66 protein-coding genes and 1 riboswitch (2 of these 67 cut by a window edge) are annotated in these 57,671 nt (G+C 29.3%); of the genes, 3 read left to right on the top strand and 63 right to left on the bottom strand.

Going from position 1 to position 57,671, the window contains the following annotated elements:
- From cobA to cobT, 20 genes are all read right to left on the bottom strand, one after another.
- On the bottom strand, nt 1-1,086 hold the 5' portion of the coding sequence (cobA, locus tag IC214_RS01475; RefSeq protein ID WP_227483574.1) for a uroporphyrinogen-III C-methyltransferase. The gene continues 414 nt to the left of window position 1, outside the view; 1,086 of the gene's 1,500 nt are visible here — the first part of the coding sequence; its start codon is at nt 1,084-1,086; the stop codon falls past the left edge of the window.
- The gene (gene hemC, locus IC214_RS01470; protein WP_227835025.1) at nt 1,076-1,981 is read right to left on the bottom strand and encodes a hydroxymethylbilane synthase; all 906 of its coding nucleotides are present in this window, start codon (nt 1,979-1,981) and stop codon (nt 1,076-1,078) included. The genes cobA and hemC overlap by 11 nt, the downstream gene beginning before the upstream one ends.
- A 29-nt stretch (nt 1,982-2,010) precedes the next feature.
- A complete protein-coding gene (locus tag IC214_RS01465) occupies nt 2,011-3,489 on the bottom strand; it encodes a cobalt-factor II C(20)-methyltransferase (protein ID WP_227836410.1) in 1,479 nt (492 codons plus the stop codon).
- 18 nt (nt 3,490-3,507) lie between these two features.
- Nucleotides 3,508-4,260, bottom strand: coding sequence for a precorrin-6A reductase (cobK, locus tag IC214_RS01460; RefSeq protein ID WP_227836409.1), 753 nt, complete (start codon nt 4,258-4,260; stop codon nt 3,508-3,510).
- Nucleotides 4,257-4,982 (bottom strand): precorrin-3B C(17)-methyltransferase, encoded by a 726-nt coding sequence (gene cobJ, locus IC214_RS01455; protein WP_227436145.1) that lies wholly within the window; start codon nt 4,980-4,982, stop codon nt 4,257-4,259. Before cobJ ends, cobK begins: the two co-directional genes overlap by 4 nt.
- Nucleotides 4,979-6,103, bottom strand: a complete 1,125-nt coding sequence (gene cbiG, locus IC214_RS01450; protein ID WP_227436147.1) for a cobalt-precorrin 5A hydrolase — start codon at nt 6,101-6,103, stop codon at nt 4,979-4,981. The genes cobJ and cbiG overlap by 4 nt, the downstream gene beginning before the upstream one ends.
- Nucleotides 6,087-6,839, bottom strand: coding sequence for a cobalt-precorrin-4 methyltransferase (locus tag IC214_RS01445; RefSeq protein ID WP_227436149.1), 753 nt, complete (start codon nt 6,837-6,839; stop codon nt 6,087-6,089). The genes cbiG and IC214_RS01445 overlap by 17 nt, the downstream gene beginning before the upstream one ends.
- Nucleotides 6,832-7,407: a decarboxylating cobalt-precorrin-6B (C(15))-methyltransferase gene (locus IC214_RS01440; protein ID WP_227436152.1), complete on the bottom strand. Its 576-nt coding sequence runs from the start codon at nt 7,405-7,407 to the stop codon at nt 6,832-6,834. The genes IC214_RS01445 and IC214_RS01440 overlap by 8 nt, the downstream gene beginning before the upstream one ends.
- Nucleotides 7,397-8,005 carry a cobalt-precorrin-7 (C(5))-methyltransferase gene (locus IC214_RS01435; RefSeq protein WP_227483580.1) on the bottom strand — a complete coding sequence of 203 codons (609 nt, stop codon included), beginning with the start codon at nt 8,003-8,005 and terminating at the stop codon, nt 7,397-7,399. Before IC214_RS01435 ends, IC214_RS01440 begins: the two co-directional genes overlap by 11 nt.
- Nucleotides 8,002-9,228: a cobalt-precorrin-5B (C(1))-methyltransferase CbiD gene (cbiD, locus tag IC214_RS01430; RefSeq protein ID WP_227866149.1), complete on the bottom strand. Its 1,227-nt coding sequence runs from the start codon at nt 9,226-9,228 to the stop codon at nt 8,002-8,004. Before cbiD ends, IC214_RS01435 begins: the two co-directional genes overlap by 4 nt.
- A gap of 8 nt (nt 9,229-9,236) precedes the next feature.
- On the bottom strand, nt 9,237-9,869 hold the full coding sequence (locus tag IC214_RS01425) for a cobalt-precorrin-8 methylmutase (RefSeq protein WP_227483582.1): 633 nt from the start codon (nt 9,867-9,869) through the stop codon (nt 9,237-9,239).
- Complete coding sequence (locus IC214_RS01420; protein ID WP_227866148.1) at nt 9,857-10,744, bottom strand: cobalamin biosynthesis protein; 888 nt, start codon at nt 10,742-10,744, stop codon at nt 9,857-9,859. Before IC214_RS01420 ends, IC214_RS01425 begins: the two co-directional genes overlap by 13 nt.
- Nucleotide 10,745: 1 nt before the next feature.
- Nucleotides 10,746-11,816 carry an aminotransferase class I/II-fold pyridoxal phosphate-dependent enzyme gene (locus IC214_RS01415; protein WP_227866147.1) on the bottom strand — a complete coding sequence of 357 codons (1,071 nt, stop codon included), beginning with the start codon at nt 11,814-11,816 and terminating at the stop codon, nt 10,746-10,748.
- A 32-nt stretch (nt 11,817-11,848) separates the two neighbouring features.
- A complete protein-coding gene (gene cbiB, locus IC214_RS01410; protein ID WP_227825291.1) occupies nt 11,849-12,811 on the bottom strand; it encodes an adenosylcobinamide-phosphate synthase CbiB in 963 nt (320 codons plus the stop codon).
- Nucleotides 12,812-14,188: a cobyrinate a,c-diamide synthase gene (locus tag IC214_RS01405; protein ID WP_227436165.1), complete on the bottom strand. Its 1,377-nt coding sequence runs from the start codon at nt 14,186-14,188 to the stop codon at nt 12,812-12,814. It lies immediately after the preceding gene.
- 39 nt (nt 14,189-14,227) lie between these two features.
- Complete coding sequence (locus IC214_RS01400) at nt 14,228-15,742, bottom strand: cobyric acid synthase (protein WP_227866146.1); 1,515 nt, start codon at nt 15,740-15,742, stop codon at nt 14,228-14,230.
- 117 nt (nt 15,743-15,859) lie between these two features.
- Nucleotides 15,860-16,039: riboswitch (cobalamin riboswitch) on the bottom strand.
- A 47-nt stretch (nt 16,040-16,086) separates the two neighbouring features.
- Nucleotides 16,087-16,701 carry a histidine phosphatase family protein gene (locus IC214_RS01395; protein ID WP_227866145.1) on the bottom strand — a complete coding sequence of 205 codons (615 nt, stop codon included), beginning with the start codon at nt 16,699-16,701 and terminating at the stop codon, nt 16,087-16,089.
- Between the two features lie 20 nt (nt 16,702-16,721).
- Nucleotides 16,722-17,495, bottom strand: a complete 774-nt coding sequence (cobS, locus tag IC214_RS01390) for an adenosylcobinamide-GDP ribazoletransferase (protein WP_227866144.1) — start codon at nt 17,493-17,495, stop codon at nt 16,722-16,724.
- A 9-nt stretch (nt 17,496-17,504) separates the two neighbouring features.
- Entirely contained in the window at nt 17,505-18,065 is a 561-nt protein-coding gene (gene cobU / locus IC214_RS01385; RefSeq protein WP_227436174.1) for a bifunctional adenosylcobinamide kinase/adenosylcobinamide-phosphate guanylyltransferase, read from the bottom strand.
- Nucleotides 18,066-18,093: 28 nt separating this feature from the next.
- Nucleotides 18,094-19,140: a nicotinate-nucleotide--dimethylbenzimidazole phosphoribosyltransferase gene (cobT, locus tag IC214_RS01380; protein ID WP_227436176.1), complete on the bottom strand. Its 1,047-nt coding sequence runs from the start codon at nt 19,138-19,140 to the stop codon at nt 18,094-18,096.
- 213 nt (nt 19,141-19,353) lie between these two features.
- On the opposite strand from cobT, the gene IC214_RS01375 reads away from it, so the two are divergent.
- Together IC214_RS01375 and IC214_RS01370 are read left to right on the top strand one after the other, a co-directional pair.
- A complete protein-coding gene (locus IC214_RS01375; RefSeq protein WP_227436177.1) occupies nt 19,354-19,545 on the top strand; it encodes a hypothetical protein in 192 nt (63 codons plus the stop codon).
- Nucleotides 19,546-19,938: 393 nt separating this feature from the next.
- A complete protein-coding gene (locus IC214_RS01370) occupies nt 19,939-20,811 on the top strand; it encodes an aldose 1-epimerase family protein (RefSeq protein WP_227483589.1) in 873 nt (290 codons plus the stop codon).
- Nucleotides 20,812-21,048: 237 nt separating this feature from the next.
- Here the strand turns inward: IC214_RS01370 and IC214_RS01365 are convergent, their stop codons facing one another.
- Complete coding sequence (locus IC214_RS01365) at nt 21,049-22,206, bottom strand: S41 family peptidase (protein WP_227436200.1); 1,158 nt, start codon at nt 22,204-22,206, stop codon at nt 21,049-21,051.
- Between the two features lie 154 nt (nt 22,207-22,360).
- On the opposite strand from IC214_RS01365, the gene IC214_RS01360 reads away from it, so the two are divergent.
- A complete protein-coding gene (locus IC214_RS01360; protein ID WP_227836406.1) occupies nt 22,361-22,930 on the top strand; it encodes a 5-formyltetrahydrofolate cyclo-ligase in 570 nt (189 codons plus the stop codon).
- A 179-nt stretch (nt 22,931-23,109) separates the two neighbouring features.
- Here the strand turns inward: IC214_RS01360 and IC214_RS01355 are convergent, their stop codons facing one another.
- The 42 genes from IC214_RS01355 to mazG form a co-directional block, all read right to left on the bottom strand.
- Nucleotides 23,110-23,526, bottom strand: a complete 417-nt coding sequence (locus IC214_RS01355; protein ID WP_255613098.1) for a hypothetical protein — start codon at nt 23,524-23,526, stop codon at nt 23,110-23,112.
- Between the two features lie 214 nt (nt 23,527-23,740).
- Complete coding sequence (locus tag IC214_RS01350; RefSeq protein WP_227436206.1) at nt 23,741-24,835, bottom strand: hypothetical protein; 1,095 nt, start codon at nt 24,833-24,835, stop codon at nt 23,741-23,743.
- A 433-nt stretch (nt 24,836-25,268) separates the two neighbouring features.
- A complete protein-coding gene (locus IC214_RS01345) occupies nt 25,269-26,210 on the bottom strand; it encodes a transketolase family protein (protein ID WP_227436210.1) in 942 nt (313 codons plus the stop codon).
- A complete protein-coding gene (locus IC214_RS01340) occupies nt 26,203-27,030 on the bottom strand; it encodes a transketolase (RefSeq protein ID WP_227436212.1) in 828 nt (275 codons plus the stop codon). Before IC214_RS01340 ends, IC214_RS01345 begins: the two co-directional genes overlap by 8 nt.
- A gap of 171 nt (nt 27,031-27,201) precedes the next feature.
- Nucleotides 27,202-27,585, bottom strand: a complete 384-nt coding sequence (locus tag IC214_RS01335) for a type II toxin-antitoxin system PemK/MazF family toxin (RefSeq protein ID WP_003421356.1) — start codon at nt 27,583-27,585, stop codon at nt 27,202-27,204.
- Nucleotides 27,554-27,841: an antitoxin gene (locus IC214_RS01330; RefSeq protein ID WP_227436214.1), complete on the bottom strand. Its 288-nt coding sequence runs from the start codon at nt 27,839-27,841 to the stop codon at nt 27,554-27,556. The genes IC214_RS01335 and IC214_RS01330 overlap by 32 nt, the downstream gene beginning before the upstream one ends.
- Nucleotides 27,842-27,873: 32 nt before the next feature.
- Nucleotides 27,874-29,031 carry an alanine racemase gene (gene alr, locus IC214_RS01325; protein WP_227436215.1) on the bottom strand — a complete coding sequence of 386 codons (1,158 nt, stop codon included), beginning with the start codon at nt 29,029-29,031 and terminating at the stop codon, nt 27,874-27,876.
- A 14-nt stretch (nt 29,032-29,045) separates the two neighbouring features.
- On the bottom strand, nt 29,046-29,636 hold the full coding sequence (gerS, locus tag IC214_RS01320; RefSeq protein WP_227436217.1) for a germination lipoprotein GerS: 591 nt from the start codon (nt 29,634-29,636) through the stop codon (nt 29,046-29,048).
- Nucleotides 29,637-29,656: 20 nt separating this feature from the next.
- Nucleotides 29,657-30,118, bottom strand: coding sequence for a CBS domain-containing protein (locus IC214_RS01315; RefSeq protein ID WP_227436219.1), 462 nt, complete (start codon nt 30,116-30,118; stop codon nt 29,657-29,659).
- 14 nt (nt 30,119-30,132) lie between these two features.
- The gene (acpS, locus tag IC214_RS01310) at nt 30,133-30,513 is read right to left on the bottom strand and encodes a holo-ACP synthase (protein WP_227436228.1); all 381 of its coding nucleotides are present in this window, start codon (nt 30,511-30,513) and stop codon (nt 30,133-30,135) included.
- Nucleotides 30,514-30,985: 472 nt separating this feature from the next.
- A complete protein-coding gene (gene atpC, locus IC214_RS01305) occupies nt 30,986-31,246 on the bottom strand; it encodes an ATP synthase F1 subunit epsilon (protein WP_227436229.1) in 261 nt (86 codons plus the stop codon).
- A gap of 2 nt (nt 31,247-31,248) precedes the next feature.
- Complete coding sequence (gene atpD / locus IC214_RS01300) at nt 31,249-32,643, bottom strand: F0F1 ATP synthase subunit beta (RefSeq protein ID WP_227436232.1); 1,395 nt, start codon at nt 32,641-32,643, stop codon at nt 31,249-31,251.
- A 12-nt stretch (nt 32,644-32,655) separates the two neighbouring features.
- Nucleotides 32,656-33,534 (bottom strand): ATP synthase F1 subunit gamma, encoded by an 879-nt coding sequence (atpG, locus tag IC214_RS01295; protein ID WP_227436233.1) that lies wholly within the window; start codon nt 33,532-33,534, stop codon nt 32,656-32,658.
- Nucleotides 33,535-33,561: 27 nt separating this feature from the next.
- Nucleotides 33,562-35,064, bottom strand: coding sequence for a F0F1 ATP synthase subunit alpha (gene atpA / locus IC214_RS01290; protein WP_227436234.1), 1,503 nt, complete (start codon nt 35,062-35,064; stop codon nt 33,562-33,564).
- A gap of 16 nt (nt 35,065-35,080) precedes the next feature.
- Nucleotides 35,081-35,626 carry a F0F1 ATP synthase subunit delta gene (locus IC214_RS01285; protein WP_227436235.1) on the bottom strand — a complete coding sequence of 182 codons (546 nt, stop codon included), beginning with the start codon at nt 35,624-35,626 and terminating at the stop codon, nt 35,081-35,083.
- Entirely contained in the window at nt 35,623-36,120 is a 498-nt protein-coding gene (gene atpF / locus IC214_RS01280; RefSeq protein ID WP_227436237.1) for a F0F1 ATP synthase subunit B, read from the bottom strand. Before atpF ends, IC214_RS01285 begins: the two co-directional genes overlap by 4 nt.
- A gap of 123 nt (nt 36,121-36,243) precedes the next feature.
- Nucleotides 36,244-36,504, bottom strand: coding sequence for an ATP synthase F0 subunit C (gene atpE / locus IC214_RS01275; RefSeq protein ID WP_021386434.1), 261 nt, complete (start codon nt 36,502-36,504; stop codon nt 36,244-36,246).
- Between the two features lie 70 nt (nt 36,505-36,574).
- Nucleotides 36,575-37,279 (bottom strand): F0F1 ATP synthase subunit A, encoded by a 705-nt coding sequence (locus tag IC214_RS01270; RefSeq protein ID WP_227436239.1) that lies wholly within the window; start codon nt 37,277-37,279, stop codon nt 36,575-36,577.
- Nucleotides 37,280-37,281: 2 nt separating this feature from the next.
- Complete coding sequence (locus IC214_RS01265; RefSeq protein ID WP_227436241.1) at nt 37,282-37,668, bottom strand: ATP synthase subunit I; 387 nt, start codon at nt 37,666-37,668, stop codon at nt 37,282-37,284.
- Between the two features lie 4 nt (nt 37,669-37,672).
- The gene (locus IC214_RS01260) at nt 37,673-37,900 is read right to left on the bottom strand and encodes an AtpZ/AtpI family protein (protein WP_227436243.1); all 228 of its coding nucleotides are present in this window, start codon (nt 37,898-37,900) and stop codon (nt 37,673-37,675) included.
- Nucleotides 37,901-38,099: 199 nt separating this feature from the next.
- Entirely contained in the window at nt 38,100-38,537 is a 438-nt protein-coding gene (locus IC214_RS01255) for a deoxycytidylate deaminase (protein ID WP_227436245.1), read from the bottom strand.
- A 227-nt stretch (nt 38,538-38,764) separates the two neighbouring features.
- The gene (yqeB, locus tag IC214_RS01250; protein ID WP_227483593.1) at nt 38,765-39,580 is read right to left on the bottom strand and encodes a selenium-dependent molybdenum cofactor biosynthesis protein YqeB; all 816 of its coding nucleotides are present in this window, start codon (nt 39,578-39,580) and stop codon (nt 38,765-38,767) included.
- A gap of 291 nt (nt 39,581-39,871) precedes the next feature.
- Nucleotides 39,872-40,501 (bottom strand): uracil phosphoribosyltransferase, encoded by a 630-nt coding sequence (gene upp, locus IC214_RS01245; RefSeq protein ID WP_227436248.1) that lies wholly within the window; start codon nt 40,499-40,501, stop codon nt 39,872-39,874.
- Nucleotides 40,502-40,536: 35 nt separating this feature from the next.
- A complete protein-coding gene (rpiB, locus tag IC214_RS01240; protein WP_227436250.1) occupies nt 40,537-40,989 on the bottom strand; it encodes a ribose 5-phosphate isomerase B in 453 nt (150 codons plus the stop codon).
- A 16-nt stretch (nt 40,990-41,005) separates the two neighbouring features.
- Complete coding sequence (locus IC214_RS01235) at nt 41,006-41,455, bottom strand: low molecular weight protein arginine phosphatase (RefSeq protein WP_227436252.1); 450 nt, start codon at nt 41,453-41,455, stop codon at nt 41,006-41,008.
- A gap of 16 nt (nt 41,456-41,471) precedes the next feature.
- Nucleotides 41,472-42,512, bottom strand: coding sequence for an L-threonylcarbamoyladenylate synthase (locus IC214_RS01230; protein ID WP_227436254.1), 1,041 nt, complete (start codon nt 42,510-42,512; stop codon nt 41,472-41,474).
- 28 nt (nt 42,513-42,540) lie between these two features.
- Nucleotides 42,541-43,221 carry a ZIP family metal transporter gene (locus IC214_RS01225; protein WP_227436256.1) on the bottom strand — a complete coding sequence of 227 codons (681 nt, stop codon included), beginning with the start codon at nt 43,219-43,221 and terminating at the stop codon, nt 42,541-42,543.
- Between the two features lie 128 nt (nt 43,222-43,349).
- On the bottom strand, nt 43,350-44,414 hold the full coding sequence (gene prfA / locus IC214_RS01220) for a peptide chain release factor 1 (RefSeq protein WP_227436258.1): 1,065 nt from the start codon (nt 44,412-44,414) through the stop codon (nt 43,350-43,352).
- A 43-nt stretch (nt 44,415-44,457) separates the two neighbouring features.
- Nucleotides 44,458-45,309, bottom strand: coding sequence for a peptide chain release factor N(5)-glutamine methyltransferase (gene prmC / locus IC214_RS01215; protein ID WP_227436268.1), 852 nt, complete (start codon nt 45,307-45,309; stop codon nt 44,458-44,460).
- Between the two features lie 17 nt (nt 45,310-45,326).
- Nucleotides 45,327-46,220, bottom strand: coding sequence for a DUF1385 domain-containing protein (locus IC214_RS01210; RefSeq protein WP_227436270.1), 894 nt, complete (start codon nt 46,218-46,220; stop codon nt 45,327-45,329).
- Between the two features lie 144 nt (nt 46,221-46,364).
- Nucleotides 46,365-46,565: a 50S ribosomal protein L31 gene (gene rpmE, locus IC214_RS01205; RefSeq protein ID WP_003421397.1), complete on the bottom strand. Its 201-nt coding sequence runs from the start codon at nt 46,563-46,565 to the stop codon at nt 46,365-46,367.
- Between the two features lie 151 nt (nt 46,566-46,716).
- Entirely contained in the window at nt 46,717-48,336 is a 1,620-nt protein-coding gene (gene rho / locus IC214_RS01200; RefSeq protein ID WP_227436272.1) for a transcription termination factor Rho, read from the bottom strand.
- A 509-nt stretch (nt 48,337-48,845) separates the two neighbouring features.
- On the bottom strand, nt 48,846-49,811 hold the full coding sequence (galU, locus tag IC214_RS01195; protein WP_227436274.1) for a UTP--glucose-1-phosphate uridylyltransferase GalU: 966 nt from the start codon (nt 49,809-49,811) through the stop codon (nt 48,846-48,848).
- Nucleotides 49,812-49,928: 117 nt separating this feature from the next.
- Nucleotides 49,929-51,818 (bottom strand): oligoendopeptidase F, encoded by a 1,890-nt coding sequence (pepF, locus tag IC214_RS01190; RefSeq protein WP_227436275.1) that lies wholly within the window; start codon nt 51,816-51,818, stop codon nt 49,929-49,931.
- Between the two features lie 350 nt (nt 51,819-52,168).
- The gene (gene spoIIE / locus IC214_RS01185) at nt 52,169-54,541 is read right to left on the bottom strand and encodes a stage II sporulation protein E (RefSeq protein ID WP_227436277.1); all 2,373 of its coding nucleotides are present in this window, start codon (nt 54,539-54,541) and stop codon (nt 52,169-52,171) included.
- Nucleotides 54,542-54,630: 89 nt separating this feature from the next.
- Nucleotides 54,631-55,551 carry a Ppx/GppA phosphatase family protein gene (locus IC214_RS01180; protein WP_227436279.1) on the bottom strand — a complete coding sequence of 307 codons (921 nt, stop codon included), beginning with the start codon at nt 55,549-55,551 and terminating at the stop codon, nt 54,631-54,633.
- A gap of 112 nt (nt 55,552-55,663) precedes the next feature.
- Complete coding sequence (locus IC214_RS01175) at nt 55,664-55,948, bottom strand: FtsB family cell division protein (protein WP_227436281.1); 285 nt, start codon at nt 55,946-55,948, stop codon at nt 55,664-55,666.
- A 5-nt stretch (nt 55,949-55,953) separates the two neighbouring features.
- Nucleotides 55,954-56,484 (bottom strand): spore cortex biosynthesis protein YabQ, encoded by a 531-nt coding sequence (gene yabQ / locus IC214_RS01170; RefSeq protein ID WP_227436283.1) that lies wholly within the window; start codon nt 56,482-56,484, stop codon nt 55,954-55,956.
- Entirely contained in the window at nt 56,485-56,739 is a 255-nt protein-coding gene (locus IC214_RS01165; RefSeq protein WP_227866143.1) for a YabP/YqfC family sporulation protein, read from the bottom strand.
- A gap of 61 nt (nt 56,740-56,800) precedes the next feature.
- Nucleotides 56,801-57,043, bottom strand: a complete 243-nt coding sequence (locus IC214_RS01160) for an RNA-binding S4 domain-containing protein (protein WP_227436285.1) — start codon at nt 57,041-57,043, stop codon at nt 56,801-56,803.
- Between the two features lie 71 nt (nt 57,044-57,114).
- Nucleotides 57,115-57,393, bottom strand: coding sequence for an HU family DNA-binding protein (locus tag IC214_RS01155; RefSeq protein WP_227436295.1), 279 nt, complete (start codon nt 57,391-57,393; stop codon nt 57,115-57,117).
- An 88-nt stretch (nt 57,394-57,481) separates the two neighbouring features.
- Nucleotides 57,482-57,671, bottom strand: partial view of a nucleoside triphosphate pyrophosphohydrolase gene (gene mazG / locus IC214_RS01150; RefSeq protein ID WP_227436296.1) — the end only. 1,259 nt of this gene lie beyond the right edge of the window; 190 of the gene's 1,449 nt are visible here — the last part of the coding sequence; its start codon lies beyond the right edge, outside the window; the stop codon is at nt 57,482-57,484.

Genomic DNA, 57,671 nt, shown 5'->3' with positions numbered 1-57,671 from the left:
TTTTTTTGGTACTATATCTGCTGTAATTCCTCTTTTCTTCAATTCACTTGATGTTGCTGAGCCTATTGCACATATCTTTAGGTTAGATAATATTCTTGAATCAAAATTCACTTCATAAATCTTCTCAAAAAATATTTCTACTGCATTTTTACTGGTTAGTATTAGATAGTTATATTCATTTATATTTTTTATTTCATTTTCCAATTTAGTATTATTTTGTATTTTTTCTATCTTAATAGTAGGTATCTCTATTGGATTCCCACCTAAATCCATTATCTTTTCTACTAATACACTATTTTGATTTCTAGACCTAGTCACAGCTATACTTTTTCCAAACAAAGGTTTCCCCTCAAAGAAATTCAGTTTTTCTCTAAGTCCTACAACACTTCCAACTACTATAAGAGTTGGTGGTTTTACTTCTTCTTTGATAGCAACTTCATAGACATTTTCAAGTGTAGATGTAACAACCCTTTGATTATATCTAGTTGCCCAACTTATAAGAGCAACTGGTGTATCTTTGCTCTTTCCCTCTTTCATCAAGTTTTCACTTATTTTCTTCAAGTTAGAAATCCCCATCAAAAACACAAGAGTGCCTTTATTGTTTGCAAGAGCATTCCAATTTAATTCCCCACTATCATCACCTTTCAGATGACCTGTTATTACATGAAATGATGAAGCGTGGTCTCTGTGTGTTATAGGAATACCCGCATAGCATAAACCTCCTATTGCAGAAGTTATCCCTGGAACTACTTCAAACTCTATACCTTCATCCACTAGAGTCTCTGCTTCCTCTCCACCTCTACCAAATACATAAGGGTCTCCACCTTTTAAACGAGTCACAAGTTTTCCTTCTTTAGCTTTTTCTGCTATAACTCTATTTATATCTTCTTGTGGCAAAATATGATTGCTTGATGCCTTTCCTACATATATAAATTCACAATCTGTTTTAGCTTCTCTTAAGTAACTACTATTTGCTAATCTATCATATACTATTACATCCGATTTTCTTATACACTCTAAGCCTTTCAGAGTCATGAGTTTATAATCTCCTGGTCCTGCACCTACTAAGTAAACCTTACCCTTCATAACTTTCATACTCCTTCAATACAAGTTTAGCTAACTTTAAACCTAACTCTCTAGGAGAAGAGATATCCCCTTCTATGGACTTAATTACTATTTTATCTCCTTCTGAATCTCCATATAAACCAGTAAGATGTATTTTATCTTGATTTATTTCACAATAAGCTGCCATTGGAATATGACAACTTCCATTCACACCATCTAAAAATCCTCTTTCAGCTAATATTTGGATTTCTGTATCATTATCTTTTAGTGAGTTCACTATCTCCTCAACATCACTATCATTACTTCTTATCTCTATAGCTAAAGCCCCTTGAGCAGGTGCTGGAATGACAACATCAACAGGTAAATAAGAACTTATTTTATCTTGTAAATTAGCCCTTATTATTCCTGATGCAGCTAATACAATTCCATGTAGATTTTCATCTTTAATTTTTCGTATTCTAGTCTCTACATTTCCCCTAACTTGAACTATGTTTAAATCAGGTCTTTGCTTTAATAATTGAAACTTTCTCCTTTTACTCCCTGTTCCTATTACTGCTCCATGAGGTAAATCATCTAAGCTTTTATATTCATCTCTAAGTATTAACACATCTCTTGGGTCTTCTCTTTTAGGTGTATGAGCAAATTTTAGTCCATCTGCCAAATAAGAAGGCATATCTTTCATACTATGTACTGCTATATCTATCTGTCCATCCAATAATTGTTGCTCTATTTCTTTTACAAATAATCCTTTATCACCTATTTTATCTAATGAAACATTTTGAATTATATCTCCTTTTGTTTTTATAATTTTGATTTCAAAATTAATATAAGGATATTTCTTTTTTAGCTCATTTATTACCCATTCAGTTTGTATAAGTGCTAGATTACTACCCCTAGTTCCAACCACGATATTCATATTAAATCTCCTTTAAATATTACATTCGTCTATTTTATTTTGTTCTCTTTATTTACTAGTATCGTAGAAAAATAAGATATCTTATCTTCAAGATGTGCTTCTCTTAAATCCTTAAATACAGTTTCACTATCTTGAGACGAATTACTAACTAAAATAGCATGTTCTATCAGATTATATTTTTCTAATTTTTTTATTATTTCTTTAAAATTCTTATACACTTTCATTAACACTATAGAATTATAATTTTGTAGAGCATTCTCTATCTTATCATCTTCCATAGTACAAGGAACTACTACTAATGCTTCTCTATCCATAACTAATGGAAAATTTTGATTAGATGCTATATTAGAAAACGAAGAAATTCCTGGTATAGTTTCTACTTCTATCTCATCTACTATTCTGTTCATTATATACACATATGTACTATAAAGCATAGGGTCACCCAATGTTACAAATCCTACATTTTTACCATTATTAACATCTGATATAATTTCCTCTGCTACATTGTCCCAAGCTAGTTCTTTTTCGTTTCCATCAAAACTCATTGGGAAATGTCTAGATTTTATCTCTAGTGATTCTGGTAAATACTCATTAACTATTGATAATGCCAAGCTTTCTCCACCCCTTTTTGACTCCGGAGTGTATAAAACATCTAGTTTTTTTAGAGTATTAACTGCTTTTATTGTAAGTAAAGTGCTATCTCCTGGTCCTGTTCCTATACCATAAAACTTAGCAGTTTCTGCACATTTAAGAGTATGACGAACAAATTTATCTTGTATATAAGGATTTTCTCCTAGCCCTTTTAAATGAATTTTAACATTAAATCCATTATCTTCAAGTATTGTCTTCCAAGAATCCTCTTCATCTCCTGCCATATCATTTATAGCATGGTCACCTGCAACTAGCATAAATGGCATTAAATTTATAGTTTTTATATTGCCTTCTTTTAATCTTCTCATTACATGTTCTATTTCTGGATAACCTTCAACCGTACCAACATAAGCATTTACTCCATTATCTCTAAGCATATATTCTAAGGCTGGATATGCTGAATGAGACTCATGAACTGTTCCATGACCCATAAATACTACTGCTTCATCACTTTCCATATGAGGAATTTGATGTTTAATTGCCTCTACTGATTCTTGATAATCCTCTATGTGAGTAAGTAAAGGTCTACCTAATATAAGTTTTTTAAATTTAGAAGAATAGCTTTCTACTTGTTCTTTTAGCTTATTAAATTCTTCTCCACATATAATATGAAGCGTTTGAATTATTACTTCGTCATACCCTTGCTCATATATTTTATCTAAAGCTTGTATAGGGTTGTCTATTTCTATGCCATCTCTTTTTTTTATTTTGTTTATTATCATATTTGATGTATACGCTCTAAAAAAATCATAGTTTTTTAACGAATTCTTTATTTTATTTTCACACACATCTATTGTCTTTTCTCTTGTTTCATGGTAGCTTGTCCCAAAACTTACTACTAATAAGGCTTTCTTCATATCTTCTCCTCCTAAAAATCACACAATTATGTCTTTAATTTTATTTATGTCATTAATTACATTTTCGTAGTTAATCGATTCTCGTTTAATAATTACTACTGGTATATTGAGATTTTTACATGCATTTACTTTTTCTAAAAAACCTCCTGCTACCCCACTTTCTTTTGTTATAACTAAATCTACATCATAATGTTTATATGTTTCCTCGTTTATACACTGGCTAAACGGACCTTTCATTGCTACTATATTGTCTGCATTTAAACCTAATTTTTCACAACTTAAGATAACTTCACTTGCCGGAAGAACTCTAACCACTAAATTTTTATTACTTATTCCTTCTACAAATCTGTTTAAGTTTTTACTTCCTGTTCCTATAAATATATTTTTTCCTATTTTATTTGCAATTTTACAAGCTTCTTCAATTGTATCTACTATAAACTTATTGTCATAATTTATTTCTTCTATTAACGATTTTCTTTCAAATCTTATATACTCTATGTTTGATAACTTTGCACAAGTAATAGCATTTTTAGATACTTCAACTGCATAAGGATGAGTAGCATCTATTATTCTAGCTATATGATTATCCTTTATAAACCTTAGCATTTCTTCTTTTCCAAGCTTACCTAAAACTATATTATTTGTATGTTTTTGTGCAAGTTCTTTTCCATATTCTGTAGTTACTGAAAGTACATAGGACTGATTTTCCAATTCATTTATCATATCACATATAGCTAAACTATCTGAAGTTCCTCCTAGAATCAAAATCATACTGTATAACCTCTTGGAGTTATCATCAGTTCACCATCAATATAAGTAGATTTATTTCCGATTATAACCATAGTAGTCATATCAACTTTTTCAAAATCCATATTCTCAAAAGTACATATAAACTTAGTTTCTTTTTCTCTACCTACATCTTTGACCACTCCAACAGGTGTATTTCCATCTTTAAACTCTCCCATTATTTTAAATGCTTTACTTAGATGTTCACTTCTTCCCTTACTTCTTGGATTATACAGACATATTACAAAATCAGCTTCTGCAGCTAACTTTAATCTTTTTTCAATTACTTCCCATGGAGTCATTAAATCACTTAAACTTATATGACAGAAATCATGCATAATAGGTGCTCCAAGTATAGCTGCTGCACCAATACTAGCAGTAACACCTGGAATTACTTTAACTCTTATGTCTTCACTTTCCTTAGATATTAATTCTAAAATAAGTCCTGCCATTCCGTATATACCAGCATCTCCACTACTTATAACTGCTACTTTTTTCCCTTTTTTCGCTTCCTCTACTGCTTGTTTACATCTATCAACTTCTTGTCTCATACCATTTTGAATTATTTCTTTATCACTTATAAATTCTTCTATTAAATTTATATAAGTCTTATACCCAACAATAGCCTCAGAGTCCTCTATCGCTTTTATCGCCTCTAAAGTCATAGTATCTTTATTTCCTGGTCCAATTCCTACAACATATATCATATTTTTATTCTCCCTACCGAAAAAGTTATTCCTTTATATTTGTGTTTTTCAACTATTAAGTTTCCCTTACTTAAAAGATATGCTACAGGTTCTGCTACTGAATATACACCTACATTTTTTTTCACAAAATCGGATTTATCAAACATATCATCAACTTTGGATATTTCATCTATTGAAAATGTCTTAAATGGCGCTTTTAGCTTTTTTGCTAAATCAATGATTGCCTTTTCATCTTTTTTTAGGTCTATACTTCCAATGATTTTTACAGCTTTAATATCTATATTTTGTACCTCAAAAAATTCTAGTAAAGAATCAAACATCAACTTACTATCTGTGTATCTTCTACACCCAATCCCTATAACTATATCTTTTGGAATCACTTTTATTATTTTTTCTCTGTAATAATTATGTGTAAAGTTATTATCCACATCTAAACTTTCTATATCTTTAGTAAAATTTATCTTGTTGCTTACTATAACTATCTTTTCTATATCTTTATTTAAAAAACTATCTTTTAATCCTTTACTACTTTTTATAAGCTTAAATCCTCTAGTGTCAACTTGATAGCCTTCCTCAACATACAAACCAACACATTTACCATTTACTAACATAGAATTTACTTCTTTTACATTTTCTCTAAAGTTATCAATATAAGCATTTAATTTTTTTGCTATCATATCTAAAGAAGCTTTTTGGTTTACATCAGTAGCTGTTGTTATTACTGGATTCGCATTGATAAGACTACTTATATAATGCGTTAAACTATTTGCTCCTCCAATATGTCCACTCAATAAACTTATTACATTTTGTCCTTTCTCATCTATCACTAAAATTGCAGGGTCACTAAACTTGCTTATTATATATGGTGCTATACTTCGTACAACTATCCCTGTCGCCATTATAAATATTATATACTCAAATTTATTAAATACCTCTCCTACAAAATCACTTAGTTTTTTTTGTATTATTTGTACAGAATCTTCCTGACTAATATCTAAAGTACCTTTTTTATTTTTTATTTGATATACAACACAATTGTCCACTAAAGATTCTATCTTTCTAGCTAAATTTTTTCCGTTTTCAGTAATACAAATTATAGCGATATTACCCTCTATACTCATGTTTAAAATCCTTATCATATAACTTTGAGTTATTATATTCTTCTCCTAAAAATCTACCTACCATTATTAAAGCAGTTTTATTTATGTTATTTTCTTTAACTTTTACAGCTATATCATTTAAAGTTCCTTTAACTATTTTTTCATCTGCCCATGTAGCTTTATATATAACTGCTATAGGTGTGTCCTTTGGATAACCGCCTTCTAATAATTTAGATACAACCTTCTCAATCTCTTGAACTGATAAAAATATTACCATAGATGTCTGATGCTTAGCATAAGATTGTATTGATTCCTTTTCAGGAACTGGAGTCCTTCCTTCCATTCTCGTTATAATAACACTTTGAGAAATTTCAGGAACTGTATATTCCACTCCTAGAGATGAAGCTGCCCCTAAAAAAGAACTCACTCCTGGTGTACAATCATAGTCTATATTCAATTTATTTAAATCTTCCACTTGTTCTCTAATTGAACCATATATAGAAAAATCTCCTGTTTGTAATCTCACAACAGACTTGTTATTTTCTATACCATCTCTCATAACATCTATTATTTCTTGTAAATCCATATGTGCACTATTATGTATTTGACAATCTTCTTTACAATATTCTAAAAGTTCAGGATTGACAAGTGAGCCAGCATATATTACTACATCTGCATTACTTAATAGTTTATACCCTTTCAAAGTTATTAGCTCTTTGTCTCCAGGTCCTGCTCCTACAAAATGTACTTTATTCATCATCATCTTCCCCTTTTTCACAAGATATTATATATATAGGATTTAGTGGTTTAAAATATTCACCTTTTCCCAGTTTCTCTAGTTTAGAAACATTTAAAACACATACATCTATTTCTTTAAACCCATATTTTCTAAGTAACTTTAGAGTTTGGTTAAATGTTTCTATGATTATAAAATTAGCTACAAGTCTTCCTCCTGTAATTAAAGTTTTTTTAGACCATGCTATTATTTCTTCTAAGTTATTTCCAGTACCCCCAAGAAAAATAGAATCAACTTTATTATTTAAGCTTATCTTTATCGGTGCATAGCCTTTTATTACTTCTACATTTTTCAAATTAAACTTTTTAATATTTTTTTCTATAAGTTCTACAGCAGCATCATTTTTCTCTATAGATATAACCTCTAGGTTGGGATAGTTATATGCAGCTTCAATGCTTACACTTCCTGTACCAGCACCTATATCTATAAAACTCTCAGCATTTACTAAATCTAGTTTGCTTATTGATATTGCTCTAACTTCTTCTTTAGTAATTGGAACCTTACCTGTTATAAATTCACTATTCCTCATCTAAAATCACCACAACATTCATTCCGAAATTGTCCATTCTTATTATTTCATCTGGCTTTGCTATTGTTATTTTTTCATTGTCATATGATAAATTCTCACCTACAACAATAATTTTATTTAAATTCCTATCTATTATTTCTTTACTTATTTGCTTTGGTCCTATCTTAGAATCTGTAACCATACATACTTTTTTATGTGATAGTATATAATCGAAATCTGGTATTTTACCATGGCTACTGGTAATATATAAATCATTCATATCAACATATATCCTTGAAAATATATATTGTAAAGAACTAATTCCAGAAACCATATTTAACATCTTATTATCAATATTTTTAGATAAATACTTACCTATACCATATATCAGTGGGTCACCTGAAGCTATTATTGATATTTGCTTTTCACTATTGTTATTTATATACTCTACAATTTCTCTTAAATTAGAATCTAATATTATTTTTTCTCCTTCAAAGTTTTTTACAGATTCTAAATTCCTTCTGCCACCAATTAATACATCTGAAGTAGAAATTAAATTTTCACCTTTTTTTGTTATATAGTCTAAGTTACCAGGCCCTAAACCTATTATATTTATCATATAAAAACCTCCAATAAATCATCTGTATTATCTGATTTTCCTAACAAAGACTTATCCATTGAAAAAATTATTACTTCTACATCAATATCATCTACATCTTCATTTAAATATTGCTTTACTCTATCTCTACATTTATTACTCAATATATTATAAACCTGTTTATATTCGCTATTATTTATCAACTCTACAGCTTCTTCAGCAGTTAAACACTGATTTATTTTATGTAAAAATTCATGTGTAGCTCCCATTAAAGCTAGATTTGCCACTAATATCTCACTTCTAGCATCTGCTACTTTACTATGAGTATTAAAAATCCCAGCTGATACTTTTATAAATTTACCTATATGCCCAGCCATCAATATTTTTTTATATCCTATTCTTTGAGCCTCTTTAATCATATAACCAATAAAATTACTGGTTCTTACTACATACTTAATATCTAAGTTCAGTTTCTCTCTTATAAATTGTTCTCCATGATTTCCTGGAACTAATATTATCTTGTCTAAACCTTGTTCTTTTTTCATTTGGAGTTCTATAGATAAAGATTTTTTCCAGCCCTCATCGCTCATTGGCTCAACTATCCCAGTTGTTCCTATTATAGATATTCCTCCAACTATTCCTAACCTTGGATTAAATGTTTTTTTTGCTATTTTTTCTCCTTGTGGAGCAAAGATTGTTATTTTTAAAACTTTATCATGCCCAAGCATAGATTCAAAATCACTTTCTATAAGCTTTATTATTTCTTGATTTATCATTCTTAATGGAGTTGGATTTATGGCAGGTTTACCAACACCTACACTTAATCCTTTTTTAGTTACTACTCCAATACCAGTTCCACCATAGACCCTAATAAATTTATAGAGTTCACTTTGACATTCTTCACTAATATTTATGTTATCAATATTTTCTAAGGTAAGATAACTATTGCTATCATCAGTTTTAGATATAATTTCAGCTCTTGCATAGATATCCATAGTATGTGTTGCATCTATATCATCTCCACCATCTTTTTTTACAGAACATTCCACAAAATCATCAGAAATGTTTATATTATCAATATTTAATGATAGTGGTATTCCCTTAGGAGTATCTATGTTTATTGTATCAATTTTATTTTTTGTAATCATCATATACACAGCAGCCTTAGATGCACCTGTAGCACAAGAACCTGTAGTATATCCTCTTCGATACTTTTTCCCATCTATATATACATATTCTTCCATATAGATACCTACATGGCATATAAGATAGCATTCACTATTGCTGCTGCTAAATTACTACCACCTTTTCTACCCTTAGAAATTATATATGGTATATCTGTCTTTTCAACTTCATCTTTTGACTCCTGTGCTCCTACAAAACCTACAGGAACTCCTATAACTGCATCTACATCCAATTTCCCTTCTGATTTCATTTCCATAACTTTATATAAAGCTGTTGGTGCATTCCCAAGTACAAATATCTTTCTTCCTTCTTCTTTTGATGCAATTTCTACAGCTGCCATAGAGCGGGTAATACCTTTTTCTTTAGCTACTTTTGCAGTTTCATCATCTGCTACTAAACATTTATATTTGCATCCCAATGCTTCCAACTTCTTCTTATTTATTCCACTCAGAGCCATATTTGTATCTGTATAAATACTTGCATTATTTTTTAGCGCATCTATTATACTATCAACTGCCTTTTCTGATATTTTTAATATATCCAAGTAATCAAAATCAGCAGTAGTATGTATAGCTCTTTTTATTATTTTTTCTTCAATCTCATTTTTAAATTTATAATCTGGTCTGATTTCATCTATTATTCCTTGTATTAATTCAAAACTTCTTTCTTCTATTTTCATAGGATTCTTTATGTATTCCATTCTACTTCCTCCTTAATTCCACCATCTATTATATCCAAGGTATAGATTTTATTATAAACAGAATTTATATTAGACTCACATAATACATCTATTAATTTCTTATCATTCATAAGCTTATCAATTAAAATCCCTATTACTGTACCACTATGGGCAATATTTACTCCATAGGCTCCATATAGCTTAGATATTTTTATTATTTCATTTAAGTATTCTTTTTTTTCTATATTTTCGTTTGCTAAACTACTTAATGTACAAGCCTCTCCAACTAAGGATAAATCATCTTTCTTCAGACCTTCTTCTAAAAGAGTAAATGACTTTTTTATAATTTCCTTATTTTCGATTTTTAGCTTACTATAATCTTTCCTCATTCTAATTTTCATCGTATCTAATACTTTATTAGGTTCAAGAATTATAACTTTTGCATTAGTTATATTTCCCAAGTATTTTATAACAGTACCATTTAATGGATTAAATATACTATTTTTATTTATAAATATAGAGTCTGTTGGTTCTATTTCTGCTGCCAATTTCGATATTTCTTCACTATTTAAATCTTTATCTATTAACGATAATGTTGCTTTTATAGTAGCCCCTATATCAGCTGTCGAACTTGCCATTCCTTTTCCAACAGGTATTTTGCTGTTTATATTTAAAGAAATGTTTTTGGTATCTTTTTTAGGCAAATTAAATTTTTCAAATACCTTTTCTATAGCTATTCTTGATTTATGTCTACCTAAATTTATATCTTTTAATTTCTCTTCAATACATACCTTAGAGTACATATTTATAGCATATGAACATAGATATTCTTCATCATCTATTATCCCTTGAACAAACTCTCCACATGATGCTGGGCATATTCCATAAGATTTCATTTTAATCACCTAATAAATTTTTTATATTTTCTATAAGAATTTTATTATCTTCATGAGATTTTATAGCTATCCTTATAAAACTGTCGTCCAATCCTATAAAGTTAGATGCATCTCTAACCAATATATTTCCGTGCTTAAACAAATCTTTTTTTAACTCATCAGCTGCCTTTTTATAAACTTTTATTAGGATAAAATTAGCATCTGTATCATAAGCTTTTATATTTCTTATGTTTTTTAACTCTTGTAACATGTATTTTCTTTCTTTTATGTAGTACTCTTTACTATTTCTAATATAATCTTTATCTTCAAAAACAAAATTGGATAGCATATCAGCAAAAGAATTTATAGTCCATGGTTCTTTATGCTCATAAATTTTATCCATAATGTTGTTATTACTTGTAAGGCCATACCCTAATCTTAAACCAGGCATTCCAAAAAATTTAGTCACAGCTTTAATTATAAATATATTTTTATTTGACTCTATATATTTAACTAAACTATATTCATTTTCATTTTCAACAAATTCCATAAAAGTTTCATCGATTATTAGCATCTTATTGTTTTCATTTAATAAACAAACAAGTTCCTTTAAATCTTGAACATTCCCACTAGGATTATTTGGATTACATATAAATAAACAATCAAATTTTTCAATGTTATTTTTTACTATATCTATATCAAGTTTAAAATTATTATTTGAATCTAATTCTAAATCTATAATATCTATATTATTTAGTTTGGCACTTCTTCTATACTCTGAAAAAGTGGGGTTTATTATAGCCAATCTTTTTTTAATACTCTTCATAAGCAAATAAATTATCTCTGTTGCTCCATTTCCAGGTATTATAAAGTTTGAATTTATATTTATATATTTTGATATATTTTTTCTCAAGTTTGTATAATTTATATCTGGATAATTCCTACATTCATCTAACCCTCTTAAAATATATTTTTCTAAATTTGGTAAAACTTTTGGATTTATATTTGAACTAAAGTCTATTATTTCTTTTGGGTCTTTCCCATACAATTTTGCCATTTCGTCTACATTAGCACCATGCCCCAAATCCTTCATCTACATCCCCCTTAAATCAATACACAATTAATTTATATAATTAAAATCATCCTACATACCACAGATACCAGCGTAAATACTAATATAGAGGTCAATGAAGAAGCATACATAATTTTATTTGTTTTAATTATATCTTCTATATCTATCTCTCTAATTTTATCTCCTATCGTTGGCTTATCTACTTTTTTCCCAAAATAAACATTGGTTCCTCCTAGTTGAATTCCTAAGGCTCCTGATACTGCACCTTCTGAAAAAGCACAATTTGGACTTTTATGATTTTTTCTATCTCTAATAGAAATTTTAAAACAATTCTTATAGTTATAACCAAGAAAAAAGCTCCCTACTGTCATAAGAATAACAGATATTCTTGCTGGTATATAATTAGCTATATCATCAATTTTAGCAGAAGCAAAACCAATATCTTTGTATTTTTCATTCTTATATCCGACAGTTGAATCAAGAGTGTTTATGGCTTTATATGCCATAGCAAGTGGTGCTCCCCCAATAAATGCATAAAGCATAGGTGCAATTATACCATCTACAGTATTTTCTGCCACAGTTTCCACAGTTGCTCTTATTATTTCAGGTTCACTTAAATTAGTTGTATCTCTACCCACTATATAAGATAATTGAATTCTAGATTTCTCTATGTCTCCAGTCTTTAATACATCATAAATTTTTACAGCTTCATCTTTTAAACACTTTGTTGCTAATGTCGTATAAATTATAAACCCATTTACTACAGTGCTTAATAATACATTAAAACTACATAGCTTCACTATAACATAAGTTGCTAAGTAAGTTATTCCAACAGTTACAAACCATAATATAAAGCCACCAATTTTTAACTGTTTTTCATTTTTAGAGGCCTTCCTTATTATCCCTTGGATAAGATTTATAAGTTTTCCAATAAACCTTACTGGATGAGGGAAAGAATATGGGTCTCCTACAATTAAATCTGTTATATACCCTATATAAATAGATAAAATATTCATTTACTCATTTCCCTTTTCCAAAAAATTTTCTATGCAATTTAAGTTATTATAAAAATGTGTATGAAGGTATGTTGCCAGTGTATTTCCTTTGCTATAACCTCCATCCCATTCTTCTATTAAATTTCCTTCTCTTTCTTTTTTCATTGAATATGCACATTTCTCATCACTTTCAAATATTGAATGATGAAACTCATGCCCTTTAATAATTTCACCTGTTTTAGATAAAATTGTATTTTCTTTAGCTATACCAAGGCAATATCCAAACCTCTTTAGAGAAGGTGTCATCTTACTAGTTCCATTAAATATGCCAACCATATTAAATTCTTGTTCCTCTTGATTAAGTAACTTCTCACCTAAGTACATTAATCCACCACATTCTGCATAAATAGGAATATTATTATTATGTGCTTCTAGTATAGAGGCTCTCATTGATTCATTTGCTTCTAGTTCTTTCCCAAATATCTCTGGAAAACCGCCTCCAATATAAATATAGTCTGAATTTGGCACTGATGTATCTTCAAGAGGACTAAAATAGTTTACTTCTAATCCAAGCTCTTCTAAAAGTTCTATGTTTTCCCTATAATAAAAATTGAAGGCTTTATCATATGCTATGGCTATTGATTTATCCTTAACATGCTCTTTTATCTTATTATTTTCTATTAGATTTTGAAAATCAAAACTACTCTCAAATTCATCACTTTCTGAGATTTCGATTATTCTATCAATATTTATGTAGTTTTCAATCTCATCAGCTAAAGTATAAAACTTTTCTCTTAAAGATTTCATCTCAACACTAGGAACTAGACCTAGATGTCTGGATTCTAATGAAAATTTATTATTTGGAGGAAAGTATCCCAACACTTCGATATTACAATATTTCTCTATAGAACTCTTAATTATTTGATAATGGCTCTTAGTTTTTACATTATTTACTATAACACCTTTTATATCCACAGCTTTATCTAGTTCCTTATATCCTAGTACCATAGCAGCACTAGATGCAGCCATAGATTTTCCATTTATAACTAGTATAACTGGGGCTTTTAATACCTTAGAAGTATGTGAACTTGTGCAATTATCTAAATCTATCCCAAAACCATCATATAATCCCATAACTCCTTCTACTACTGAAATATCTGCATCCTTTGAAGATTTATTTACTATATGCTTTATCTTTTCATCATCTAACATATAAGAATCCAAATTCCTAGAATGTCTTCCAGTTATAAATGTGTGATATGAAGGGTCTATATAGTCTGGCCCTACTTTATACGGCTGTACTTTCATATTTCTCTTAACTAAAGCCTGCATTATGCCTAATGATATTGTAGTCTTCCCAACTCCACTGCTAGTACCTGCAATCAGAATCTTTTTCATAATACACCTCCTACCTAAAGTATAAATATAAAGTCATTCTTATTTCATAATTTCATATATCTGCTCTATATCTAAATGTTCTCTCAAGAAATCTGCCAATTTATCATACTCTTTATCTTTAAACTCATCAAAAGAACTTACAGTACTTTCTAATTCTTTTAATCCCTTTTTCTTTCTTATATTATTTAAAATTGCTCTTGTAAAATCTATTTCATCAAATATTCCATGAAGATAAGTACCAATTACATTACCTTCTTTATTTACACTTCCTTCAGTATAATTGACTTCTTTATCTAGTTTTTTTGTTATTAAGTCTAAGCTACTTACTTTATTACTGCGATTTGTAATTCCCATATGTATTTCATAGCCTTTTACTTTCTTACCTTTAAGGTTGTTCATATATTCGCCAGTACATTCAATAATGGTGCCTTCTACTTGAGTTGTAGTCTTTTCCTCTTCAAATATTGTTTCTGTATCTAAAAGACCAATGCCATCTACTTCTTCAATTTCACTTTCAACATGATAAGGGTCTTTTAATTTTTTACCTAGCATTTGATACCCACCACATATTCCAAATATCAATTTACCCTGACTATGTAAATTTTTAATTTGTGACTCAAGACCACTTTCTCTTATGTACTTTAAATCATCTATAGTACTTTTAGTTCCAGGTATTATCAATATATCTGGATTTCCTATAGCTTCTCCATAGTCTACATATCTAAGGCTTACATCTTCTTGTGTTTCAAATATATTAAAATCTGTAAAATTTGACATATGTGGAGTTCTAATTATTTCTATATGTATATCATTTTTATCCATTTTTTTCTTAAATCTAGTTGTTACACTATCTTCATCTTCTATTTTTATATCCATATAAGGAACCACACCTAAAACTGGTACTTTTATAATATCTTCAAGCATCTTTAAACCATCTTGTAGGAGTTCCTTTTTCCCTCTAAATTTATTGATTATTACTCCTTTGACTCTTTTTCTCTCATCATCATCTAATAAAAGCATTGTACCTGCTAATGATGCAAATACTCCTCCTCTATCAATATCCCCAACTATTATTACTGGTGCATCTGCTATTTTTGCCATCCCCATATTGGATATATCTCTATCTTTTAAATTTATCTCTGCAGTACTCCCTGCACCTTCCATAACCACAATGTCATACATTGAACTTAAATTATTAAAGGTTTCCTTTAATACATCTACCAATTCTAGCTTATAATCATGATATTCAGATGAATGCATTTCTCCTACAACTTTTCCCCTTACAATCACTTGACTTTTATGATTTCCAGAAGGTTTTAATAAGACTGGATTCATATCTGCTATTGGCTCTATTTTTGACGCTTCTGCTTGAAATACTTGTGCTCTCCCCATTTCTAATCCTTCTTTAGTTATAAAAGAATTTAAAGCCATATTTTGTGACTTAAAAGGAGCAACAGTATGACCATCTTGTTTAAATATTCTACACAATCCTGCTGATAAAATGCTCTTACCTACATTTGATGCAGTTCCCTGTAACATTACTTTTTTACCCACTTTCTCCCCCTCCTTAAAGTTAAATTTTACCTACAAATAAAATAAAAAAAGTCCTAATGCTTCTAAAGCTAGGACTTTTATATATATCAATTAAAAATCTTTCACCCCGAAGACCTCATGTTTTAAATTAAATTAGGCAGGTATCCTGGCTTAACTTCATCCTACTCCTATAACCTTCCCATCAAATTGACAGTGGTATTTATAGTTTCGTTGGTTTCACAGTAGCGGGGGCTGCAAAGGCATCTAACCTTTTTCCCTTTTTACATCTAATTGAGAACCTAATTTTAATCTAATATTCTATTTTTGTTATTAAGTTTATAAGCACATATCGTTTAATGTTTAATTTATATAAAATCAGTAAAATTCATTTTATTTATTACAGTAAATCCATTATCAACTTCCAAAATTGTAATAGATGCATTATCAATTTTAAAGTTCCAATGATATTTATAACTACCAGAAATCAAATGTGTTATTATGTTTCTTATTGTACCTGCATGAGAACATATAAGCATTGCTTTTCTATTTAAATAGTCATCATTTTCTAAAATTATATTGTCAATCTCTTTTGCTACTCTTTCATATGAATCTATCAAACTTTCTCCATTTGGGTATCTATAATTGCTACCTTCTTCTATCATTTTTTCAAATTCTTTTGGATGCTTAACTTTTATTTCTTCAAAAGTTATTCCTTCAAAGTCTCCAAAGCTAATTTCTCTTAGATTTTCTCTTTCTTCTATTTCTATTGATTTCAGATTTGATATTTTCTCTACTGTATCTTTAGTACGTGAAGATGGAGTTGTATAAATCTTATCTATACTTTCACTACTCATATATTTTGTAATTTTATTTATTTGCAATTTACCTTCTTCACTTATATAACTATTTATATGACCTGATAATCTTCCTTTTTCATTATCAATTGTCAATGCATGTCTTATTAATATTAATCTTATCACATTATCACCACTTTTTAGTTTTAAATAAACATAAAAATTAACAAATATATATAAATCAAATATACAAGTTCTGAAAGTTCTATTCCACAACCTAATATATCTCCTGTTACTCCATCAATTTTTTTATAAATATGATTTTTAAACAATGTTATAAATATAAAAACTGCTATAGCTGAGCATAATACTTTAATCAATACTATATTAGGCACTAAAAATATTAATTTAGCAATAATACTAACTATCAATAATGTATATATTATAGCTGTTATTAACATACTTGTAGTCAATTTTCCTATAAATAAATTCCCCATTCCTTTTGCTCTTGGTGTTACCGTTTTATATGTCAATAACATTACTCCTAACCTTGCAATCATTGGCATGAATATTATAACCCATAGTGAATTATTGCTTATAATACTATATACAAATCCAATCTTTAATAAAAGTACAAACATAATTGCTAAAAGCGAATTTGTACCTAATCGAGAGTCTTTCATTATTTCAAGCATTTTCTCTTTGTCTCTATAACTGTATATTGCATCAAATGTATCCCCTAATCCATCTATATGAAGCCCCCCAGTAATCAAAACACCAGCAAGTGTTATTATAGTCGCACATATAAATGGCTGAAACAAAAGTATAGAAACCCATCCTATTAAATAAGTTAATATACCAATAACAAGACCTACAAGTGGGAAATATACTATGGATTTGTAAAATTCATCATCAAATCCTACATCTAATTTTATAGGTATCCTTGTCAAAAACTGTAGTATCAAAATAAATCTTTTCATAGTCACATACTACTCCTTTATTTTCATAGGTATTCCACTAACTACAAAATAAACTTCATTGCTTTTTGATGCTATATATTGATTTATACGACCTACAATATCAGTATATATTCTACTAAGTTTATTTCCAGGAACAATTCCCATACCTAATTCATTTGTCACAAATACAAAATATAGATTTGTTTTTTCTATTTCTTTAATCAGTTTACTAATTTGCTCTTTTATGTACTCTTCCAATTTATTTATTTCTTCTTGAGTAGATTCTTCTATGTTTAAATTATGTGAAAACATTAAATTATTTACTAATAGCGTGACACAGTCTAGTATAACAGTCTCATGTTCTCCACATATATTTTTAATTATAGAATATATATCTTCATATATTTCATATGTCTTCCAACTTTTAGGTCTACTCTCTTGATGCTTTCTTACTCTATCTTTCATCTCATCATCAAATGGAATAGATGTCGCTATGTAGGCTGTATTATTATTCCTATCTAAACACAATTTTTCTGCAAAATTACTCTTTCCTGACCTAGCTCCTCCTGTTACCAGAATAATTTGACTCATCAAAACACTCCTAAATATATTAAATTTTTTATCGACCCATATCTATCTCATCAAAAGTCGCCATATTTTTGTAAGTATAATTTGAAGCTTCCACTATATTGAATGCCAAAGCAGCTCCACTTCCTTCACCTAATCTCATATCCATATTTAGTATAGGGTCTAATTTCAATATATCTAATGCTCTTTTAGTTCCTGATTCTGCTGATAAATGTGATGCTATCATATATTCTCTAGTTTTTGGATTTATTTTATAAGCAATTAAAGCAGCAGCATAAGAAATAAACCCATCTATAACAACTGGGATTCTATTAGCACTACATCCTAATATAACACCTGCCATTGAACCTATTTCAAATCCACCTACTTTAGATAAAATATCTACACCATCAGTTGGATTTGGATTGTTAATTTCAATAGCTTTTCTAATTACATCAGCTTTATGTTTTAATCTTTCTTTTTTAAGACCTGCACCTATTCCTGTCACTTCTGATGGGTCACATCCTGAGATTACAGATATTATTGCAGTACTTGGAGTAGTATTTGCTATTCCCATCTCTCCAATACCAATTACTTTATAATCTCTTTCTATACATTGCTCTGCTATTTCAATTCCTATTTCTAAGCATCTTATAGCCTCTTGTTTACTCATGGCTGGTCCCTTTGCCATATTTGAAGTACCTTTTCTTATCTTATAATCTAATACTCCATCTAATTTTTCATCACAATTTATTCCTACATCTACAGCTACAACATCTGCTCCTACAAATTTACTTATTACCCCAACTCCACATAGCCCTTTTGAGAAATTTGGAAATTGTAACTTTGTTATGTCTTGAGGGTCAGGTGCAACTCCTTCTTCATATACTCCATGGTCTCCAGCAAAAGCAATTATAACTTTTTTAGTTGTATCAAAATTTTCATTACCAAATATCCCTGCTAATTGCATGCAAATATCTTCTATCTTTCCTAAACTTCCAGTTGGATGTATAAGCCTGTCCAACCTCTGTTTTGCTTTTTCAATAGAAGACTTATCTAGAGAATATATATTCCTTGATATACTTTCTAATAAACTCATTTTCTATCCTCCCAATATTATTTTTTAATTATCTTTTTAGATAAAAGATACTCTTATTTTCTAAAAATTTCAACTTTTTCTTTTTATTTTTACATACATATAGAGATTATTCTACATTTTATCTTAATTTCCTTTATTTTACATTTCTAATTTGCATACAATCACATACTTTTTGTAAAAATATAATTAAAAGAACTTTAAGGAGTTGATATTGTGGATGATTTTTCTAAATTAAAAAATTTATATGAAGATGGATATAGATGTATTTATCATAATTGTGTTGATAATAATTATACTATCTATCTTAAGAATTTTTATACGGAAGGTACAGAAACTGTAGAGTTAAGTAGTGAATCAGATTTTTCACAATTTAAAGATTATATAGATGGACTTAGAATGTCTTAATTCTTTGGGAACCCATTAAAATAGGGAGTTTAACAACTCCCTATTTTGAAGTCACAATTTTTTTAATAAGCTTTAAAAGTTCGTCTCGGTTTACTTCTCTTTGTTTTTTTCTGTCTTTATACTCTTGAAAGTTAACAACTTTTGTATTTGGTTTTTCCATAAACTCACTTCCCATTTAACATTATTAACTTATCTTAATATATTTAATTCTATACAATTTATCTATTTCCTTCTATTTATAATACAAAATTTCTTAAATAATCCCAAATTTTCAAAACAAAATTTTCAAAATACACTAAAATCTACCTTTCAAATATAATATCAAATACAATTTAAAACTCATTATACTTTATAGTATAATATACTAACAAAGTATAATAAAGGAGATTTTAAATGAATATATTACAAAATGAAAACTTAATTATTGAATCAAGTAGCTCTGGTGCTGAGCTTACTAGGATATTTTCTAAAAAACATAACAGAAATATTCTTTGGGATGGTAATAAAAAGCATTGGGGTAGACAATCACCTATATTATTCCCTATAGTTGGTAAACTGCTTGATAATGAAACCATAATAGAAGAAAATTTATACAATATGACTCAACATGGATTTGCTAGAGATATGGATTTTGAAATTACAAATAAAAGTGATACATTCATATCTTATAGTTTAAAATCCAACGAATCTACTCTAAAAAAATATCCCTACTCTTTTGAACTGCTTATAAATTATACATTAAATGACAATAGCATAAATATAGAATGGATTGTAAAAAATACTGACTCTAAAGATATATTCTTTTCTATAGGTGGACATCCTGCATTTAATCTTCCTTTTTATGAACAAGATGACTTTTCTAAATACTATCTTGCGTTTAAAGGAAGAAATAATGTGGAAAAAATTAATTTAAATGGTTCTTTTACTGATGATATAACATTTATTGGAGATTTAAAAAAGTTACAATTAAATCCAGAATTATTTAAAAATGATGCTTTAATATACACTAACATAGACGAAGTATCTATATATAATAATAAAGATAGTAAATGCCTAACTATATCTATGAAGAATTTTCCTCTAGTTGGCATTTGGACTCCTTATTATAGCGAAACTAATTCTACTGCTCCATTTTTATGTATAGAACCATGGTATGGTCTCGCTGATAGTATACATTCTAATAAAATTTATAAAGATAAGAAATTTATAAACAAATTAGGTAAAGGAAAAATTTTTACAACTTCTTATAGTATAGACATACATTAGATAAAAAATTTAATTTACATGTATGTGTTTTTACAAAATATTAATGTAATTCAAAATAGAAAATACCTTAAATATTCTTATAATCAGTATAAAACAAATAAGTTTCTATATTACTGAAATGAGAGTAGGTATAGTATTAGAAAATAGTGTTATTAATATTAATATTTCTTAAATCAAAAAAATATTACTGGAATGCTAAATTTCCAGTAATATTTTTATATCTACAAACTTTAAATTCTATTTATTAACCTGCTCTCTAAGCCATTCAGTTGCTACATCCAGTTGCTTTTTCTCATCTTTTTCTTCAATTGTAGGTTTTATCCCTTTTTCATTGATATAATCTCCATTAGGTGTAAAGTATTGAGCAGTAGTTAGCTTGTATCCTGTTCCATCTTTCAATCTTACAACTGACTGTACCAGCCCTTTACCATAAGTCGTAGTACCTACAGAAATACCTTCTTTATTATCAACAATTGCAGCTGTTAATATCTCAGCAGCAGAGGCGCTTTCTCCATTAGTTAAAACTACTATTGGAAGTCCCAATTTTTCTTTATCAGATTTTAAGTATTCTGTATTACCTTTATTGTCTTTAGTATATACTATAGTTCCTTCACCAATTAATTCATCAGCAACTTCTTTACATATATCCAACATTCCTCCAGGATTGTTTCTAAGGTCTATTACTAATCCCTTAATATTCTTTTCTTTCAACCCTTTTAAAGCTTTGTCAAAATCAGTATATGTACTTGATATAAACTGGGTAATTTCTATATATCCTAAATCATTATCAATTACTTTACTTTCTATACTTTTCTCAACTATCTGTTCTGTTTTCAGCTCAAAGCTTAGTTGTTTATCTTCTCTCAATACTACTAACTTTACTTTTTTGCCTTTTTTACCTTTCATCATACTTACAGCTTCATCCGAATTTTTATATGATACAGATTTTCCATTGACTTTTATTAATTTATCTCCTGCTTTTACTCCTGCTTTTTCTGCTGGAGAATCTTTCATAGGAACTACTACTAGACCTCCATCTTTTGATGCTCCTATATACATCCCTACGCCAACATAAGAGCCCTCACTATCTTCTATTAGCTTTTTCATTTCATCTTTAGTGTAATAACCAGAATATTTATCATTTGTTCCTAGGAATAACCCCTTTGATGCTCCATCCACTAAATCTTTATCAGAGACTTTTTTATAAAAATCTTGTTTTATAATAGATTCTAATCCTAACAACTTATCATATTTTTTATAGCCTTCATAGAGTTCTTTTGATATTACAACTTTGTTCCCTAATGTAAGCTGAAATGCCGATGTGGCCATAGCTGTTATAATTACTAAAATCACCCCTAAAAAAATAGCTTTCTTTTTTGAAATCACAAGATACATCTCCTTTTACATAAACTATTATATATTATATGACTAGCTGTTATTTTTATTACATTTACCCAAATATATTGCCTTATTACAATAAACTATACTAAAATTTATATTAGAATATAAATTCTGTTCACATTATAACATATTAAGGGAGGAATATTTTATGAAAAAAGAATTTAGGAAAAAAGTTATTGAGCATAGAAAAAATAAAGGTGCTGATTTTATACTAAATAATTCAAATTTGATAACAGAAAAATTACTTCAAATGGAGGATATAAGAAACGCAACTAACATAATGCTTTATCTAGATTTTAATAACGAAGTTAACACAGGTAATTTAATCAAAAAACTTTTATCTCTAAAGAAAATAGTCTCAAGTCCTATTACAATAAAAGAAAATCATACATTAATTCCTACTCAAATAACAGATTTAGATAATGGACTAAAAATTGGTGCATATGGAATAAGAGAACCTAACGAAAAATCGCCTAAAATTGATATTAAAGCTTTAGATGTTGTAATTGTTCCAGCTGTTGCATATGACATACATTGCTATAGATTGGGATATGGCGGAGGATTTTATGATAGATTTTTAGAGAACTTAAGAAAAGACGCAATAACTATAGGAATAGCATTTGACTTTCAGGTATTCGATTCTATTCCAAAAGAAACTCATGATGCTCAATTAAACTATATAGTTACTGAGACTAGAATTCTTACACCAAATAATTAACACTCTCAATACTATTAATATAACACTCTGTTTAATATTTAATTTTTATCTCATTCAATGAATATTTTAAGTCATGGCTTTTACATCAATAAAGCCTCGAAATGATTTATTTACATTAATAAAAACCATGACTTTATTTTACTATACAAATAAATAGTTATCTAATTACAAATATATTTTTATTTAGTAGAATTTAATTCTATTCTATCTGGAAGTTCACTCATATTTGTTTCAACCACTATGTATGGAAGAGAATCCTCCTTATCCTTATACTTTATCTTAACTCTCAAAACTTCTTTTCCTTCTTCACTTACACTTTCTATGTTATCCATCTCAATACCATATTTATTATTTCCCCTAGTTACTATGATGTATATTTTATTATCAATTTTAGCTGCTAATGCCCTTTCTTCATTCGTGTATTTGTCCATAACGTCAAGTATCTTTTCTGGTATTGAATTCCTTTGCAATACTGTATAATCTATTGGTTTAGTTTTTTCTATAAACATACTTGGTATGAATATAAATCCTCCTATCACAAATATAAGAGCTATGACTCCATAAATTATACCTTTAATATTAAACTTTACATTCAATTTTATCACTCCTCCCATCTATTTAAATATATGATTTATAATTTTGTCTTAGACTTTAAATCATCAATAATAAAATGTTTATTAACAATTGTCTTCAAGTATAAAACAATTAAAAAAGGGATTTTATGACAAATAAATTATAAAATAAAAAAGAGTTATATAAAAACAATTAAATTGTTTTTATATAACTCTTTATTTTACAATTCCAAATTACTTATTTACCATTAACTCCTTCTTGATAGCCAGATGTTTTTGTAATCTGTCTATAAAGAACACAAACCAGTATTATGACGCCCATATATCCGGTATATGGATATAAGATACCAACCAGCTTATCAAATGGTAAGAATCCACCTATAAGACCTAATATAGCTGTTATTAATGTTATTAATTTGAATTTAGGATGATTATCATCTACAAATCTATTAGTTACTGACCATAATAAAGGTACAGCTGTTGTATATATTCCTAATATAAGAACTACTGAGAATAAAACTCCAACTATTGGTGAAATCTTATCAGCTAAGAATAATGAAGGTATTGCTTTTGAATATAAGTTCCCTATATCAGAAAGCATTGCTAAGTTCATCATTATAGCTGCTGCCATAAGTGCTACACCACCTAGTATACCACCACAAACAGCTTCTTTTTTATTAGCAGCACTTGCTCCTAATCCTGTTAAGAACGCCATGACAACGATTGTATTATAAGTAGTATATATTACACCAGATAGGTATGCGTTTGGAACTGGCTTAGTTACCTCTACAGTACTAAGAATCTCTCCTGCTTGAGATAAGTTACCTATATTACTGCTCAAACTTATAGCTCCAACTAAAAGTGTAAAGATTATTATTATAGGTCCTATTCCACCTAGTATCTTTGATAATTTATCAAGACCTAATGAAACAGTTAATAATGCTACTACTGCCATACCTATTCTACCTACAAATGGATTTAATCCATAGTATTCAGTTAAAGTTGCTCCTGCTCCTGAAATCATTACTACGAAAACACCAAATAAGAATAAAGGTCCAAACCACTCAAAGAATATTCCTAAATACTTACCACAATAAACACGATAAATTTTGATAGGTTCCTTAAGTTGAAGTTCTTTACCTTTTGACATTACTGAAGCACCCATCCATGAGAATAATACCATTGAAATTATCCCACCAATAATACCTGCAAACCCATAAAAAGTGAAGAATTGCATTATTTCTTGTCCTGTTGCAAATCCAGAACCGATTACTGTTGCTACATAAGCTCCTGCGAAACTGATGACCGTTTTAACATTTACTTTTTCTGACATATCTCAGTTACCTCCCCACGTGAAATTTTTTCATCTGCTTAATTACTTCGATAAACTACTTACAATTTCCTTTAACATAAAATCCATGATAACTGTTTTAAAACTTTTTGTATTTTGTATAATAACTTAAAACTTATAGCATATTTTTTATACAGTATACCTCCCTTCATACAATTCTTTAAATTCTTTTTATCTAAGTAGTTATTATATGTATAAAACTAATTTCCCTATAAACTATATATTAGTCATATTTTTCTGAATAGTCAATATATATTTGAATATTTTCTCTATTTTTGTAAAAATTTGAATATTTGGTTAGGTTTTTGATAAATTGATATAGTGTATAAAAAAGAGAGATACAAATTCATATAATGCTTTATATCTCTCTTTTACACATATTATATTGTTAACAAACATGCATAATTTATATTTCTTACATTCTTTTTGCAAGAATAGCTTCTTTTACAGCTTTTACTATGTCATCACAAGTTAATTCATATTTTTTTAACAATTCGTTTGGAGCACCAGATTCTCCAAAAGAATCCTTAATCCCAACTTTTTTTACAATAGTTGGATAAGATTCTCCAACTGTCTCACTTACAGCAGAACCTAATCCTCCAATTATACTATGTTCTTCTACAGTTACAATGGCATTAGTTTCTTTTGCTGATTTTAATATTAAATCCTTATCTATAGGTTTTATTGTTGACATATTTATGACTCTAGCACTAATACCTTCTTCTTGCAATTTTTCTTGTGCTAATATAGCATCATTCACCATAATCCCACAAGCTATAATCGTGACATCATTGCCATCTCTTAGTACTACACCTTTTCCTATTTCAAAGTGATAATCCTCATCAAATAAAACTGGAACTGAACTTCTTCCTAGTCTAACATAAACAGGTCCATTGTATTTAGCTATTTCAAAAATCATCTTCTCTGTCTCTACTCCATCAGCTGGAACAAGAACTGTCATATTTGGTATAGCTCTCATTATTGCAATATCCTCTACACTTTCATGAGATGCTCCATCTTCTCCAACAGTAAGTCCTGCATGAGTAGCACAAATTTTTACATTTAATTTTGGATAACAAACTGAATTTCTTATAATCTCAAATGCTCTTCCTGTAGCAAACATAGCAAAAGTACTAGCAAAAGGTATTTTTCCAGCAGTTGATAACCCACAAGCAGCACCTACTAGATTTTGTTCGGCTATACCCATATTAAAAAATCTATCTGGAAATGCTTCATAAAAATCATGTGTCTTTGTAGACTTTGATAAATCTGCATCTAATACTACAACATTGTCATTTATTTGTCCTAATTTTACCAAGGCTTTACCATATGCTTCTCTTGTTGCCATTTTATTCATTGTCAGCACCTCCTAATTCAAGTAAGGCTTGTTCTAGTTCTGCATCATTTGGAGCTGTCCCATGCCATCCTGCTTGATTTTCCATAAAAGATATTCCTTTACCCTTTATAGTCTTTGCAACTATCATTGTAGGCTTTTTAACTGTTGATTTAGCTATATCAAGAGCAGCAAATATTTGGTCAAAATCATGACCATCTATTTCAATTACATTCCATCCAAAAGCCTTAAATTTATCAACTATTGAACCTAAGTTCATTACACTTTCTATGTTTCCATCTATCTGAAGTCCATTATTGTCTAAAAAAGCAATTAAATTATCAAGTTTATAATGTGCTGCACTCATAGCAGCTTCCCAAACAATACCTTCTTGAACTTCTCCATCACCAAGTAAAGTGTACACATTCCATGGTGCATTATCTAATTTTGATGCCATAGCCATCCCACATGCAGCCGAGAAACCTTGACCTAAGGAACCTGTAGATATCTCCACACCAGGTGTTCCTTTCATATCTGGATGCCCTTGTAACATTCTTCCTATTTTCCTCAGCCCATTTAATTCTTCCTTATCAAAATAACCTTTTTCAGCCAATGTTGCATATAATGCTGGTGCAGCATGTCCTTTTGATAATACAAATCTATCTCTATCCTCCATTTTAGGATTTGAAGAATCCACATTCATTTCATCAAAGTATAACGCAGTAAGTATTTCAACTACTGATAATGACCCTCCTGGATGTCCAGATTTGGCTCTATGTATCATAGAAACTATATCTCTTCTTATGATACGCGCAATCTCATTTAATCCTTTATGGTCTCTCATGTAATTACCTCCCTTGAGTTTGTAATTTTTATATCAATTCCATATTATTATATCACTTTTATGCTATTTTTTTTCGTTATTTTTGATTTTATTAGCTTAGGCACTAAAATTAAACTCTATGAAATATTTTTAAAGAAAAAAGGGATTGTCTAACAAAAGACAAATCCCTCTTTAAAAAGTAAACAATCCTAAACTTATTTGAAGTCCATCATCTACTTTTATCATCATATTTTCATCTAGACAACCAATTTTTTCCCTCAGCCTCTTTTTATCAATAGTTCTGATTTGTTCTAAAAGAATCACTGAGTCTTTATTAAGCCCATATTCATTGGAACTTATCTCTACATGAGTAGGTAATTTGGCTTTATTAATCTGAGATGTTATAGCTGATACTATAACTGTAGGACTATATTTATTACCTACATCATTTTGTATTATCAGAACAGGCCTAACTCCTCCCTGTTCTGAACCAACAACTGGACTTAAATCAGCGTAATATAAATCACCACGCTTTATTTCACAATTAGTACTCACCTTGGGCAATCTTCCCTTCATTTTTATCATCAGAAGATACTTCGTCAACTGTCATACCTAGTTCAGCTAATGACAGATTAATTTGACCCATTTCTCTATAACCCGTTTTCATAGATTCTTTAATATGAATTCTCTTTTTCTGAGTTATATAGAACTGAAAAGCAGCTTTTGCAAAATCTTCTCTGTTACTGTTCTCCATCTGAACAATACTATCAACTTCAGAAATCAGAGAGTCTGGTAAAGTAACTTCTATTTTTTCTTTACTCTTATCGTACACAAAATCGCCTCCCAGATTATAATATCATGGTTTTATTTTAGCAAATAACTGTTTATTTGTACAAGCTCATTATTTTCCATATAAACACGGTCAACTCTTCTTGATATCATGCATAACACTTCATAGTTTATAGTTCCTAAGTCTTTGGCTATACGTTCAGCTGTAACTTCACCTTCTCCAAATAGTATAACCTCATCTCCAACTTTTATGTCTACATCTTTGTCAATTCTAACCATTATTTGATCCATACAAATTCTACCAACTACATCAAATACTTCTCCTTTAATAATAACTTTTGGATTCTTTTGAATTCTAGTAAATCCATCTGCATATCCTATTGGAATTGTAGCTATTGTTTCCATACTAGTAGTTGTATATTTTAGTCCATAACTTATTCCTATACCTGGTTCAACTTGTTTTATATGTCCGATTTTTGATTTTAATTTCATGGCTGGTTTTAGTTCTAGTCTTTCTTTAAATACATCATCAGATGGATAATGACCATATAATATTATTCCTGCTCTTACCATATTTAATCTTAAATCAGGGCAATCCATAATAGCTGCACTATTTGATACATGCTTTATAGCTATTTCTACACCAGCTTCATCTAACTTATCAGACATAAATTTATAATTATTAGCTTGTTTATAAGTGTACTCTTTACTTACTTCATCAGCTGTAGCAAAATGAGTAAACATACCTTCTAAATTTATATATTCTAATTTATTTAATTTTACTATATCCTGAACTGACTCTTCATTAGGTTGGAAACCTATTCTAGTCATTCCTGAGTCTATTTTAATGTGAACACAGGCTTTTTCTCCTAAAGATTTTGCAATTTCGTTTATCTTTTGTGCTGTTTCTAAAGAATAAACTGTCATAGTTATTTTATTTTTTATAGAATCTTCAAAAGCTTCATCTGGAGTATATCCTAAGTTCAAAATAGGAAGTGTTATACCATTTTGTCTAAGTTCAATTCCTTCAGCAGTTCTTGCTACTGCTAAATAATCTACTTTTTCCTTTTGTAATAATTTTGCAACTTCTACTGCACCATGTCCATATGCATCAGCTTTTATTACTCCACAAACCTTAATATCTTCTTCTAATAAATTTTTAATATTTTTTAAGTTAAATCTTAAGTTATCTAGATTTATCTCTGCCCATGTAGGCACTGTTATTTTTTGCATTTCTTTAGTCCCCCTTAGTTTCTGTATTCAAAATCTCTGTATTTTACTGTAAATCTTGGCACTCCTTCATTATCTAACACTTCCATCTTTTCAGGGTTCTTTGTGTCAGCATTTACATATAATACTTGCTTATTAAAATATTTATTATCCCCAGGAATAAAAGTCTCTAAAACCAAATTTCCTTTGGATAACTTTATTTTCATCTCTTCGTTTTGAAGATAATTTTTTATAAAGTCTCCTATAAAAAGATATTGATTATTTTTTCCTGTATTAGGCAATTCCACTATATCACTGATATTTGGATTTTTAACTAATATTTTATCACCTTGATACTCTATACTTTTTCCCTTTAAGTGTTTTGGGGAAATTACTTCTAATTTATAGTTATCAGTTTTTTTATAAGTATGAATTAAAACATAATTGTGTGGGCTCTTATTTCCAACTACTTCTACTTCAGCTTTACAACTGTAAGAATTCATATCAGAAATCTGCTTTTGAAAGTCTTTGTATACTTCTTCTTTTGTGGACTGTCGTTTTTGGCATCCTATTACAATTATAACCAGTGCCAAGAACATAATACATACTATAGTCCACTTTTTTCTCACATCACACCTCCTACTTCAGTTTATTCATTATATAAAGCTTTTATTATATCATATCTACAGATTATACCTTTAATTTTATTGTCATCATCTACTACAGGAACTCTGTTTATTGATTTTTTAATCATTATATTAGCCACATCATCGAACTTATCATCTTCATGAACTTTTATTATGTCTTTAGACATCAGTTCTCCGACTTTATACGCTGCTACTTGCTTTATGTCTTTTTCTACCTTTTTTAAATCATCTAAAAAAATCAGCCCTTGTAATAAATTTATATAGAGAGGTGCTTCTATATATTTTTCTTTTTTAAGAATGTCTGTCTCAGAAATTATTCCAACAACTTTATTTTCTGAATCTACAACTGGCAATCCTCCTATTTTCTCTGCAATTAGCATATTAGCTACATCTGCTATACTATCATCTTGTTTTGCTACTATTACATCTGTTGTCATTATTTCTTTTGCTGTTTTATCCATCATAGTGTAATCACTCCTTAGTCCTTAATTATAGTTATCGCATTTGCTATAGCATAATCTTTTGAATGTGATATTGAAACTTTTATTTCTAAAACATTATAATCTATGCACATTTTTGCCAGATTATTATAAGTTTTTACTATTGGTTTTCCCATTTCATTTCTGAGAACCTCTATATCTTTAAAGTTAAACATTCTGATTCCTGTACCCATAGATTTACTTATAGCTTCCTTAGCCGCAAAATTACCGGCTATACTTTCTGCCTTAAAATTTTTAGAATTAAAATATTCAATTTCTTTATCTGTAAACATTTTCTCTAAAAACCGATTATTTTTTTCTACAGCTTTTTTTATTCTGTCAATTTCAACTATGTCTACTCCAATATCAAATATATCCATTTTTCCTCCAGAAAATTTATAATAGCTCTTTTCATTTAATAATGAATTTATAAATTTACTATTGATAATACCTATTATTGTTTAGTTTATGTTACTTATCCCAATTTAATAATCATTATAATAAAATTGTAACTTTTAAAATTATTTATAATAAATAACCTATGTAAATCTATTATATTATTTATTATACTACACAACTAAGCAAATTTTTTAAATTTTATAAAAATTTTATATAGATTCCTTATATGAATATTTTTTCACTTCTATATAATCTATCTAAACTTTCTTTATCTTATTAATTACAACATAATTTTGCAGTAAATTCAAACATTTTGTGAATTTATTGTCAGTACATTTTCTGCATACTTTACACTCTATTTGTTATTATTTTATTAACACCAAAACATAAAAAAGTCACTTTGACCAAAAATATTTTTAGTAAAAATGACTTTTCATGTTTTATATTAAGTTATTAAATCCATTCAGCAGATTCTGTCAATATAACGGTTTTATTTTGATCTACATTAACAAATCCTTCTGATATTTTTGCTTCTTTAAAATTTCCATCTTTTTTTATCTTCAAAGTCCCTACAGGTATGCCTGAAACAAATGGTATATGACCTTTCAATACCCCTTTGTCTCCCTTTGTAGTTCTAACTACTATCATTTCAACTTCTCCATCATAAAATGTATCATTTGGAGTTACAACTTTCAATGAAAATTCACTAGCCATGACTACATACTTCCCTTCGCTTTTTTAACAGCATCTTCTATTGTACCTACAAACAGGAATGCTGACTCTGGTAAGTCATCATGTTTACCTTCAAGTATCTCTTTGAATCCTCTTACAGTTTCTTTAACAGGAACATATTGACCTGGATTTCCTGTAAATTGCTCTGCAACTGTAAACGATTGAGATAAGAATCTTTGTATTTTTCTAGCACGTGCAACTATTAACTTATCTTCATCAGACAATTCATCCATACCAAGTATGGCAATTATATCTTGTAGTTCTTTATATCTTTGAAGTATTGATTGAACTCCTCTGGCTACTTCATAATGTTCTTTTCCTACTATACTAGGGTCAAGAATTCTTGATGTAGATTCAAGAGGGTCAACCGCTGGATATATACCAAGTGATGATATTTGTCTAGATAAAACTGTTTTTGCATCTAAGTGAGAGAATGTTGTAGCTGGTGCTGGGTCAGTTAAGTCATCTGCTGGTACATATACTGCTTGAACAGATGTTATTGAACCTTTCTTAGTTGACGTTATCCTCTCTTGAAGTGCACCCATTTCAGTAGCTAATGTTGGTTGGTAACCAACAGCTGATGGCATACGTCCTAGAAGTGCTGAAACTTCTGAACCAGCTTGTGTGAAACGGAATATATTATCAACGAAAAGTAAGACGTCTTGTCCTTGCTCATCTCTAAAATGTTCTGCCATTGTAAGTCCAGTTAAAGCAACTCTCATTCTTGCTCCAGGTGGCTCGTTCATCTGACCAAATACTAGAGCTGTCTTATTTATAACTCCAGACTCACTCATTTCTCCATAAAGGTCATTACCTTCTCTTGTTCTTTCTCCTACTCCTGAGAATACAGAAATACCACCATGTTGCTTAGCAATATTGTTTATAAGTTCTTGTATTAAAACTGTTTTTCCTACTCCTGCTCCTCCAAATAGACCTATTTTTCCACCTTTCAGATATGGTGCCAGCAAATCAACTACCTTAATACCTGTTTCTAGTATTTCAGCTGTAGTTTCTAGTTCGTCATATGCTGGTGCTGGTCTATGTATAGGTAACTTAGGCGCAGACTTTGGAGCTGGTTTTCCATCAACTGGTTTTCCAAGAACATTGAATATTCTACCTAAAGTTTCATCTCCAACAGGAACACTTATTGGTCCTCCTGTATCTACAACTTCCATACCTCTTACAAGTCCATCTGTTGCACTCATAGAGATACATCTTACTGTATCATCACCTATATGTTGAGCAACTTCTGCAACTATTTCTTTATCTCCTAACTTTATTACTAACGCATTTAATAAGTTAGGTAGGCTTTGTTCATTATCAAACTTAACATCTAGTACAGCTCCTACAATCTGTACTATTTCACCTACATTTGCCATTTCCTAACCTCCCTATTTTAGAGCTTCAACTCCACCAACTATCTCTGTTATTTCTTGAGTTACAGCTGACTGTCTTGCTCTGTTATAACTTAACTCTAAATTAGATAGCATTTCATTCGCATTATCTGTGGCTGATTCCATCGCAGTTCTTCTAGCTCCTTGCTCTGATGCAAAAGATTCTAAAATCCCACCATATATTGTACCTGATACAAACTGAGGCACAATATAACTTAAGACTGCTTCTGCTGATGGTATATATTGTACTTTCGATTTATTTTGTTTTTCTTCTTTTATTACAATTCCATGGTCATCTGTATCTTTTTCAAACACCAATGGAAGCAATTTTAAAACTTCAACTTCTTGTAATAACGCTGATTTAAACTTTGTATAAGCTATATAAACTTCATCTACTTCACCTTTTTTATACAGGTCAATAACAGTTTGTGAAATTTCTATCGCTTCTTCATATCCACAAGCTTCAACACTATTTATATCTTTTGCTATATTGTAATTTCTCTTAGAAAAAAACTCGTGTGCCTTCTTTCCTACTGTGATAACTGTTTCTTTTTTTCCTTCCATGTGAGATACAGATTCCTTTAATACATTGGAATTGTATCCACCTGCAAGACCTCTATCTCCAGCTACCACTATATAGCATTTATTTTTTACTTCTCTTACTTTTAAAAATTCATTTCTAACTCCACGTGTTGTTTGGGCAATATCTTTTACTGTATCGTACAAAGTATTAAAGTATTCTCTTGAATCTTCAGCTTTTTCTTTTGCTTTTCTAAGCTTAGAAGATGCAACAAGTTCCATTGCTTTAGTTATTTGTTTTGTACTTTCAACACTCCCCATACGTGTTTTAATCGCTTTAATTCCAGCTCCTGCCAATTAATTTACCTCCTTTTTTAAAAAGGATTATACTTCAACAACAAACTTTTCTTTAAATTCATTTATTGCATCTGTTAAATCATGAGTGAAGTCTTCTCCATCTAATATTTTTCTTGATATTTCTGGATAATTATTATCTACAAATGCATACAATTCTGATTCAAATCTAGCTATATTATCTATTGGAATATCTTCCAAGTGATTATTTATAACAGCGTATATTATCATAACTTGATTTTCAACTTTTATTGGTTGATGCTCACCTTGTTTTAATATCTCAACGATTCTTTCACCTTGAGCAAGTCTCTTTTTAGTATCTTCATCTAAGTCAGAACCAAATTGTGAGAATGCTGCAAGCTCTCTATATTGTGAATATGCAAGTTTCAATGTACCTGCAACTTTTTTCATTGCCTTAATTTGCGCAGAACCACCAACCCTCGATACTGATATACCAGGGTCAACTGCTGGTCTTACACCTGAATAGAATAATTCTGGTTGTAAGTATATTTGACCGTCTGTTATAGATATAACATTTGTTGGTATATACGCAGAAACGTCTCCAGCTTGAGTTTCTATTATAGGTAAGGCAGTCATTGAGCCTCCTCCTAATTCATCAGATAACTTAGCTGCTCTTTCAAGTAATCTTGAATGTAAGTAGAATACATCTCCAGGATATGCCTCACGTCCTGGTGGTCTTCTAAGTAATAATGACATTTCTCTATATGCAACGGCTTGTTTACTTAAATCATCATATACTATAAGCACATGTTTTCCATTGTACATAAATTCTTCACCCATAGCTGCTCCAGCGTATGGTGCTATATATTGAAGTGGCGCTGATTCAGATGCTGTTGCTGAAACTACTATTGTATAGTCTAAAGCTCCACCTTTTTCTAATGAGCTAACTAATTGAGCTATAGTAGAACGTTTTTGCCCAATTGCTACATATATACAGATAACATCTTTTCCTTTTTGATTTAATATAGTGTCGACAACTATAGATGTTTTACCAGTTTGTCTGTCACCTATTATTAACTCTCTCTGACCTCTACCAATTGGTATCATTGAATCTATTGATTTTATACCTGTTTGTAATGGCTCATAAACAGATCTTCTATCTATTATACCAGGTGCTTCAGATTCAACTGGTCTAGTTTTTGTACAAGCTATAGGTCCTTTTCCATCTATTGGCTGACCTAGAGAATTTACAACTCTACCTATTAAGGCTTCTCCAACTGGAACTTCAACTATTCTTCCAGTTCTCTTAACTATATCGCCTTCTTTTATTCCACTGTCATCTCCAAGTATAACAGCTCCAACTACTTCTTCTTCTAAGTTAAGTGCCATACCATATACTTCACCTGGGAACTCTAGTAACTCACCAGACATAGCTTTTTCTAATCCATATACACTAGCTATACCATCCCCAACGGTTAAAACACTACCTGTATCTGTCAATTCAACTTTATTCTCATAATTCTTTATTTGCTGTTTAATTATAGAACTTATTTCTTCAGGTTTTAAGTTCATGGGTTCACCGCCATTCTTAAGATATTACTTCAGATAGCTTTTCTTTCATCTTATCTAGACGAGTTTTTACAGTGCCATCTATCTGCTCATTTCCAAGTCTAACTAGAACTCCCCCTAGTATAGTCTTGTCAACTACATTTTCTATAGTAACATTTTTGTTGTATTTGTTTGAAAGTTTAACTTCAAGTTCTTTAATATCTGTTTCACTCATTGGAATCGCACTTATTGCGACACCATCAATTATATTATTTTTCTTATTTAATAAGTCTTTATAAGCTAACTCTATGTCTTCCAAAAACGCTATTCTATCTTTATCTACCAAAACTTTTAAGAAATTTTTTATGTTAGAGCTTACTTCCTTATCAAAAATGATTTCTACCAAGTTTTTCTTTTCTGATTTTGAAACTAATGGTGATTTTAAAACTTTGTAGAAATCTTTGCTAACTTTAGTCATCATATCTACTACTTTTTCTAATTCTTTAAATAATATATCAGTTGAATTTTCTTCTTCTCCTAATTGAAACAGGGCTTCGGCATATCTATTTGCTACTACGTTTATCATTTAGCCTCCCCTACCTCTTTTATAAAGTTTTCTATCAATTCTTCATGTTTAGATTTATCTAAATCTTTTTCAATAACTTTAGATGCTGCAAGTAGTGCTATATTTGATATATCACTCTTAATTTCATTCATAACCTTTTGTTTTTCTTGTTCTATATCTTTGCTTGCTTTATCTTTTATATTAAGAGCATCTTGTTTTGCAGTACTTATTATGTCATCTGATTTTTTCTCTGCTCTTATAGTTGCTTGTTTTATGATTTCTTGACCTTCGTCTTTAGCAAAATTGATTTTTGACTCATATTCTTTTTTTAGTGCCAATCCTTCGTTTTTTGCTTTTTCGCCTTCTGCTAAGTCATTTTTAATATCATTTTCTCTTGATTGGATTATATTTAAAACTGGCTTAAATAAAAGCTTTCTTAGAAGTAAAAATATTATAAAAGTATTAACAATTTGGAATACAAATTCCCATGTTATACCTACTAGTGCTTTCTCCATAATTATCCTCCTTTCCATAAATCATAACTACTTATAATCACGAGATGATAAAATTCATCTCATGATTATAAGTTTGAGATGATTTATCTATAAAACCTATCTCAAAATATTTAAGGACTAAATCTACATTCCTAAGTATTTGAAGAATGGATTTACGAATAGAAGTATTATTGATACAACCAAGCCATATATTGCTGAAGACTCTGCTATAGCAACACCTAGTAATAAAGTTGAAGTTATATCACCTTTAGCTTCTGGTTGATTTCCTACTGCTTCTGCTGCCTTACCTGCTGCTACACCTTGACCAATTCCTGCACCTATACCTGTTGCAACTGCTATTCCTGCTCCTATTGCTGATGCTGCCGCTACTATTGCTGTTTCCATAATTATTTCCTCCTTAAAATTTAAAAATTTAAATTGTTTTTTATTTTTTATCTTAATATAAGTTGATTTCTTAATCTAATTCCCCTGCACTTGATATAAACACCATTGTTAACATTATAAATATATATGCTTGTAACAATCCTGCAAATAAATCGAAGTACAAGTGTAATGGTACTGGTATTAGTATCTGTCCAATTGGTATTGATAATCCTGGTATTAGACTAGATATAAAACCTAAAAGTTGATAAAATAGACCCATTATAATTGTTCCACCTAAGATATTTCCAAATGGACGGAAACTTAATGATATTGGTCTAGCTAACTCACCTATAATGTTAATTGGTAACATTATGGCAAGTGGTTGAGCCAATTCTTTAAAGTATGATACTCCTTTAAATTTAACTCCTGCAAAATAAATCATAAAAAATGTAATCATTGCCCATGCAGCAGTTGTATCTAGGTCGGTTGTTGGTGATCTTAATCCAAGTAATGGGCTTAAATTTGAGCACGCGAAAAATAAAAACAAACTTCCTATGTATGGTATCATATATGGCATTCTTTTTACTGTGTTTTTACCCATAACATTTGTAACCATTTTAGCAAGACCACCTATTGCAAATTCCAAAAATATTTGAACTTTACTGGTTGGAACTTTTTTCAAATTTCTAGTTAAAAAATAAGATGCTATCGCTAAAAAGGCCATTATTCCCCAACTCACTAGTATTGTTTCACTAATTTTAAAGTTTCCTATGAGATAATAATGCGCTTGACTCATACTTACGCCTCCTTCCTCTTTAATTTATTTATAAAGTTTTTTGATAATATGACAAACTTTGTACTCAATAATCCTAGTGCTGTTCCGATTATATTTAAATGTGGAACCTTAGCTGAAGCAAATAGAACAACTGCCATTATAAATAGCCTAATGGTATATTGTGCTGATGCATAAGCTTGTGCTTTTCCAGCTGGCAATGACACTGTTTTTTCTAGTGAGATTGCTAATAATCTAAAATTTAACATAGCTATTATAGAGCCAAATATAAGTCCTAAAAATACTGGCTTACTTAATGTTGATGTTATCAACATTAGCACAATTAAAATTACATCAAATATTACTATACCCTTTGTTACTGACCTTACTTGGTTAAGTAATTTTATATCCAATATATCACTTCCTTCGTGTATATACTATCAGAGTTTTATAAACACCACTAAAAGCACCTCCAACCCCTAACAGTAAAAATATTATTGTTAGAACTGGACTTGTATTTAATTTACTATCTAAAAATTTTCCTAAGAAAGTACATCCTAATATTGATATTACAATCATCAATCCTATTTGACTTATTAAACTAAACAGCTTTGCAATTTCCATATGTGTATTTTTTTTACTCATAAATAGTATCCCTCATTATTACAAAATAAATAACATGTAATTAATCTATATCATAAATTTATTTAATTATAAAATATATCTTACTACTAATCTGATTATTTTTCAAACACTTTCTTTTAATCATTTCATGAGCATGTATTTCAGTGTCAAATTTTATCGTTTATTGTCATTCTAAAATTATTCACTAAAAATTTATCTACTAGAATTTTATAAGTTCTATTCCTGCTTCTTCTAACAATTCTGTAGACATATCATCTGGATAATCGCCTTCATAAACAATTTTCAATATCCCTGCATTTATGCACATTTTTGCACACAAAACACAAGGTCTTGTAGTAACATATAAAGTTGCTCCAGCTACACTAATACCATTATGGGCAGCCTGTATTATAGCATTTTGCTCAGCATGCAATGCCCTACACAGTTCATGTCTTTCTCCTGAAGGAATATTTAGTTCCTGTCTTTTGCACCCAATATTTTCACAATGTTCAAGATTTCTTGGGGAACCATTATATCCAGTTGTTAGAATTTGTTTATCTCTTACAATAACAGCTCCTACTTGTCTCCTAATACAAGTTGAACGCTTTTTTACCACTTCTGCAATTTCCATAAAGTATTCATCCCATGATGGTCTCATAATTTACTTTTCTCCTCTTTGTTTATGTACTGGTCTCATATATATTTATTAGATTTCTTCCTAAATAAATACTTATTTTTATATTATATACACATGTCAATTGAATGTCCAATAAAAAAAGAGCATTTTTACCATTTAAATTTTAAATACCCTTTATATGCTCTCCTTAATCTATTAAATTTATTATATCACCTTAATGAAATATTAATAGTCTTATTTATCATAAATTAATTTATTGGATAGATTCCATTTTTTAATATGGCTTCTAAAACCCCTCCAGCTATACATCTAGCTTTATCTGATATGGTAAAAGCATTCTTAACTTCCTCTTTTCTAGGGTCTATGTCTAATATTTTTAAATTTTTATTTACTTTTGCTCCCTCTTTTAGTAATCCTCTAAGAACTCCAGATATTGTTGCTCTAACTTCATATTTTTGTCCATAATCATTAATATAACAAAGTAAATCACCCTTTTCAACTATATCGCCTATCTTACATACATTTTCCATTATTCCGCTATGTTCTGAGTGTATTACTCTTTCTTTAGAAATCCCTTTTATTGCACCTGGTATTCCTGTATTTTTTTCAGCTCTACCACTGGTTATTATTCTTCCTAGATTATGACCTCTCATTGTCTCTATGACCACATCAACATCTTCTCCTGCACAAAATCCAGGTCCTAAAGCTATTGTAAGTGGAGCCATATCCTTAGTTGTACCCAAATTTTTTTTGGCTAATATTCCATCAATCAAAACAACTGGATTTATCTCAGATAGTTTTTCTCCTTTTGGGTCTACAATAAGTGCTACTTTATCTTGAGATAACGTTTTTTCGATTTCATCTTTATTTTTACAAAGTTTACAATCTATACCTTCAATAGTAACTTCCTTTTCATATACAGCCTCACAAAAAGAGACCTGTCTTCTTATTGCTAAAGGCTCTTCTATTTCTAATGCAACCACTTTAAAACCACTATTGTGTAACTTATGTATAACTGCTGTTGCTAAATCTCCAGCTCCTCTTACTACTATACATTTTTTCATGTATTATCACTCCCAATAATATCATTAATATTTTAATTTAAACTCAATTAATATATATCAATTTAATCGTAAGCAACTAACATGCCATATTTAAAATTGCTCATAATTTGTAAACTCAAGTAAAATAGCCATTCTTTATTAATTGGTAAAAGCTTTTTATTCTCAATTCGAGAAATTTATCAATTCAAGAATTCTTATTATGAGAAAATACATATAAAAAGGAACCTCCTTATATTAAATAATTTTTACTATATAAGAAAGTTCCCAATAAATATTTATAGTTATTAATTTTTATTTAGTTCCAAATAATCTGTCTCCTGCATCACCAAGACCAGGAATTATATATCCATGTTCATTTAATTTCTCATCAATTGATGCAACATATATATCAACATCATCATGATATTTTTGTACTTCTTGTATTCCTTCAGGTGCAGCTACTAAATTAGCTAATTTTATACTTTTAGCTCCTTTAGATTTAAGTAAATCTATTGCTGCAACAGCAGAACCTCCTGTAGCAAGCATAGGGTCAACTACTATTATATCTCTTTCTCCTATGTCTTGAGGAAGTTTACAATAATATTCAACTGGTTTTAATGTTTCTGGGTCTCTATATAATCCTACATGACCAACTTTTGCTGCAGGCATTAAACTTACTAAACCATCTACCATTCCAAGCCCTGCTCTTAAAATTGGAATTATAGCTAGTTTTTTACCTGCAACAACTTTAGATGATGTTTTTTGAATAGGAGTCTCTATTTCTACATCTTTTAATGGTATATCTTTTGTTATTTCGTATCCCATTAGCATTGCAATTTCAGTTAAAAGTTCTCTGAAATCTTTAGAACCAGTATTTTTATCTCTCATTAAAGTTAGTTTATGTTGTATTAATGGATGGTTTGTCTCTACCACTTTGCTCATTTTGATAATTCCTCCTGATAAAACTGTAATTTTTATTATTTATTGTGTTTTTCTTCTATTGATTTAATCATATTTACTCTTCTAGCATGTCTATCACCTTCAAAATCTGTACTAATCCAAGCCTCAACTATTTCAAGTGCTAAACCTTTACCTAAAACTCTTTCACCTAATGACAACATATTTGCATCATTGTGTGCTTTTGACATTTTTGCAGAAAATACATCTGATACAACTGCACATCTTATTCCAGGAACTTTATTGGCAGCTAAAGATATTCCTATCCCTGTACCACAGCATAATATTCCATAATCTACATCTTTATCTATAACTGCATTTGCAACTATTTCTCCATACGCAGGATAATCAACAGAATCTGTAGCATTCTTAGTTCCATAATCTACACATTCAATCCCTTTTCCTTCTAAATAGTTTATTATTTCTTTTTTTAAATTATATCCTCCATGGTCACAGCCTAATCCTATTTTCATTTCTTTATCCTCCGTTTTATATATTTTTTACTATTTGGTTGACAGAATATATTATTTCTTTCATAGTATCTCTATAAGTATCCAAGCTTCCACCAAATGGGTCAGATATATCTGACTCATCCTGATTTGCGAACCCTTTAAAAGTATACACTTTTTCTTTGCATTTTGGAACTGCTTGGACTAAAATTTCTTTATGAGATTTAGTCATTGTTAGTATGATATCTGATTTATCTAATAAATCCTTAGTAATTACTCTACTTTTATGATTTGATAAATCTATTCCAAGCTCTTTTAAAGCTTCTATAGAATTATTAGAAGCATCCATACCATTTGCTGTAGATATACCCGCTGAGGATATGCAATATTCTTCAATATTTTTTCCAGACTCCTCAATAGCTTTCTTTAATATAACTTCAGCCATAGGACTTCTACAAGTATTTCCTGTACATACAATAAGTATATTCATATTTCACAACTCCTTTTTAAGCTTTTATTACTTTATATCCTGCTGACTTAAGTAATCTATTCATAATTGCTTGTCCGACACCGCTCTTAGGAAATTCCTCAGAATATATAACATCCATACCTTTTTTATCCATTTCTATGAGAGCATCAAACAAATTACTTGCTACTTCCTCAAGAGTACTCCCCAAATCTATTACTTCTCCATTATAAAACTCTTTATTTCTACTAATGCACATTACACCTGTTTTTAGACCTTTTTCTTTATTAGATTTTATCATATCATTAATCTTTGTTGCTACATTCTCCCTTTTGCCAGATATAATATATACGTCTGCATTTGGTGAATAATGTTTATATTTCATTCCTGGAGCCTTGGCTTTTTGATTATCTTCTTTTTTACTTAATGATGGGTCAAGCCTTACTTCACCAAGAATTTCTTCTAAGACTTCTTTAGTTATACTTCCAGGTCTTAATATCATAGGAATCTCTTCTGTAAGGTCTAATACAGTTGATTCTAGTCCAAAGTTACTATCTCCTCCTAAAACTATTCCATCAACTCTTCCATTCATTTCTTCATATACATGTTTCGCTTTTGTTGGGGATGGTCTCCCTGATATATTTGCAGAAGGAGCTGCAATAGGTATGCCTGCTTCTTTTATTATTGCCCTGGCAATAATATGAGAAGGCATTCTTATTGCAACTGTATCAAGTCCTCCACTAGTTCTATATGGAATTATATCTTTTTTATTTAGTATTATGGTTATAGGCCCTGGCCAAAGTTTTTCCATAACAAGTTTAGCTTTATCACTTATATCTTTAGCTAAATCATAAACTTCTTCTTTTTCATAAATATGGACTATAAGTGGATTATCACTAGGTCTACCTTTAGCTTCATAAATCTTCTTTACTGCATTTTCATCTAATGCATTTGCACCTAATCCATATACTGTCTCAGTTGGAAAAATAACCGTCTTACCTTCTCTAAGAAGTTTTGCTTGTATTTTTATTTCCTCATAATCAATATTATTTATATCAATATTACTTATAATAGTCTTCATCTTTCGTATGCCTGCTTTCATTTTAATTTTAGATATAGTTTACAATTATTGTACCTAACAAAAAACCAACTATACAATACACACTTTTTGAATGCGGAAAAATTTCTTCCAATACAACATACATCATTGTACCTCCTGCTGTAGCAAGAAATACACCTATAAGAGAAGTAAACACTCCTCCAAAATAAACACCTAAAAAACTTCCTAGACCCATAGGCAATCCAGCTATTATTGTAAATAAAATAACTTTACTCATCCTCATTTTATTACATATCAGACCCAATGCCATAGCTAATCCTTCTGGTATGTTATGTAGACCTATTACTATAGCAAGAGTGATACCTAAGCTTTCTGTTGACATAAAAGAAGAACCAATAGCCAATCCTTCTGGTAAATTATGTAGTAATATACTTATGAATATAAGATATCCAGATGCCATACTTCCAGATACATCCAATCTTGTTTTTATGTACATAGTTATGAGAGCTCCAACAAATGTAAATATAACTGTATTGATTACTCCCATTTTATCCATGGATTCTTTCATCAAATCAAATACTACTACAGCCAACATTATTCCGCCAGACAATCCCATAAAGAAATTTAGGTATTTATCAACTTCTCTTTTGAAGATAGCTGATATAACTCCTCCTAATCCTGTCCCTATAACACCTGCCAAAAGTCCAATTATTGTTACTTTTAGTATCATATAACCCTCCTGTACTTGTATATAACAATTATATACAGTAGAATATGATAACATGACCTAAAATGCAAAATAGCTGTTTCAAAATAGAAAATAATTTCTAGAAAGAAACAGCTCTTTTAAAACATTCCTTATATTGCAGTCATTTTTTCTGTTTGGTCAACAGTAATTAAAGCGTCTATCATTTCATCTATATCCCCATCTAAGAATGCATCTAGCTTATATAAAGTTAAATTTATTCTATGGTCACTTATTCTACCTTGAGGGAAATTATATGTTCTTATTCTTTCTGATCTGTCACCAGTTCCGACTTGGCTTTTTCTTTCTGCTGCTATATCTTTGTGTTGTTCTGCCAATGCTTTATCGTAAAGTCTCGCTTTTAATATTTTTAAAGCTTGCTCTTTATTTTTTAATTGTGATTTTCCATCTTGACAAGATACTACTTCACCTGTAGGTATGTGTGTTACCCTAACAGCAGAGTCAGTAGTATTGACACTTTGCCCTCCATTACCTGAAGAACGGAAAACGTCTATTCTTAAATCATTTGGATTTATGTCAACTTCTACATCTTCAACCTCTGGTAATACTGCAACAGTAGAAGTTGATGTGTGTATTCTTCCACCAGATTCAGTTGATGGTATCCTTTGAACTCTATGAACTCCAGATTCATACTTTAATCTTGAGTAAGCTCCTTTACCTTTTATCATAAAAGATACTTCTTTATATCCACCCACTCCAGTATCACTAGCACTTAATAATTCTATTTTCCATCTTCTTCTCTCAGCATATCTCGAATACATTCTAAATAAATCACCTGCAAATAGAGCTGCTTCATCTCCTCCAGCTCCACCTCTAATTTCAACTATAACGTTCTTGTCATCATTAGGGTCTTTAGGTAATAGTAGTATTTTTATTTCTTCTTCTATTGGAGCTACTTTTTCTTCCATTTCAGATAGTTCCATTTTAGCTAATTCTCTTAACTCTTCATCTGACTCTTCTTGTAAAATTTCTTTTGATTCCTTTATGCTATCTAAAACGCTTTTGTACTCTCTGTATTTCATAACAATAGGCTCTAAGTCAGCATGTTCTTTTATATACTTTTGCCAAACTTTTTGATCATTTATTACATCAGGATCACCTATTTTTTCACTTAAGTCTTTATATGTATCTTCCAATACCTCTAATTTTTTTAACATACTTTCACCTCGATTAAATGTAACATATCAATTGTTGATTATATCATATATTGTATCCTATAACAACTCTATCAATGCCTTGTATATCCTTCTTTGTATATATTTTTTTATATCCATTACTTTTCATAATATTAATTACATCTTCAGCTTGATTGTGACCAACTTCATATGCTAATATTCCACATTGATTTAAATATTTCTTACCTTGCTCTGTTATTTTTCTATAAAAATCCAATCCATCTTCTCCACCCTCAAGTGCATTATATGGCTCATAATCTTTAACTTGTGTGTGTAGTGTTTCTATGTCTTGTTTTTTTATATATGGTGGATTTGAAACTATAATATCAAATTTTATATCACTATTATTCAATACTGTAAATAAATCTGATTTAATGTACTCTATTTTTTCATCAACTTCATTTATAATAGCATTTTTCTTTCCTATTTCTAAGGCTGTTTCTGATATATCAAAAGACATCAATTTAGAATTTTCAATATATTTTGCTAAGCTAACTGTAATCGCACCTGAACCAGTACCTATATCTAGTATGCTTACATTCTTTCTACCTTTACATATTTCAATTATTTCTTCTACCAAAGTTTCTGTATCTGGTCTTGGGATTAATACTCCTTCCTTAACAAAGAAATCTAGTCCCATAAACTCCCTATTTTCAACTATATATGCTATTGGTCTTCCATTTATTCTTTCTTCTGCAAAACCTATAAATTCTGTTTTCTGTTCTTCAGTTAATTCTTTACTTAGATTTAAGTGAATATACAATCTATCAACGTCACCTAATGCTTTTTGTAACAATAATTCTGTATCTAGTCTTGGAGTATCACTTATACCTTTAAATTCCTCTGAATATTTAATAATTATATCTTTTATCGTCATAATAAATACCCTTTTCTTTAATCTACTACTGCCTTTAATGCTTCTAAAGCTACTTCTAACTGCTCATCATCAGGCTCTTTAGTCGTAAAGTATTGCAACATCATACCTGGATATGCAATAATCTTAGTAAATCCATTGTCGTATTTTCCAAGAATTCTAATTACTTCATAAGATAATCCTGCTACTATAGGAACGCATATGATTCTCATAAATATCCTAAGTATTGGATTTGGCCAACCAAAAAATGCAAATAGTATTATTGATACAGCCATAACTATAAACAAAAAATTTGTACCACATCTAGGGTGAAGTCTTTTAAATTTTCTAGCGTTTTCTACTGTAAGTTCCAAATTATTTTCATAACAATATATGGATTTATGCTCTGCGCCATGATATTGAAATACTCTTTCTATATCCTTACTTCTAGAAATCAATACTATATATGCAAATAATATAACTATCCTTATAATACCTTCTATTAAATTGAGCATAAAATCACTAGGTATTACCTTAGAAAAAGCCCCTCCTACTAGTGTAGGTATAAAAATAAATAAACCAGCTGAAAGTATCATGGCTATAACCAAGGAAAATACTATAAGTATATCATTTGCCTTATCTTTAAAAATCTTCTTCATAAATAAGTCAAATTTGTCCTCTTCAGCTTCTTCCATAAAAAACTCTGAAGAAAAGTTCAAGCTCTTTATTCCTTGAATCATTGTATCTATCATAACAAAAGAACCTCTAATAAAAGGTATCTTGTCTATATTCTTATCTCTTACCCAACTTTTTATTCTATCTTCTTTTAAGGCTATTTCTCCGTCACTTTTTCTAACAGCTACAGCTCTTTTATCTTTTGATTGCATCATTACGCCTTCAATAACAGCTTGACCACCTACAGATTGCTTTCCCATCCACTCACCTCATTCAATTGCATTTTAAATACTTAATTTAACATATTTATTATTATAATACAAAAAGACAATTTAAAGTAGAATATGAACCTTTTTTTGTAATAAAATAGGAGTTGGCTTCCTCCAACTCCACTTTTATAAAAATTAGTCCATTTTGAATCTTTTTTTGAATTTGTCGATTCTTCCACCTTTTTCTATGTTCTTTTGTTTTCCTGTATAGAATGGATGGCACTCTGAACATATTTCAACTTTTATTTCGTCCTTAGTTGAACCAGCAACAAATGTGTTCCCACAAGCACAACGCACTTCAACTGGATTATATTTTGGTTGTATTTCCTTTTGCATTATAGTCACCTCTTCTCTTTATTTAAAAAAATTAATTATATTAACTTTCTTTTTACATTATCAACTACATTATTATAGCATAACTTATTATGCCATTCAAGTGATTTTTCTATTACTTTATATAATCTATTTTTACAATTATTCCTTGATTTTACAAACTCTTTATCGATTTTACAAATTCTTTATTGTCTTTGGTTCTTTTTATAAGTTCAATGACTTTATCTGTGATTTCCATCACTGAATTATTACTCATTTCTCTTCTTAATCTCCAAAGAGCTGTTTTTTCTTCATCATCAAGCAATAGGTCATCTCTTCTTGTCCCAGACTTATAAATATCAATTGCAGGGAATATCCTTTTTTCAGCTAATTTTCTATCTAAATGTAATTCCATATTTCCTGTACCTTTAAATTCCTCGAAAATTACATCATCCATTCTAGAACCAGTTTCAACTAATGCTGTTCCTAGTATTGTCAGGGAACCACCTTGTCTTATATTTCTAGCAGCTCCAAAGAATTTTTTAGGTCCATGAAGTGCCCCAGGGTCAATACCTCCAGATAAAGTTCTACCTGTAGGAGATATTGTAAGGTTATATGCTCTTGCAAGTCTAGTTATACTGTCTAGTAATATTACTACATCTTTACCGTGTTCAACTAGTCTTTGAGCTCTATTTAATACCATTTCTGCAACCTTAACATGATGACTTGATACTTGGTCAAAAGTAGAATATATAACATCTCCTTCAATAGATTCCTTCATATCAGTAACTTCCTCTGGTCTTTCATCTATAAGAAGTACTATAAGTTCAACATTTGGATGGTTTTTAGCTATACTGTTTGCGACACTTTTTAAAAGAACTGTTTTCCCAGCTTTTGGAGGTGCGACTATCAATCCTCTTTGTCCTTTACCTATAGGAGAAATTAAATCTATAATTCTTGTGGCTATCTCATTTCTATTTGTTTCCAGTGTAAGTCGTTCTTCTGGAAATATTGGTGTCAATGTCTCAAATGCATTTCTTTGTATAGCTGTATCAGGATTTTCATCATTTATCTTTTGAACATATAAAAGTGCTCTAAACTTTTCTCCACTTTTTGGATGTCTAGTTATACCCTTAATCTTATCTCCTGTTTTCATATTAAATCTTCTTATTTGAGATGGCGAAACATATACATCGCCTTCAGTAGATAAATAATTTGAGCCTCTTAAAAAACCAAATCCATCTGGTAAAATCTCAAGTACACCGACCACTTCATCTTCCTTTGATGTGTTAAATTCATCTACTATCTTAGATTCATCAACTTGTTTAGGCATATAATAGTTTTTATTATTATTTCTGACCATTCTATTACATGTATTTGACGCCTTATTGTAATCATTTGTATTTGATGTCTTATTATAATCATTTTTTTGGTTTCTGTTATCTTGGCTTTGGGAAATATTTTGATTATCCATATCTTTTTTGTTATATGATTTGGCAGGGCTCTTATATTCAACTTCTTTTTCTATGCTTTCGCTCTCTATATTTTCTTTTCTATTTTTTATGTCTTCTTTTATATTTTCATTTTTATCTTTAATTTCTTCACTCACTTTAATATCACTTGTTTTTACTTCGTTCTTGCTCTTAGAATTTATAATCTCAATTAGCTCATTTTTCTTATATGTAGTAATTGATTTTATTTTTAATTCTTTTGCTATTTCTCGTAGTTCAACTAATGTTTTACTACCCAATCCTTCTAATACTTTATCATCTAAAATCAAAAAAATCCTCCTCATCTATATATTCATTTATATACATACTTTTTTTTTGGAAATTGAAGGCATGAAAAAGAAAAGTTTTATTCAAACAGTTAAGTCTAATAATATCACTATTTATACATTATGGTCAATAAATAAAATTTAAAACATTATTATCCATATTATCCATTTATTTATTATATCTCAAGTCCAATCTTAGCACGTTTTTATAAATTTATCACTATATTTATATCTTATAATAATATTTTCCCTTAAAATATGCAACTATTATAAAAATTATTTTTTATCTTTATAAATTCTAAAAACCATACATAACTAGAATTCTGTAAATTTTTAACTACATCAAGTTATATATGGTTTTTATATTTATGTATACTACAGTAGTTATTTATTTCTACAACATAGTTGCAATCATGCTTAAAACAGCTGTTATACTTGTTAATACAAGAACACCTACAATCCCAACAGCTATTATTCTATTAATCTTTTTTTGACTTGATTTTGCCACACTACATCACCTTTCCTAATTATTTTTGAACTTCGAGTTCTTTAATCTCGCAAATCTTATCTGAATCTATTCCTTCATTTGTACTATTGTATAACACATTGTCATCTTTATCAAATTCATTACAGACATGTCTTAGATATTTAATAAAATCTTCCTTAAGGTCTTCTTTCTTTAGAGCAAAATCGACAGTCGCTTCTAAAAATCCTAATTTATCACCTACATCATATCTCTTACCCTCAAAGTTATATGCATACATGGCTTCCTTTTTAGATAATACTTTTAAAGCATCTGTAAGTTGTACTTCTCCACCTTTGCCTGGTGGTAAATCCTTGAGGATGTCAAATATCTCAGGAGTTATTATATACCTACCTAAAATAGCTATATTTGAAGGTGCCTTCCCTGATTCTGGTTTTTCCACCATATCTTTTACTTTATAAACCCTACCCTCTATATTTTTAGCTTCTATTATACCATATTTATTAGTATCTTCTGGATTCACTTTTTGCACACCTAATATTGTAGTTCTATACTCTTCATATGCGTCTGTTAATTGTTTTAAACAAGGTACATCATTGTCTACAATGTCATCTCCTAACATTACAGCAAAAGGCTCATCACCTATAAAATGTCTAGCACAATAAATCGCATCTCCCAGTCCTTTTGGTTCTTTCTGTCTTATATAATGTATATTAATCATATTAGATATGTTTTGTACTATTTCTAATAACTCTTTTTTACCTTTTTTTTCTAAGTCAAGTTCTAATTCTACAGATTTATCAAAATGGTCTTCAATAGATTTTTTATTTCTACCTGTTATTATTAATATTTCCTCTATTCCTGAAGCTACAGCCTCTTCTATTATGTATTGTAGTGTTGGCTTATCAACTATTGGTAACATTTCTTTTGGCTGTGCCTTTGTAGCTGGCAAAAATCTAGTGCCTAAACCTGCTGCTGGTATTACAGCTTTCTTAACTTTAACTTGCATAGAATCATCTCCCACTAATTAATAGATAAAAAGCCCTATTTATAAATAGGACTTTAAACTTTTAGTATATTTTAACATTAATTCGATATATTTTCCATGTGGATTATAATAAATCTTTTATAATAGCTTTTCAAGTTCTGCTACTAAGCTGTCAAATTTTTTGATTGTATTTTCTATAGGTTTTGTATTAGTTAAATTTATCCCACTTCCTTTTAATAAGTCTATTGGATAATCTGAGCTTCCTTTTTTAAGAAAATTTATATAATTATCTGAGCCATTTTTTAGTATATCTTGGGCGAAACTGACTCCTGCACTACAGCCTGTAGCATATTTATAGACATAAAAACTATTATAAAAATGTGGGATTCTTGCCCATCCGACCTTAGATAATTGGTCTAATTCATAGTTTTGCCCATAATACTTCTTGAGAAGTTGTCCCCAAACATCATTTAACACTAATGCATTTACACTTTTTCCTTTTTCTACTAATTCATGTATAGTTTTTTCAAATTCAGCATACATAGTTTGTGTATAAAGAGTATCCTTTATTAAATCTAGATATTGTGTTATATAATAAGCTTTCTCACCATTACTTTTAGATTCTCTTATAAGCATCTCATAAAGTAATGCCTCATTAGTAGTAGACGCAACTTCATGAGTAAATATAGATGGACTTGAATTAAAATAATTTTGGTTCTTAGAACTTAGATATTCATATACAGCATGACCTAACTCATGTGATAAAGTTGAAACTGAGCCTAGCGAATTATTATAATTTAAAAGTATATATGGATGATTTTCATAGACAGATAGGCAATATCCACCACTCACTTTATTTTCATGTGAATAAACATCTATCCATTTTTCATTAAACGCTTTGTATACTACATCATTGTATTCTTTTCCCAAAGGTGATAATGCTGAATATACTATACTCTGAGCTTTTTCATAGTTAATATTACTATCAACAGCCTTAACTATAGGTACAGACATATCATATGAATGAACCTTATCCAACTTTAAGACTTTTTTTCTTAAATCTATATATTTGTGTAAACTATCCATATTACTGTTTACAGTTCTTATTAAATTATTGTATACTTTTTCATCTACATTATCAGATTCTAAATACATTTCTAAAGACGACTCATAACCTCTTTCTTGAGAATAAAATATATTCTTTTTAACTTGGCCAGTAATCAAGCCCGCAATTGTATTTATATTATCATTATAAGTAATGAGTTCATCTTGATAAGCTTTTTTTCTATTTTCTCTATCTGGCGATTCCAGTTCACTTGCATATTGAGCTGGTGTCAAATTAGTTTTTCTATCCATATTTCTAAATAACTCATACACTTGACTTGGAAGACTACTTATTGAAGACACTTTACTTAGAATATCTTCTGATTTATCGTCCAAATAATGTACTTTATTTCTTCTTATATCTCTTAAATACACACCATATTTTCTATTTATATTTTTATTTGAAATAATCTTCTTATAATCTCTATTTGATAATTTTAATATCTCTAACTCTAAATCTGAGCAAATCCCCATATAGTCTCCATAAGATTTACCCATACTATCACTCATATCTAAATATTTATATGAATTTTTATTAGTATCTTGTTTTAATTTTACATAAGCAGAAAGTTTATTTAATCTTATATCAAGTTTCTCTTTGATATCTAACGCAAAAGACAAATGCGTTGGTGACTTTGTAACTTTACCTATGTAATTTTTAAGTTCTTTTGTATCTTTATTAAAACTCTTAAGTTCTTTTTTCCATTGGTCATCACTTTTAAATAGAGACTGTAAATTCCAACATGTTTTTTCATAATCTATTTCTTGTTTTTTTTCAGCATCATCTTCAGTATCATTATTCATGACAGTAATTGCTCTATCATTATTTTTTTGATATCCTTGGTCAGCTTTTATACTTATTATTAACATGCAAAAAATAGAGATAAATAAAGGTATTATTGCTTTGCACAATTTCCTATTCATAAAAAGCCATCCTTTCAATAAGTTTACTTAATAATAGGATGGCTTTTTTTAGATATATTATTCAATTATTCATACTATATAAATAAATATCGAATTAATAGTTATCCACATAATAATCAACATATTCACAGGCTTTACTTGCTTAGAAATTTAGTTATTTCAACATGAATCTCTTTTGATAATAGCTTTTGTTTTTTCTTTTTTTACATTTTATTAACATTTATGCCATACTTATCAACAAATTTTGTTGATTTATACGTTTTTTTTGTTAATAACTTTACTTTTTTCAAAAGTCTATTAACACATTATACACAAGTTATCCACATATTATACACAGAAATTTATAAAGTTTATTTTGTACATATTTTTGTAACTAGAACAGTCATGTCATCTTCGATTTGTAACGCTTGTAACTCCAATGCTCTATCTAATATTAAATTTGAAATTTCTTTTGGATTAGTAGTTTCTATGTTTTTTAAGAAATATATTAACCAATTATCACCTAAATTGTTATTTCTTCCTGCATCTACAATTCCATCAGAAACCATTATAACATAGTCCCCTTCCTTAACTTTTACATTTTTTCTATCAATCTTTACATCTGACAATATACCCACAGGTAAAGATGATGATGATATTAAATCAACTTCTCCATCCTCTCTTTTTATATAGGTAGAACATGCTCCCATCTTTATAGTTTCTAAACTCCCTCGTTTTAAATCTAAAATACCTAAGTCGAGAGTTGAAAACATTTCTTCTGAAGACTTTAATAACAACATATTATTTATAGTATCTATAACTATTTCATCTTTAATCTTTGCATCTATCATTTTTTCTAGTATATCAATAGTAGCAGAAGACTCTTCATAAGCTTTTTTACCTTTTCCCATACCATCGCTTATAGCCATCATATATTTGCCATCATTTATCTCCATATATGTGTAGTTATCTCCACAAAGGATATGTCCATCCCTTGACATTGCTGAAACTTCTGTAACAGCCTTATATTTTTGAGACTTAACAAATGTTGCTTTACATTTACCTCCTAAACAGTGACATCCTATTTTTCTAACAGACATATTCTCTCCTACTAGGTCTGAAATTATATCTACAATTTTATTTTCACACATGCAACCATCATTGCAAGTTTTCTTTTCTATTGATATTTCAAACTCGCTGTTACTCTTTGTTAAGTAACTTACTTTATCAACAGTTATATCATATCTCTCTAATTGTTCATATATATTTTTTTCTTTTTCTATATCTAACATTATATCGCCCTCTAAATCCTGAGACAGCGATTTAATTGATTTTGAAATACTCCTTATCTGATTTGCTATTAATTTTCTACTTTCTGAAAACTTCACACTCCAATCATAATCTAATACAAACATTTTATAATAGTGATTTGATATTTTCACTATTGACTCTGGCTTCATACATTCCTTTCTAAAGTTTTTAGGTATATCGTTTACACTTAATTCTCCTTTCTCTTCAATTTTTTCAAGAATATTATATATCATAGTGTATGTATGATTAAATCTTGATTCCCAACACATTCTTCTCATACTACAACTTTTACATTCATCATTATGAATCATATCTATTACATTAGCTATGTCTCTTTGGTCTAAAACCTTATCCTTTTCTCTTATCTTGTCAAATGTATCTGCAAGGTCATCATAGGTTTTATAGATACTGTTTAATCGGCTATTCGTTAAGTTTTTGCTTCTCATAATATAATCGTATACAATTTCATTTGAAGCTACATTACTTTTTATTAATTTTTCAATCTTATTGAATAACCTTTCAGGCAACACAATCACTATCAAGCATCCTAACAATATATCTCTTAGTTGCATCATATTTGAAGTAATACCAGAAGTATATAGGTATATTATTGTCCAACTTAGAATATATCCTAATATACAGAAATATTTATTTATTTTATTAAATGCACCACTTATTAATCCTGAAAAAGAATATATACCCATATAAATAGCTGATGTCATATTATTTAAAATAGATGCCACTCCAATAATTACACCACTAGATGCTCCCATGGTAGCTCCACCTACTATTGAGGTCAGTAATATCAATACCGTTGACAAAATGGTCCTTATCGATATTCCAAATAAAGATATATCTCCTATCCCCATTATACTAAAGGTTAGCAGTAAACTTATTGATATGGCTTCTTCTGTCCGTACAGACATCCTATTGTTTACATTGGCCATTAAACCTATACCATAAGAAAATACATATATAGATATAAACATTATTATTGCTTCTACACCTGCAACAAGCAGATTATACACACACCTATCAGAAAAGAACGCTTGTCCCATGGAAATTGGAAGTAATACCATTGAACCTATAAGCGCCACTTTGGCAATTGAATCTAATAGTTTTAGTTTCTTATTTAATGCCATAAATATTGTAAGGCACACAGCATATTTTGCTACATTTCCAAAATCATTGAATGATAACAATATCCCTATTAATGCTGATATAAATACAGGTATCTTGTACTTATCAATCTTTGATGCACATATAAAAAAGGCAATCCCTAAAGGAGCTACAGAGTCTACTATGATAGACCTACTAAGTAAAAATCCCATTACAGCGAATGACACTGTAGTAAAATCAATATATCCGCTTATTAATTTTATGACATTTGGTTTTACAGTTTTGTTCTTTACAACTGCTACACTTCTTTGCATAAAAAAACCTCCTCTTTTGTTTATATTAAGAATTGTAACAAAGAGGAGTAATTTTTTTTGTCATAATCGGTTCCAAATATCAAAAAATATTAATACATTTTTTTTGACTTTTGACATATTAAGCCTTCCAAATTATCGTATTCACTTACGGTTATTTCTTCTATTTCTAATTTTTCCATTATTATATTCAATATTTTTACACCAGCAGTTATAATATCCGCACGTTTTTCTTGTAGCCCTTTTAAGTTCTTTTTATCACTTAATGTCATCTTTATTAATTTTTGTAGAATTTCTTCTATTTCTTTTTTGCATATCTTACTATTATGTATTTTTTCCATAGAGTAAATTTCTAATTCTTGATTCATTGCTGACAATGATGTGATTGTACCTCCTATACCTATAAGAGTTTTTAATCCCTTTTCTTTTATGTAATTTAAAGTCTCACTGATTTCGTTATATATAAATGAACTCATAGCTTCAAACTCTTCATTTTCAATGATATCGTGTTTTAAAAATTTTTCTGTCATTCTAAGAGCTCCTACATTTTCACTTTTATTAAATTTAATTCCATCTGAATCACCTATAATAAATTCTGTTGAGCCTCCTCCAATATCTATAACAATAATATCATTCTCTTCTTGTATGCCTTCTAAAACACCTTTAAAGCCCAAATTTGATTCTTCTATACCTGTAACTATGTCAACATCAATACCAGCCTCTTCTTTTGCTAGTTTAACAAAATAATCTCCATTTTTACTATCTCTAAGAGCAGATGTCCCCATACAATAAATATTTTCACATTTTTCATCATTACACTTGTCAGAGAATTCTTTTAATGCTTCTATATTTCTTTGAATCGCATCTTCCTTTATATATCCCTTGCTATCTACACCTTGCCCAATTCTAGTTGTGTTAACAAATTTTTTTCTATTTATAAGTTTTCCATCCACATAATCTACTATCAACAATCTCATTGAGTTTGTTCCAATATCAATAGCTCCTATTTTCATTATAAAATTCCTCCTTAAATCAAAATAAAAAAGTCATCCTTAAACTGAATGACTTTTTTATTCAATCTTAAATTTTAAAATCAATACTCGTAGACTTATTGGCAACTTTTAATCAACGATTTATATCTACATAAACGGTTTCATTAGGCTTTACCATGTTTAACCTTTTTCTAGCTATTTCTTCTAAGTCTCCTTCATATGATTTTTCATCTTTCTTTAAGCTGTTTATTTGTATTTCAGTCTTTTTTAATTGTTTATTTAGACTTGCTATTTCTGTTTTATATTCTTTAGCTTTTTCGTACTCAAATACAAATCCTGTCATTATACTAAAAATTGATATTCCTAAAAATAAACTGATAACAATAATTTGTCCTGAAAATTTTTTTCTTAAGTTCATTTTTCCTACACCCTTTTTTTAGTTTTAGTTTTTTTCTTAGATTTTGATTTTTTCTTGTTTTTTGATTTTTTATTTGATTTTCTCTTTATACTTTTTTTTGTTGCTATAAATATATTTGGTATATAAAATATAATATCAAATAGTAGGTGTAGTGAATAGATTATAACGTAATACAAATTGTTTAAAAAACTGACTATGTAGTATGTAACTTTTTTAAAAGAATTCCTCACAAAACGAATTATTTTATTGATAATTGATAAAACAATTTTACTTATGGTGTTATAGTATAAAATAAAACCAATAAACAAAGCCACAAAATGGTAATATCTTAAATTAAAAAACTCTGTAAGGTTTATTGTTATAAATATTATAATGGTTGCTAGAAACCAAAATAATACATCAAAAATTATTGCAAAATAATTGATGAATTTAAAACTCCCTCTCAGGCTTCTATAAAAATCAAACAACACTCCTATGAGTATTCCACCATAAATAGTAGCGTAGAAAATACTTACATCTTGAGTAAAAGGTATCATCTATCTAAATACCTTTTTCAAAAAACTTTCTTGTGGCTTTTTAGGCTTTGCATATACCATAGAATTTATAGTTCCATCTATGCTAATTATATTTTCGTCTATACTTAGCTTGCTCATATCTAGGTTTTCGCCTTCAATTATCATCTCACCAACAGAAGTTTTAAGCTCTACTCTTTTATCATTAAAAGAATATATGTGCTCAACTCCTGAAATAACCAGCTTTGATCTATCTTTCAAAGTTATGTTCTGTTCCATAATATCCCCCCAGTAAATATTTCACTAATACTACTATTAATATACTAGAGGACTATTAATTTTATTCTAAAATTTCGTACATTTCTTTCGCATCATTTTTTAATACATGCTCTCTTACTTCATTTATCTTAAACTTCATCTTCTTCTCTCCAAATTGTATTTCTAATGTATCTCCAATATTCACTTCTGAAGAAGATTTAGCGACTTTTCCATTTATAGTGACAATTCCTTTATCACATGCATCTTTAGCAACAGTTCTTCTCTTTATAATCCTAGATACTTTTAAAAACTTATCTAATCTCATAATTATCACCTTCCTTAGCTCTATAGAAAAAGTGTGGTAAATTTATCCACACTTTTTCACAAGATTTCTAATTATCCATTTATTGTATCCTTTAATCCTTTTCCAGCTTTGAAAACTGGTGCTTTAGAAGCTGGTATATCTATAATTTGCTCTGGATCTCTTGGATTTCTTCCTTGTCTAGCAGCTCTTTCTCTTGTCTCAAATGTTCCAAATCCAACTAATTGAACTTTTTCATTATTTACTAGTGCATCTTGAACAGAACTCATAAATGCGTTTAACGCAGCCTCTGCTTCCTTCTTTGTTAATCCACTTTTTTCTGCCATCTTTGATACTAATTCAGCTTTATTCACGATATTTACCTCCTAAAAATGTTTATAATATAGACTCCTATCTTTCTGATAAAAGTTCTAGATTTTTGACAAATTTCCTTCCACAATTTTATTGTTTTTTAGCCTGATTCCAAAATTCATCCATCTCTTCAAGTGTCATGTCTTCTAATTTCCTATTTAAATTCATTGCACTTTTTTCTACAAACTCAAATCTATTTATGAATTTATCTGTAGTACAGTTCAAGGCTTCTCCTGAGTCTATGTCTAAAAATCTAGCTAGATTTACTATCGAAAATAAT

The organism is Clostridioides sp. ES-S-0190-01 (assembly GCF_020658275.1).
In the GTDB taxonomy this organism is placed as follows: Bacteria; Bacillota; Clostridia; order Peptostreptococcales; family Peptostreptococcaceae; genus Clostridioides.
The sequence above is the reverse complement of the archived record's forward strand: the minus strand, read 5'-3'. Positions and strand labels throughout refer to the sequence as shown.

Excerpts from the sequence above, each read along its gene's own strand:
- hemC (WP_227835025.1), bottom strand. The coding sequence starts at position 1,981 with ATGAATATCGTGGTTGGAACTAGGGGTAGTAATCTAGCACTTATACAA.
- IC214_RS01465 (WP_227836410.1), bottom strand. The coding sequence starts at position 3,489 with ATGAAGAAAGCCTTATTAGTAGTAAGTTTTGGGACAAGCTACCATGAA.
- cobK (WP_227836409.1), bottom strand. The coding sequence starts at position 4,260 with ATGATTTTGATTCTAGGAGGAACTTCAGATAGTTTAGCTATATGTGAT.
- cobJ (WP_227436145.1), bottom strand. The coding sequence starts at position 4,982 with ATGATATATGTTGTAGGAATTGGACCAGGAAATAAAGATACTATGACT.
- cbiG (WP_227436147.1), bottom strand. The coding sequence starts at position 6,103 with ATGAGTATAGAGGGTAATATCGCTATAATTTGTATTACTGAAAACGGA.
- IC214_RS01445 (WP_227436149.1), bottom strand. The coding sequence starts at position 6,839 with ATGAATAAAGTACATTTTGTAGGAGCAGGACCTGGAGACAAAGAGCTA.
- IC214_RS01440 (WP_227436152.1), bottom strand. The coding sequence starts at position 7,407 with ATGAGGAATAGTGAATTTATAACAGGTAAGGTTCCAATTACTAAAGAA.
- IC214_RS01435 (WP_227483580.1), bottom strand. The coding sequence starts at position 8,005 with ATGATAAATATAATAGGTTTAGGGCCTGGTAACTTAGACTATATAACA.
- cbiD (WP_227866149.1), bottom strand. The coding sequence starts at position 9,228 with ATGGAAGAATATGTATATATAGATGGGAAAAAGTATCGAAGAGGATAT.
- IC214_RS01425 (WP_227483582.1), bottom strand. The coding sequence starts at position 9,869 with ATGGAATACATAAAGAATCCTATGAAAATAGAAGAAAGAAGTTTTGAA.
- IC214_RS01420 (WP_227866148.1), bottom strand. The coding sequence starts at position 10,744 with ATGAAATCTTATGGAATATGCCCAGCATCATGTGGAGAGTTTGTTCAA.
- IC214_RS01415 (WP_227866147.1), bottom strand. The coding sequence starts at position 11,816 with ATGAAGGATTTGGGGCATGGTGCTAATGTAGACGAAATGGCAAAATTG.
- cbiB (WP_227825291.1), bottom strand. The coding sequence starts at position 12,811 with ATGAATATTTTATCTATTTATATAGGGTATATAACAGATTTAATTGTA.
- IC214_RS01405 (WP_227436165.1), bottom strand. The coding sequence starts at position 14,188 with ATGAAAAAGATTCTGATTGCAGGTACTAGCAGTGGAGTTGGGAAGACT.
- cobS (WP_227866144.1), bottom strand. The coding sequence starts at position 17,495 with ATGAAAAGATTTATTTTGATACTACAGTTTTTGACAAGGATACCTATA.
- cobU (WP_227436174.1), bottom strand. The coding sequence starts at position 18,065 with ATGAGTCAAATTATTCTGGTAACAGGAGGAGCTAGGTCAGGAAAGAGT.
- cobT (WP_227436176.1), bottom strand. The coding sequence starts at position 19,140 with ATGAGTTTATTAGAAAGTATATCAAGGAATATATATTCTCTAGATAAG.
- IC214_RS01370 (WP_227483589.1), top strand. The coding sequence starts at position 19,939 with ATGAATATATTACAAAATGAAAACTTAATTATTGAATCAAGTAGCTCT.
- IC214_RS01365 (WP_227436200.1), bottom strand. The coding sequence starts at position 22,206 with ATGTATCTTGTGATTTCAAAAAAGAAAGCTATTTTTTTAGGGGTGATT.
- IC214_RS01360 (WP_227836406.1), top strand. The coding sequence starts at position 22,361 with ATGAAAAAAGAATTTAGGAAAAAAGTTATTGAGCATAGAAAAAATAAA.
- IC214_RS01350 (WP_227436206.1), bottom strand. The coding sequence starts at position 24,835 with ATGTCAGAAAAAGTAAATGTTAAAACGGTCATCAGTTTCGCAGGAGCT.
- IC214_RS01345 (WP_227436210.1), bottom strand. The coding sequence starts at position 26,210 with ATGAATAAAATGGCAACAAGAGAAGCATATGGTAAAGCCTTGGTAAAA.
- IC214_RS01340 (WP_227436212.1), bottom strand. The coding sequence starts at position 27,030 with ATGAGAGACCATAAAGGATTAAATGAGATTGCGCGTATCATAAGAAGA.
- IC214_RS01335 (WP_003421356.1), bottom strand. The coding sequence starts at position 27,585 with ATGAAGGGAAGATTGCCCAAGGTGAGTACTAATTGTGAAATAAAGCGT.
- alr (WP_227436215.1), bottom strand. The coding sequence starts at position 29,031 with ATGCAAAAAATAACAGTGCCTACATGGGCAGAGATAAATCTAGATAAC.
- IC214_RS01315 (WP_227436219.1), bottom strand. The coding sequence starts at position 30,118 with ATGATGGATAAAACAGCAAAAGAAATAATGACAACAGATGTAATAGTA.
- acpS (WP_227436228.1), bottom strand. The coding sequence starts at position 30,513 with ATGGATATATTTGATATTGGAGTAGACATAGTTGAAATTGACAGAATA.
- atpC (WP_227436229.1), bottom strand. The coding sequence starts at position 31,246 with ATGGCTAGTGAATTTTCATTGAAAGTTGTAACTCCAAATGATACATTT.
- atpD (WP_227436232.1), bottom strand. The coding sequence starts at position 32,643 with ATGGCAAATGTAGGTGAAATAGTACAGATTGTAGGAGCTGTACTAGAT.
- atpA (WP_227436234.1), bottom strand. The coding sequence starts at position 35,064 with ATGAACTTAAAACCTGAAGAAATAAGTTCTATAATTAAACAGCAAATA.
- IC214_RS01285 (WP_227436235.1), bottom strand. The coding sequence starts at position 35,626 with ATGATAAACGTAGTAGCAAATAGATATGCCGAAGCCCTGTTTCAATTA.
- atpF (WP_227436237.1), bottom strand. The coding sequence starts at position 36,120 with ATGGAGAAAGCACTAGTAGGTATAACATGGGAATTTGTATTCCAAATT.
- atpE (WP_021386434.1), bottom strand. The coding sequence starts at position 36,504 with ATGGAAACAGCAATAGTAGCGGCAGCATCAGCAATAGGAGCAGGAATA.
- IC214_RS01270 (WP_227436239.1), bottom strand. The coding sequence starts at position 37,279 with ATGAGTCAAGCGCATTATTATCTCATAGGAAACTTTAAAATTAGTGAA.
- IC214_RS01260 (WP_227436243.1), bottom strand. The coding sequence starts at position 37,900 with ATGAGTAAAAAAAATACACATATGGAAATTGCAAAGCTGTTTAGTTTA.
- IC214_RS01255 (WP_227436245.1), bottom strand. The coding sequence starts at position 38,537 with ATGAGACCATCATGGGATGAATACTTTATGGAAATTGCAGAAGTGGTA.
- yqeB (WP_227483593.1), bottom strand. The coding sequence starts at position 39,580 with ATGAAAAAATGTATAGTAGTAAGAGGAGCTGGAGATTTAGCAACAGCA.
- upp (WP_227436248.1), bottom strand. The coding sequence starts at position 40,501 with ATGAGCAAAGTGGTAGAGACAAACCATCCATTAATACAACATAAACTA.
- rpiB (WP_227436250.1), bottom strand. The coding sequence starts at position 40,989 with ATGAAAATAGGATTAGGCTGTGACCATGGAGGATATAATTTAAAAAAA.
- IC214_RS01235 (WP_227436252.1), bottom strand. The coding sequence starts at position 41,455 with ATGAATATACTTATTGTATGTACAGGAAATACTTGTAGAAGTCCTATG.
- IC214_RS01230 (WP_227436254.1), bottom strand. The coding sequence starts at position 42,512 with ATGAAGACTATTATAAGTAATATTGATATAAATAATATTGATTATGAG.
- IC214_RS01225 (WP_227436256.1), bottom strand. The coding sequence starts at position 43,221 with ATGATACTAAAAGTAACAATAATTGGACTTTTGGCAGGTGTTATAGGG.
- prfA (WP_227436258.1), bottom strand. The coding sequence starts at position 44,414 with ATGTTAAAAAAATTAGAGGTATTGGAAGATACATATAAAGACTTAAGT.
- prmC (WP_227436268.1), bottom strand. The coding sequence starts at position 45,309 with ATGACGATAAAAGATATAATTATTAAATATTCAGAGGAATTTAAAGGT.
- IC214_RS01210 (WP_227436270.1), bottom strand. The coding sequence starts at position 46,220 with ATGGGAAAGCAATCTGTAGGTGGTCAAGCTGTTATTGAAGGCGTAATG.
- rpmE (WP_003421397.1), bottom strand. The coding sequence starts at position 46,565 with ATGCAAAAGGAAATACAACCAAAATATAATCCAGTTGAAGTGCGTTGT.
- rho (WP_227436272.1), bottom strand. The coding sequence starts at position 48,336 with ATGAGGAGGATTTTTTTGATTTTAGATGATAAAGTATTAGAAGGATTG.
- galU (WP_227436274.1), bottom strand. The coding sequence starts at position 49,811 with ATGCAAGTTAAAGTTAAGAAAGCTGTAATACCAGCAGCAGGTTTAGGC.
- pepF (WP_227436275.1), bottom strand. The coding sequence starts at position 51,818 with ATGAATAGGAAATTGTGCAAAGCAATAATACCTTTATTTATCTCTATT.
- spoIIE (WP_227436277.1), bottom strand. The coding sequence starts at position 54,541 with ATGCAAAGAAGTGTAGCAGTTGTAAAGAACAAAACTGTAAAACCAAAT.
- IC214_RS01180 (WP_227436279.1), bottom strand. The coding sequence starts at position 55,551 with ATGAAAATAGGAGCTATTGATATTGGAACAAACTCAATGAGATTGTTG.
- IC214_RS01175 (WP_227436281.1), bottom strand. The coding sequence starts at position 55,948 with ATGAACTTAAGAAAAAAATTTTCAGGACAAATTATTGTTATCAGTTTA.
- yabQ (WP_227436283.1), bottom strand. The coding sequence starts at position 56,484 with ATGATACCTTTTACTCAAGATGTAAGTATTTTCTACGCTACTATTTAT.
- IC214_RS01165 (WP_227866143.1), bottom strand. The coding sequence starts at position 56,739 with ATGGAACAGAACATAACTTTGAAAGATAGATCAAAGCTGGTTATTTCA.
- IC214_RS01160 (WP_227436285.1), bottom strand. The coding sequence starts at position 57,043 with ATGAGATTAGATAAGTTTTTAAAAGTATCTAGGATTATAAAGAGAAGA.